This window comes from Sporacetigenium sp. TC11 (genome assembly GCF_058146105.1).
On record NZ_JBYVNY010000006.1, the window covers coordinates 57672 to 115342 of the forward strand.

Annotated in this window: 66 protein-coding genes and 2 riboswitches (1 of these 68 only partly in view); of the genes, 46 read left to right on the forward strand and 20 right to left on the reverse strand. The window is 28.9% G+C overall.

Going from position 1 to position 57671, the window contains the following annotated elements; translation table 11 throughout:
* Nucleotides 1-270, reverse strand: partial view of a TetR/AcrR family transcriptional regulator gene (locus ACUSRV_RS10170; RefSeq protein WP_490141840.1) — the 5' end (the start) only. 279 nt of this gene lie to the left of the window's left edge; the window shows 270 of its 549 coding nt (coding positions 1-270); it begins with the start codon at nucleotides 268-270; its stop codon lies off the left edge, out of view.
* 198 nt (nucleotides 271-468) lie between these two features.
* On the opposite strand from ACUSRV_RS10170, the gene ACUSRV_RS10175 reads away from it, so the two are divergent.
* The 4 genes from ACUSRV_RS10175 to ACUSRV_RS10190 all read left to right on the forward strand — a co-directional run bounded on the left by ACUSRV_RS10175 (nucleotide 469) and on the right by ACUSRV_RS10190 (nucleotide 3106).
* On the forward strand, nucleotides 469-1506 hold the full coding sequence (locus ACUSRV_RS10175; protein WP_490141841.1) for a S66 family peptidase: 1038 nt from the start codon (nucleotides 469-471) through the stop codon (nucleotides 1504-1506).
* A 24-nt stretch (nucleotides 1507-1530) separates the two neighbouring features.
* Nucleotides 1531-1956 (forward strand): CGGC domain-containing protein, encoded by a 426-nt coding sequence (locus ACUSRV_RS10180; protein ID WP_490141842.1) that lies wholly within the window; start codon nucleotides 1531-1533, stop codon nucleotides 1954-1956.
* Between the two features lie 103 nt (nucleotides 1957-2059).
* Nucleotides 2060-2575, forward strand: coding sequence for an N-acetylmuramoyl-L-alanine amidase (locus tag ACUSRV_RS10185; protein WP_490141843.1), 516 nt, complete (start codon nucleotides 2060-2062; stop codon nucleotides 2573-2575).
* Between the two features lie 78 nt (nucleotides 2576-2653).
* The gene (locus ACUSRV_RS10190) at nucleotides 2654-3106 is read left to right on the forward strand and encodes a hypothetical protein (RefSeq protein WP_490141844.1); all 453 of its coding nucleotides are present in this window, start codon (nucleotides 2654-2656) and stop codon (nucleotides 3104-3106) included.
* A gap of 53 nt (nucleotides 3107-3159) precedes the next feature.
* On the opposite strand, the gene ACUSRV_RS10195 is transcribed toward ACUSRV_RS10190, so the two are convergent.
* Nucleotides 3160-4173 (reverse strand): threonine aldolase family protein, encoded by a 1014-nt coding sequence (locus ACUSRV_RS10195; RefSeq protein ID WP_490141845.1) that lies wholly within the window; start codon nucleotides 4171-4173, stop codon nucleotides 3160-3162.
* A gap of 253 nt (nucleotides 4174-4426) precedes the next feature.
* On the opposite strand from ACUSRV_RS10195, the gene hcp reads away from it, so the two are divergent.
* Nucleotides 4427-5764 (forward strand): hydroxylamine reductase, encoded by a 1338-nt coding sequence (gene hcp / locus ACUSRV_RS10200; protein ID WP_490141846.1) that lies wholly within the window; start codon nucleotides 4427-4429, stop codon nucleotides 5762-5764.
* Nucleotides 5765-5838: 74 nt separating this feature from the next.
* Here the strand turns inward: hcp and ACUSRV_RS10205 are convergent, their stop codons facing one another.
* Nucleotides 5839-6285, reverse strand: a complete 447-nt coding sequence (locus tag ACUSRV_RS10205; RefSeq protein WP_490141847.1) for an Lrp/AsnC family transcriptional regulator — start codon at nucleotides 6283-6285, stop codon at nucleotides 5839-5841.
* 136 nt (nucleotides 6286-6421) lie between these two features.
* Here ACUSRV_RS10205 and ACUSRV_RS10210 point away from each other — a divergent pair, with 136 nt between their 5' ends.
* The 5 genes from ACUSRV_RS10210 to rsiV all read left to right on the forward strand — a co-directional run bounded on the left by ACUSRV_RS10210 (nucleotide 6422) and on the right by rsiV (nucleotide 10677).
* Nucleotides 6422-6835 (forward strand): carboxymuconolactone decarboxylase family protein, encoded by a 414-nt coding sequence (locus tag ACUSRV_RS10210; protein ID WP_490141848.1) that lies wholly within the window; start codon nucleotides 6422-6424, stop codon nucleotides 6833-6835.
* Nucleotides 6836-7061: 226 nt separating this feature from the next.
* Nucleotides 7062-8885 (forward strand): acyltransferase family protein, encoded by a 1824-nt coding sequence (locus ACUSRV_RS10215; RefSeq protein WP_490141849.1) that lies wholly within the window; start codon nucleotides 7062-7064, stop codon nucleotides 8883-8885.
* A 47-nt stretch (nucleotides 8886-8932) separates the two neighbouring features.
* Nucleotides 8933-9154, forward strand: a complete 222-nt coding sequence (locus ACUSRV_RS10220; RefSeq protein WP_490141850.1) for a hypothetical protein — start codon at nucleotides 8933-8935, stop codon at nucleotides 9152-9154.
* 149 nt (nucleotides 9155-9303) lie between these two features.
* Nucleotides 9304-9789, forward strand: a complete 486-nt coding sequence (sigV, locus tag ACUSRV_RS10225; protein ID WP_490141851.1) for an RNA polymerase sigma factor SigV — start codon at nucleotides 9304-9306, stop codon at nucleotides 9787-9789.
* Nucleotides 9790-9807: 18 nt separating this feature from the next.
* The gene (gene rsiV, locus ACUSRV_RS10230) at nucleotides 9808-10677 is read left to right on the forward strand and encodes an anti-sigma-V factor RsiV (protein WP_490141852.1); all 870 of its coding nucleotides are present in this window, start codon (nucleotides 9808-9810) and stop codon (nucleotides 10675-10677) included.
* Nucleotides 10678-10920: 243 nt separating this feature from the next.
* Here the strand turns inward: rsiV and ACUSRV_RS10235 are convergent, their stop codons facing one another.
* Nucleotides 10921-11565, reverse strand: coding sequence for a CAP domain-containing protein (locus tag ACUSRV_RS10235; protein WP_490141853.1), 645 nt, complete (start codon nucleotides 11563-11565; stop codon nucleotides 10921-10923).
* A 361-nt stretch (nucleotides 11566-11926) separates the two neighbouring features.
* Between ACUSRV_RS10235 and ACUSRV_RS10240 the strand changes: the two genes are divergently transcribed.
* The gene (locus ACUSRV_RS10240) at nucleotides 11927-12253 is read left to right on the forward strand and encodes a (2Fe-2S)-binding protein (protein ID WP_490141854.1); all 327 of its coding nucleotides are present in this window, start codon (nucleotides 11927-11929) and stop codon (nucleotides 12251-12253) included.
* A gap of 191 nt (nucleotides 12254-12444) precedes the next feature.
* Here the strand turns inward: ACUSRV_RS10240 and ACUSRV_RS10245 are convergent, their stop codons facing one another.
* A complete protein-coding gene (locus tag ACUSRV_RS10245) occupies nucleotides 12445-12840 on the reverse strand; it encodes a rhodanese-like domain-containing protein (protein WP_490141855.1) in 396 nt (131 codons plus the stop codon).
* Nucleotides 12841-12936: 96 nt separating this feature from the next.
* Nucleotides 12937-13614, reverse strand: coding sequence for a Crp/Fnr family transcriptional regulator (locus ACUSRV_RS10250; RefSeq protein WP_490141856.1), 678 nt, complete (start codon nucleotides 13612-13614; stop codon nucleotides 12937-12939).
* A 92-nt stretch (nucleotides 13615-13706) separates the two neighbouring features.
* On the opposite strand from ACUSRV_RS10250, the gene ACUSRV_RS10255 reads away from it, so the two are divergent.
* Genes ACUSRV_RS10255 through ACUSRV_RS10265 form a run of 3 tightly spaced genes read left to right on the forward strand, consistent with a single transcriptional unit; the run spans nucleotide 13707 to nucleotide 15261 of the window.
* A complete protein-coding gene (locus ACUSRV_RS10255; protein ID WP_490141857.1) occupies nucleotides 13707-14033 on the forward strand; it encodes a cupin domain-containing protein in 327 nt (108 codons plus the stop codon).
* A gap of 2 nt (nucleotides 14034-14035) precedes the next feature.
* Entirely contained in the window at nucleotides 14036-14518 is a 483-nt protein-coding gene (locus tag ACUSRV_RS10260) for a permease (RefSeq protein WP_490141858.1), read from the forward strand.
* The gene (locus tag ACUSRV_RS10265; RefSeq protein WP_490141859.1) at nucleotides 14515-15261 is read left to right on the forward strand and encodes a permease; all 747 of its coding nucleotides are present in this window, start codon (nucleotides 14515-14517) and stop codon (nucleotides 15259-15261) included. Before ACUSRV_RS10260 ends, ACUSRV_RS10265 begins: the two co-directional genes overlap by 4 nt.
* A 759-nt stretch (nucleotides 15262-16020) precedes the next feature.
* On the opposite strand, the gene ACUSRV_RS10270 is transcribed toward ACUSRV_RS10265, so the two are convergent.
* Nucleotides 16021-17340, reverse strand: a complete 1320-nt coding sequence (locus ACUSRV_RS10270; protein WP_490141860.1) for an ATP-binding protein — start codon at nucleotides 17338-17340, stop codon at nucleotides 16021-16023.
* A gap of 39 nt (nucleotides 17341-17379) precedes the next feature.
* The gene (locus ACUSRV_RS10275) at nucleotides 17380-18042 is read right to left on the reverse strand and encodes a response regulator transcription factor (RefSeq protein WP_490141861.1); all 663 of its coding nucleotides are present in this window, start codon (nucleotides 18040-18042) and stop codon (nucleotides 17380-17382) included.
* A gap of 217 nt (nucleotides 18043-18259) precedes the next feature.
* On the opposite strand from ACUSRV_RS10275, the gene ACUSRV_RS10280 reads away from it, so the two are divergent.
* Nucleotides 18260-18742 (forward strand): hypothetical protein, encoded by a 483-nt coding sequence (locus tag ACUSRV_RS10280; RefSeq protein WP_490141862.1) that lies wholly within the window; start codon nucleotides 18260-18262, stop codon nucleotides 18740-18742.
* Nucleotides 18743-18855: 113 nt separating this feature from the next.
* On the opposite strand, the gene ACUSRV_RS10285 is transcribed toward ACUSRV_RS10280, so the two are convergent.
* The gene (locus ACUSRV_RS10285) at nucleotides 18856-19863 is read right to left on the reverse strand and encodes a YeiH family protein (RefSeq protein ID WP_490141863.1); all 1008 of its coding nucleotides are present in this window, start codon (nucleotides 19861-19863) and stop codon (nucleotides 18856-18858) included.
* Nucleotides 19864-20035: 172 nt separating this feature from the next.
* On the opposite strand from ACUSRV_RS10285, the gene ACUSRV_RS10290 reads away from it, so the two are divergent.
* The 13 genes from ACUSRV_RS10290 to ACUSRV_RS10350 all read left to right on the forward strand — a co-directional run bounded on the left by ACUSRV_RS10290 (nucleotide 20036) and on the right by ACUSRV_RS10350 (nucleotide 32918).
* On the forward strand, nucleotides 20036-20920 hold the full coding sequence (locus tag ACUSRV_RS10290) for a LysR family transcriptional regulator (protein WP_490141864.1): 885 nt from the start codon (nucleotides 20036-20038) through the stop codon (nucleotides 20918-20920).
* Nucleotides 20921-20937: 17 nt separating this feature from the next.
* Nucleotides 20938-21513: a class I SAM-dependent methyltransferase gene (locus tag ACUSRV_RS10295; protein ID WP_490141865.1), complete on the forward strand. Its 576-nt coding sequence runs from the start codon at nucleotides 20938-20940 to the stop codon at nucleotides 21511-21513.
* A gap of 3 nt (nucleotides 21514-21516) precedes the next feature.
* A complete protein-coding gene (locus ACUSRV_RS10300; RefSeq protein ID WP_490141866.1) occupies nucleotides 21517-22041 on the forward strand; it encodes a hypothetical protein in 525 nt (174 codons plus the stop codon).
* A 184-nt stretch (nucleotides 22042-22225) separates the two neighbouring features.
* Complete coding sequence (locus ACUSRV_RS10305) at nucleotides 22226-23521, forward strand: PAS domain-containing sensor histidine kinase (RefSeq protein ID WP_490141867.1); 1296 nt, start codon at nucleotides 22226-22228, stop codon at nucleotides 23519-23521.
* Between the two features lie 169 nt (nucleotides 23522-23690).
* Entirely contained in the window at nucleotides 23691-24851 is a 1161-nt protein-coding gene (locus ACUSRV_RS10310) for a M20 aminoacylase family protein (RefSeq protein WP_490141868.1), read from the forward strand.
* Nucleotides 24852-25040: 189 nt separating this feature from the next.
* A complete protein-coding gene (locus ACUSRV_RS10315) occupies nucleotides 25041-25430 on the forward strand; it encodes a CGGC domain-containing protein (RefSeq protein ID WP_490141869.1) in 390 nt (129 codons plus the stop codon).
* A gap of 113 nt (nucleotides 25431-25543) precedes the next feature.
* A complete protein-coding gene (locus ACUSRV_RS10320) occupies nucleotides 25544-27238 on the forward strand; it encodes a M3 family oligoendopeptidase (protein WP_490141870.1) in 1695 nt (564 codons plus the stop codon).
* Between the two features lie 80 nt (nucleotides 27239-27318).
* Nucleotides 27319-27954, forward strand: a complete 636-nt coding sequence (locus tag ACUSRV_RS10325) for a phosphoribosyltransferase (protein ID WP_490141871.1) — start codon at nucleotides 27319-27321, stop codon at nucleotides 27952-27954.
* Nucleotides 27955-28045: 91 nt separating this feature from the next.
* Complete coding sequence (locus ACUSRV_RS10330) at nucleotides 28046-28426, forward strand: VOC family protein (RefSeq protein WP_490141872.1); 381 nt, start codon at nucleotides 28046-28048, stop codon at nucleotides 28424-28426.
* A gap of 8 nt (nucleotides 28427-28434) precedes the next feature.
* Entirely contained in the window at nucleotides 28435-29397 is a 963-nt protein-coding gene (locus tag ACUSRV_RS10335; RefSeq protein WP_490141873.1) for an aromatic acid exporter family protein, read from the forward strand.
* Between the two features lie 362 nt (nucleotides 29398-29759).
* The gene (locus ACUSRV_RS10340) at nucleotides 29760-30305 is read left to right on the forward strand and encodes a biotin transporter BioY (protein ID WP_490141874.1); all 546 of its coding nucleotides are present in this window, start codon (nucleotides 29760-29762) and stop codon (nucleotides 30303-30305) included.
* A 58-nt stretch (nucleotides 30306-30363) separates the two neighbouring features.
* Nucleotides 30364-31824: an AMP-binding protein gene (locus ACUSRV_RS10345; protein ID WP_490141875.1), complete on the forward strand. Its 1461-nt coding sequence runs from the start codon at nucleotides 30364-30366 to the stop codon at nucleotides 31822-31824.
* Entirely contained in the window at nucleotides 31821-32918 is a 1098-nt protein-coding gene (locus ACUSRV_RS10350; RefSeq protein ID WP_490141876.1) for an acetyl-CoA C-acyltransferase, read from the forward strand. Before ACUSRV_RS10345 ends, ACUSRV_RS10350 begins: the two co-directional genes overlap by 4 nt.
* Before the next feature lie 19 nt (nucleotides 32919-32937).
* Here ACUSRV_RS10350 and ACUSRV_RS10355 read toward each other — a convergent pair whose 3' ends face one another.
* From ACUSRV_RS10355 to ACUSRV_RS10365, 3 genes are read right to left on the reverse strand one after another with little or no spacing between them, the layout of a single operon-like run.
* Nucleotides 32938-33255: a DMT family transporter gene (locus ACUSRV_RS10355; protein ID WP_490141877.1), complete on the reverse strand. Its 318-nt coding sequence runs from the start codon at nucleotides 33253-33255 to the stop codon at nucleotides 32938-32940.
* A gap of 1 nt (nucleotide 33256) precedes the next feature.
* The gene (locus ACUSRV_RS10360) at nucleotides 33257-33613 is read right to left on the reverse strand and encodes a DMT family transporter (protein ID WP_490141878.1); all 357 of its coding nucleotides are present in this window, start codon (nucleotides 33611-33613) and stop codon (nucleotides 33257-33259) included.
* A 15-nt stretch (nucleotides 33614-33628) separates the two neighbouring features.
* Nucleotides 33629-34204, reverse strand: a complete 576-nt coding sequence (locus tag ACUSRV_RS10365) for a TetR/AcrR family transcriptional regulator (protein ID WP_490141879.1) — start codon at nucleotides 34202-34204, stop codon at nucleotides 33629-33631.
* A 159-nt stretch (nucleotides 34205-34363) separates the two neighbouring features.
* On the opposite strand from ACUSRV_RS10365, the gene ACUSRV_RS10370 reads away from it, so the two are divergent.
* Nucleotides 34364-34507, forward strand: coding sequence for a hypothetical protein (locus ACUSRV_RS10370; protein WP_490141880.1), 144 nt, complete (start codon nucleotides 34364-34366; stop codon nucleotides 34505-34507).
* Between the two features lie 71 nt (nucleotides 34508-34578).
* Complete coding sequence (locus tag ACUSRV_RS10375) at nucleotides 34579-35925, forward strand: MATE family efflux transporter (protein WP_490141881.1); 1347 nt, start codon at nucleotides 34579-34581, stop codon at nucleotides 35923-35925.
* 38 nt (nucleotides 35926-35963) lie between these two features.
* Here ACUSRV_RS10375 and ACUSRV_RS10380 read toward each other — a convergent pair whose 3' ends face one another.
* From ACUSRV_RS10380 to ACUSRV_RS10395, 4 genes are all read right to left on the reverse strand, one after another.
* Nucleotides 35964-36203 carry a hypothetical protein gene (locus ACUSRV_RS10380; RefSeq protein WP_490141882.1) on the reverse strand — a complete coding sequence of 80 codons (240 nt, stop codon included), beginning with the start codon at nucleotides 36201-36203 and terminating at the stop codon, nucleotides 35964-35966.
* A 2-nt stretch (nucleotides 36204-36205) separates the two neighbouring features.
* On the reverse strand, nucleotides 36206-37756 hold the full coding sequence (locus ACUSRV_RS10385) for an HAL/PAL/TAL family ammonia-lyase (RefSeq protein ID WP_490141883.1): 1551 nt from the start codon (nucleotides 37754-37756) through the stop codon (nucleotides 36206-36208).
* A 13-nt stretch (nucleotides 37757-37769) separates the two neighbouring features.
* Nucleotides 37770-39335, reverse strand: a complete 1566-nt coding sequence (locus ACUSRV_RS10390) for a BCCT family transporter (RefSeq protein WP_490141884.1) — start codon at nucleotides 39333-39335, stop codon at nucleotides 37770-37772.
* A 265-nt stretch (nucleotides 39336-39600) separates the two neighbouring features.
* Entirely contained in the window at nucleotides 39601-41247 is a 1647-nt protein-coding gene (locus tag ACUSRV_RS10395; RefSeq protein ID WP_490141885.1) for a sigma-54 interaction domain-containing protein, read from the reverse strand.
* A 117-nt stretch (nucleotides 41248-41364) separates the two neighbouring features.
* Between ACUSRV_RS10395 and ACUSRV_RS10400 the strand changes: the two genes are divergently transcribed.
* The 4 genes from ACUSRV_RS10400 (at nucleotide 41365) to tnpB (ending at nucleotide 44821) form a co-directional block, all read left to right on the forward strand.
* On the forward strand, nucleotides 41365-41859 hold the full coding sequence (locus tag ACUSRV_RS10400; RefSeq protein ID WP_490141886.1) for a ferritin family protein: 495 nt from the start codon (nucleotides 41365-41367) through the stop codon (nucleotides 41857-41859).
* A 40-nt stretch (nucleotides 41860-41899) separates the two neighbouring features.
* Nucleotides 41900-42001, forward strand: a riboswitch (purine riboswitch).
* 119 nt (nucleotides 42002-42120) lie between these two features.
* A complete protein-coding gene (locus tag ACUSRV_RS10405) occupies nucleotides 42121-42693 on the forward strand; it encodes a xanthine phosphoribosyltransferase (RefSeq protein ID WP_490141887.1) in 573 nt (190 codons plus the stop codon).
* An 86-nt stretch (nucleotides 42694-42779) separates the two neighbouring features.
* Nucleotides 42780-43391: a cysteine hydrolase family protein gene (locus tag ACUSRV_RS10410; protein ID WP_490141888.1), complete on the forward strand. Its 612-nt coding sequence runs from the start codon at nucleotides 42780-42782 to the stop codon at nucleotides 43389-43391.
* 136 nt (nucleotides 43392-43527) lie between these two features.
* A riboswitch (purine riboswitch) is annotated at nucleotides 43528-43629 on the forward strand.
* An 88-nt stretch (nucleotides 43630-43717) separates the two neighbouring features.
* The gene (gene tnpB / locus ACUSRV_RS10415; RefSeq protein WP_490141889.1) at nucleotides 43718-44821 is read left to right on the forward strand and encodes an IS200/IS605 family element RNA-guided endonuclease TnpB; all 1104 of its coding nucleotides are present in this window, start codon (nucleotides 43718-43720) and stop codon (nucleotides 44819-44821) included.
* 181 nt (nucleotides 44822-45002) lie between these two features.
* On the opposite strand, the gene ACUSRV_RS10420 is transcribed toward tnpB, so the two are convergent.
* Entirely contained in the window at nucleotides 45003-45635 is a 633-nt protein-coding gene (locus ACUSRV_RS10420) for a DUF6143 family protein (protein WP_490141890.1), read from the reverse strand.
* 90 nt (nucleotides 45636-45725) lie between these two features.
* Nucleotides 45726-46337, reverse strand: a complete 612-nt coding sequence (locus tag ACUSRV_RS10425) for a DedA family protein (RefSeq protein WP_490141891.1) — start codon at nucleotides 46335-46337, stop codon at nucleotides 45726-45728.
* Nucleotides 46338-46499: 162 nt separating this feature from the next.
* On the opposite strand from ACUSRV_RS10425, the gene ACUSRV_RS10430 reads away from it, so the two are divergent.
* The 11 genes from ACUSRV_RS10430 (at nucleotide 46500) to ACUSRV_RS10480 (ending at nucleotide 54417) form a co-directional block, all read left to right on the forward strand.
* Complete coding sequence (locus ACUSRV_RS10430) at nucleotides 46500-47123, forward strand: TetR/AcrR family transcriptional regulator (RefSeq protein ID WP_490141892.1); 624 nt, start codon at nucleotides 46500-46502, stop codon at nucleotides 47121-47123.
* Nucleotides 47124-47143: 20 nt separating this feature from the next.
* Nucleotides 47144-47626 carry a flavodoxin domain-containing protein gene (locus ACUSRV_RS10435; RefSeq protein WP_490141893.1) on the forward strand — a complete coding sequence of 161 codons (483 nt, stop codon included), beginning with the start codon at nucleotides 47144-47146 and terminating at the stop codon, nucleotides 47624-47626.
* 1 nt (nucleotide 47627) lies between these two features.
* Complete coding sequence (locus ACUSRV_RS10440; RefSeq protein ID WP_490141894.1) at nucleotides 47628-48020, forward strand: FMN-binding protein; 393 nt, start codon at nucleotides 47628-47630, stop codon at nucleotides 48018-48020.
* 75 nt (nucleotides 48021-48095) lie between these two features.
* Nucleotides 48096-48623 (forward strand): flavodoxin domain-containing protein, encoded by a 528-nt coding sequence (locus ACUSRV_RS10445; RefSeq protein WP_490141895.1) that lies wholly within the window; start codon nucleotides 48096-48098, stop codon nucleotides 48621-48623.
* A 134-nt stretch (nucleotides 48624-48757) separates the two neighbouring features.
* Nucleotides 48758-49399, forward strand: coding sequence for a M15 family metallopeptidase (locus ACUSRV_RS10450; protein ID WP_490141896.1), 642 nt, complete (start codon nucleotides 48758-48760; stop codon nucleotides 49397-49399).
* Nucleotides 49400-49437: 38 nt separating this feature from the next.
* On the forward strand, nucleotides 49438-50130 hold the full coding sequence (locus ACUSRV_RS10455) for a response regulator transcription factor (RefSeq protein WP_490141897.1): 693 nt from the start codon (nucleotides 49438-49440) through the stop codon (nucleotides 50128-50130).
* Nucleotides 50120-51229, forward strand: coding sequence for a sensor histidine kinase (locus ACUSRV_RS10460; protein ID WP_490141898.1), 1110 nt, complete (start codon nucleotides 50120-50122; stop codon nucleotides 51227-51229). The genes ACUSRV_RS10455 and ACUSRV_RS10460 overlap by 11 nt, the downstream gene beginning before the upstream one ends.
* Nucleotides 51230-51260: 31 nt before the next feature.
* Nucleotides 51261-51686 (forward strand): acyl-CoA thioesterase, encoded by a 426-nt coding sequence (locus ACUSRV_RS10465; RefSeq protein ID WP_490141899.1) that lies wholly within the window; start codon nucleotides 51261-51263, stop codon nucleotides 51684-51686.
* Nucleotides 51687-51854: 168 nt separating this feature from the next.
* On the forward strand, nucleotides 51855-52451 hold the full coding sequence (locus ACUSRV_RS10470; RefSeq protein WP_490141900.1) for a VanZ family protein: 597 nt from the start codon (nucleotides 51855-51857) through the stop codon (nucleotides 52449-52451).
* 156 nt (nucleotides 52452-52607) lie between these two features.
* Entirely contained in the window at nucleotides 52608-53129 is a 522-nt protein-coding gene (locus ACUSRV_RS10475) for a sigma-70 family RNA polymerase sigma factor (protein WP_490141901.1), read from the forward strand.
* Nucleotides 53122-54417, forward strand: a complete 1296-nt coding sequence (locus tag ACUSRV_RS10480) for a DUF4179 domain-containing protein (protein WP_490141902.1) — start codon at nucleotides 53122-53124, stop codon at nucleotides 54415-54417. Before ACUSRV_RS10475 ends, ACUSRV_RS10480 begins: the two co-directional genes overlap by 8 nt.
* 52 nt (nucleotides 54418-54469) lie before the next feature.
* On the opposite strand, the gene ACUSRV_RS10485 is transcribed toward ACUSRV_RS10480, so the two are convergent.
* Nucleotides 54470-55534 (reverse strand): 4Fe-4S dicluster domain-containing protein, encoded by a 1065-nt coding sequence (locus ACUSRV_RS10485; protein WP_490141903.1) that lies wholly within the window; start codon nucleotides 55532-55534, stop codon nucleotides 54470-54472.
* A gap of 278 nt (nucleotides 55535-55812) precedes the next feature.
* Between ACUSRV_RS10485 and ACUSRV_RS10490 the strand changes: the two genes are divergently transcribed.
* Nucleotides 55813-57081, forward strand: a complete 1269-nt coding sequence (locus ACUSRV_RS10490) for a peptidoglycan-binding protein (protein ID WP_490141904.1) — start codon at nucleotides 55813-55815, stop codon at nucleotides 57079-57081.
* Between the two features lie 52 nt (nucleotides 57082-57133).
* Here ACUSRV_RS10490 and ACUSRV_RS10495 read toward each other — a convergent pair whose 3' ends face one another.
* Nucleotides 57134-57613 (reverse strand): hypothetical protein, encoded by a 480-nt coding sequence (locus ACUSRV_RS10495; RefSeq protein ID WP_490141905.1) that lies wholly within the window; start codon nucleotides 57611-57613, stop codon nucleotides 57134-57136.
* Nucleotides 57614-57671: the final 58 nt, after the last annotated feature.

Below are 57671 nucleotides of genomic sequence, written 5' to 3' on the forward strand. Positions count from 1 at the left end.
ATCATCGAATATTATTTTAAGCTTATCGTAGAATGTATTATCTGAGTTAACTATATCCTGAGTTTTATTAATGTACCCATGCCAATATTCAGTCATCATCTCAATAACTAAATCTTTTTTCGTAGGATAATAGTTATATATTGTGCCAAGAGCGATATTACAAGCCTTTGAAACATTTCTCATTGTTAACTTCATATATCCTTCGTTATATAAGATTTCTTTAGCTTTGCTTAATATAAGCTGTTGTGGGTTCTCAATTATCCTTGCCAACTATAACGCCTCCTAGAATTTTTCCAAATGAACTATGTTCATATTATAATATATAATAGTTTTTGTCAATATAATTTAGAAATAATAGGAGGAAAGAAATATTGACAGTTTAAAAATAATATAATAAATTTAAAGCAATAATAGTGTACAGTTGACTTAGATGTATATCACAATAAAATATAAAAAGGGGGATTTATTGTGAACTTAATAAAACCACAAAAATTAAAAAAAGGGGATAAAGTTGCAACTGTGAGTTTATCATGGGGTGGTGCAGGAGATAGCGATATATTATGGCGTTATCATCAAGGAAAAAAACGACTTGAAGAAGAATTTGGATTAGAAGTAGTTGAGATGCAAAATACGTTAAAGGGATCTGAATATATATACAATAATCCACAAAAAAGAGCTGAAGACTTAATGATAGCTTTTAAAGATGAATCAATTAAGGGGATCTTTTCATGTATAGGAGGATATGAAAGTGCTAGAATACTACCGTACATTGATTTGGATGCAATTAAAAATAACCCAAAGGTTTTTATAGGATATTCAGATACTACTGTTACTCATATGATATGTCTAAAGGCTGGAATTTCTAGTTTTTATGGCCCTTCTATACTAGCAGAATTTGCTGAAAACATTGAGATGTTTGATTACACAAAGTATTGGACCCACAAAGTATTGTTTAATGATTCAATAATTGGAGATATTGATTCATCAGATATATGGACAAGTGAGTTTTTACCTTGGGATGAAAAAAATAAATATATAAGAAGAAAAACAAATACAAATATAGGATATGAACTATTACAAGGAAAGGGAATAGCAAGAGGTAAACTAATTGGTGGATGCATGGAAGTACTTGAAATGTTAAAGGGGACAGAAGTTTGGCCAGATGAAGAAATGTGGAATGAATCAATAATATTCTTTGAAACTTCAGAAGATAAGCCAGATCCTAAGTACTTTGAGTACTGGCTTAGAAATTATGGTTCTCAAGGTATTTTAAATAAAGCTAATGGAATTGTTTTTGGAAAGCCTTATGATAATATGTACTATGAAGAATATAAAAGTGCTATATTAAAAGTAGTAAGGGATGAACTAAAACTAAATGATTTACCTATTCTTTATAATATGAATTTTGGTCATACAGCTCCTATGATAACTATACCTTATGGAGCAATTGCTGAAATTGATTGTAATAAGATTAGTTTTGGAATTATAGAATCTGGAGTAATTTAAAATTAACTATATGGGGGTAATGTGATGGAAACTAAATATGTTGTAATGATTCAATGTGATATTGCTAAGAGAAGATGTAGTGGAGCTGCATGTACAAACTCATTTTACAATAGAGAAGGTGAGTTTGAAGGATACGAAGATAATATAAGATATATAGCATTTACATGTGGAGGATGTTGTGGCAAAGGGGTTACATCACACTTATCGCATCTTAATAAAATGTTGTTAGCAAAGAACAATATTAAAAAAGGGGAAGTTGTAATACATTTATCCTCATGTATGACAACTGATAATTATCACTACGATAGATGTCCACATATAGATTATATAAAAGACATAATAAGAAAAAGAGGATTTGAAAATGTAGTTGAAGGTACATATATAAGTGCTAGAGCAGAAGCAAAAAGGGAAGAAGGTAAATATATACAACATAAACAATCTAATTTGTAAAATATATAAATGAAGGTGCTAATTGTTAACGGTTAGCACCTTTATTACGTAAAGATGCATACAATTAACTATAAATATAGAAATTATTTTTAGGAGAGATGTTATGAAAATATGTATAAATGCAGGCCATACTTTAGCTGGTCCAGGTAGTGGAGCAATAGGCATTAAAAATGAAAGTATAGAAAATAGAAAGGTAGCAAGTGAGGTTATTAGGCTTTTAAAAGATAGGTGTTATGAAGTAGTTGATGCAACTGTAAATTGTGCAAATACAAAGGAGGAATACCTCCAAAAAAGCGTTGAAATAGGGAATGAATGCAATTGTGACTTATATGTAAGTATTCACTTTAATGCACTAGATAAAAAGACTTGTGGAACTGAAGTACTTGTTTACAGCTTTGATTCTGAAGCTGTAAATATAGCCAATAACATATGTGAAAATATAAGTAAATTAGGATTTAGAAATAGGGGAATTAAGGAAAGACCTGGGTTATATATTTTAAGAAATACAAAGATGCCATCATTAATCGTTGAGTGTTGTTTTATAGATAATTGTTATGATATGAGCATTTACAATGTATATACTATGGCAGATGCTATAGTTAAAGGAATAACTATTTAAAAAAATATTAACAACATAAACAATCTAACTTATAAATAAACTATAATATATTATTATGGATAGGGAGAAAAATATATTATGAGAAATTTAAATAAGTATATTGTATTATTTGTTTTATCGTCATTAATAATTACTATGTTTATAGGTTGTACTAAAAAGGACTCACAAGGCACTTTCGATATAGAACACTTTACAAATGAAATGAAAGCAAAGGGTTATAACTTTGAAATTCAAGATGTAGAAAACCCAGAAGATTTTCTTTCTACTACAAGAAAGAGAATGGTAATTGGGAAAGAAGCACTGGATATTTATTTATACAATAGTAACAAAGAAATGGAAGATGATGCAAAAAACATAAATATGGATGGGTTTGGGTATAGTGATGGGAATAAATCAATAATTATTGATTGGATTTCATATCCCCATTTCTATAAAAAAGGAAATATTATTGTTTTATATGTTGGAGAAAACGAAAAAATTATATCTGATTTAAACGATATAATGGGAGAGCAGTTTGTAGGAGACAAATAAATATAGCCTAACTATATTTGATAATATAGTTAGGCTATATTTTTTATTTAAGTTTATAACTCGCTTATAAATTCAAGTACAGCTTCTTTCTTAGTAGCCCATGAAGTAACTAATCTAACAGCAGAGTGGTTATCATCAACTTTTTCCCAAAAATAAAATTTAAACTTTTCTTGTAACTTTTCAATTTGTTTATTTTCTAAAATAGGAAATATTTGGTTAGTTGGAGAATCAACTAAAAACTTACAATTAGCTTTTTTTAAACCTTCTCTTAAAATATCTGCCATTTCATTAGCATGATTTGCTAACTCAAAGAACAGATTGTCCGTAAATAATTCTTCAAATTGTATTCCTAAAAGTCTTCCTTTAGCAAGTATAGATCCCTTTTGTTTCATATTGTATCTAAAGCAATCTTTAAGATTTTCATTTATTATTACTAGTGCCTCTCCAATAAGGGCTCCATTTTTAGTTCCGCCAATATAAAATGCATCTGTATAGTTACACATATCTTCTAATGTTACATTTGAATCTTTAGCACAAAGGGCAGAACCTAATCTTGCACCATCTGCAAATAATATAAGATTATTAATCTTACAGAATTCACTTAAGTTTTTAAGCTCATTCTTTGTATATACTGTACCTAATTCTGTTGAGTTAGAAATATATACAAGTTTTGGCTTTACAGTATTTTCATCAACATAAGTATTTAATACTTCTTGAACTTTTTCAATTGTTATCTTTCCATCATTTGAATCTACTGTAAGAACTTTATGACCAGTATTTTCAATTGCACCAGCTTCGTTAACTTCAATATGTCCTGTATTTGCAGATATACAAGCTTCATAAGGTCTTAAGAAACCACTGATAGCTATTAAGTTTGTTTGAGTTCCTCCAGATATAAAGTGAATATCAACATTTTCATTTCCTATTGCTTTTTTTATTTTAGATATTGCATTTTGAGTGTGAGTGTCACTTCCATAACCTTCTTCTTGAATCATATTAGATTCTATTAAAGCATTTAAAATCCTTGGATGTGCACCTTCACTATAATCATTTTTAAAACTATACATTATGTAATCCCCCTTCAAAATTTAATCTATATAGAATTATTTAATAAGAATTTATAGAATATATAAGTAAAAAACTATTACATTTAATAATTATATAATAAATTTGGATATAAGTGGAAAGTAAATAAAAATTATAGGCAATTTCTTAAAAATATTTATTTGTAACTTATGTTACGGAAAAATATGGTAAATTGGTATATACTAAGCATACGATATGTAAAATTAAAAAAGGGAAATAGGGAGGAAATTATTAATGTCAGAATTAAAAGTAGTAAATCCAATGTTCTGTTATCAATGTGAACAAACGCCAGCTCAAGGATGTACAAAAGTTGGGGTATGTGGAAAGAACCCAGATATAGCAAGTTTACAAGATATAATGATATTTGGTCTTAAAGGGGTTGCAGCTTACGCTACTCACGCTAAAGAGTTAGGATACGTTGACGAAGAAGTAAACGCAATAACTCAAGAAGCTTTATATACAACACTTACAAACTCAAACTTCAATTTAGAAGAACATATAAATATGACTTTAAAAGTTGGTACTGCAGCAGTTAAAATAATGGATACATTAGATAGAGCACATACATCATATTTAGGAACACCATCACCTGTTACAATATCTCAAGATAAAGTAGAAGGTCACTGTATATTAGTTACAGGACACAACTTATATGCCCTAAAAGCATTATTAGAGCAGACAGAAGGTAAGGGAATAAACGTATATACTCACTCAGAAATGATACCAGCACATGGTTATCCAGAGTTAAATAAATTTAAGCACTTAAAAGGTAACGTTGGTAAAGCTTGGTTTGATCAAAGAAAATTATTTGAAGAATTCCCAGGTGCAATCCTTGGAACAACAAACTGTTTAATGCCAATAACAAAAGGAAGCTATTCAGATAGAATGTGGACTTATGGAACAGCAGGGCTACAAGGAGTTCAAAAGATCGTAAACAATGATTTCAGTGCTTTAATAGAAAAGACGTTATCATTACCAGTAGCAAACATGCAATCAGAAAAAACACTTACTACTGGATTCCATCACTCTACAGTGCTTGATGCAGCTCCAGAAATAATAGAAGCTGTAAAAGCTGGTAAAATAAAGAGATTCTTCGTTATAGCTGGATGTGATGCTCCAACTAAAGGAAGAGATTACTATAGAGAATTAGCAGATTCATTACCAAAAGAAGCTGTAATACTAACAACTTCATGTGGTAAGTTCAGATTTAATGATATAGATTTTGGAAATGTTCCAGGAACAGATATACCAAGATATATAGATTTAGGCCAATGTAACAACTCAGGATCAGCAGCTAAAATAGCTATAGCTTTAGCAGAAGCTTTTGAATGTGGCGTAAATGATTTACCATTAACAATAGTATTATCATGGTTTGAACAAAAAGCTGTTGCAGTATTATTAGGATTATTCAGCTTAGGTGTTAAAAACATATACATCGGACCTTCAGCTCCAAAGTTCGTATCACCAGGGGTATTAGGAGTATTACAAGATGTATTTAACTTACAATTAATAAGTGGAGATGCTAAAGCAGATCTTCCAAAAATGTTAGGTGAAGTTGAAGCTAACGCATAATTGATAAAATTATTTTCATAAAAAAACACAACCAAAATCATATAGATGTTGGTTGTGTTTTTTATTATGTAAATTTATAATAATAATTTGCTAATATCATCATTAATTTCTACAGAAGAGAATGCTACAATAGTTGAAGTTAGAGCATATGAAGATATTTCGTTTATAAATTCTTCTACTTCATTTAGGTCTGAAATTGATAACTTTACTAAAAAACATCCATCTCCAGCGATTCTGTAACACCATTCACTTTTTGGAAAGTCCTTTATAAATGTCTTAAATCTTTCGTATTCTCCATTTTTCATTGTAACTTTTATTATGCAATCAATAGGAAATCCTAATTTTTTCTTGTTTATTTTTATTGTATATCTTTCAATAATTCCGATGTCTTCAAGTCTTCTTACTCTTTCTGTAACAGAAGGAGGGGAAAGGTTAATGCGCTTTGATAATTCCCTTATAGATAATCGGCTATCGTTTTGCAATTGTGATAAAATCATCACATCAATTTCGTCAAGTTTCATATGCAACCCACTCCTTACTTATTTTATATCATTTGCTATATTTATTATATTATTATATATCAAATGAAATGCAATTTAAACAAAATATATAATACAATATTAATAAATAAAATTAATATAAATATAGGAGGATAATATGCCTAGAATAGAATTTTCAAAAGAGGGAAACACGCCATTTGAGCAATTGTTAGGTTATAACACTAATGTACTTGAGAATTGGAGCAACTTAGAGGAGGTGTTATTTAAATCTAATACTTTTAGTGATGAGCTAAAAGAACAAGTAAGACGCACTCTTGCATTAAATAATGGATGTCAGTATTGCATGGCAAAAGGTAAACCATCAGAAGATATAGCTGATGTAAAAATATTAGCAGTTGTTAAATTTGCAGATATGTTTTCGAAGAATAATATAGATGATAGAGAATTTGATAAACTAAAATCAGTATTTAAAGATAACGAAATATCTGAGCTTTGTGCATTTATATGTTTTATAAGTGCATCCCAAAAATTTGGAGCATTACTTGACTTACAACCAAGTTGTTCATTATAGAGTACTTATTTAAGCTAGGATTTCCTAGCTTTTTTAAATTACAAAAAAACTGACACCTATAAGGTCTTTGACTCATAGCTATGTTAACTTTAAATGTAGTTAATAAAAGGAGCTTTTTATGTCGAAAAATATATTAAAATGTTTAAAACTTTTTACCTTTCTCTAACGTCTATAAATAGAGTTAATATAAAAATTAGTCTAAAATAAAGAGTTAGGTGGTCTTTCTATGTTGAATAATACTCAAAATAATACGCAGAATCATAGTTATATATATGGATTAGATGGGCTTCGAGCCTTAGCAATATTTTTTGTAGTTGCTTATCATTTTAGCTTTAATTGGGCTAGAGGAGGCTTCTTAGGTGTTGACATATTTTTTGTTTTATCTGGTTATTTAGTAACATCTAAGATTTTACCGCTTGAAAAAAATAAGCTTGACTTAAATTTAAAAAGATTTTGGTGTGGGCGCATTCGCAGATTACTACCAAGTGTTTTTGCAATGATTATAACAACAGTTGTATGGGTAATATTATTTAAAAGAGAAATATTAACTACGGTTTTGGGAGATGCGGTATTTTCTATTTTTTACACAACTAACTGGTGGTTTATTTTTCATAAGCTTTCTTATTTTGATAGTTTTGGTACTCCTTCACCTTTGAGGCATCTTTGGTTCCTGGCAGTACAAGAACAATTTCATTTTATATGGCCTATTGTTCTAATAACAGGGCTAAAGTTTTTTAAAAAACGTAATAAATTTTCCGTTATAGTTTTTGTGGGAGCATTATGCTCAGCAATATTAATGGGTATAATGTATAGCCCCGATATTGATCCAAGTCGTGTATATTATGGGACTGATACTCGTGCATTTGAACTGCTAATAGGGAGTTGTCTTGCTCTTGTTTTGCCTATGAACAAACTTTCATCCAAACAAATTTCTATTAAAAAGAAAGTGTTAAATATTGCAAGTATAATAACTTTAGCTGTTTTTATTCTTAGTGCAGTTTTTATGGATGAATACTCAGCTTTCCTATATAGAGGTGGGATGTTACTATTTAGTTTTAATACAGCTATACTTATAGTATGTGTTTGCTCTCCAAGAGGTTTTTTAAGTAATTTATTTTCATGGAAGCCTCTACGTTGGATTGGCACAAGATCCTATGCAATTTACCTTTGGCATTATCCTATTATGGTTTTGAGTACCCCTATTCAGGAAATAGGAAATCCGGTTTATTGGAAAGTTATATTACGATTAATTGTTATATGTATCATTGCAGAACTTTCATACCGTTTTATAGAAACACCTATACGAAAACTTGGAGTACGAAGATTTTATAGAAAATATTTATGGGTTAATATTTTTAATTGGGGTCAATTAACTGTGGCGAAGAAATTTTTAGCTATAATATCAACTTCAGTGGTCTTAGTGTTTACTATTGGGATGACTAGTTCGGTAAAAAATGAACAAAATGTAGAAAAAACAAAATCTTATGCAACTGAGGTAAAAACAAGCAGTACAGATGAAGCTGTTACAGATAAAGATTCTGAGAAGGCTTCTCTTGAAAATAATTCGGTAAGTTCTGATAAATCATATAAACAAGTATTGGCTATTGGAGATTCTATAATGATAGATATTACACCAAGTCTTAAGAAAGCATATACGAATATCACAATTGACGGAAAAATTGGCAGACAAATGAAGGAAGCGATAAAATTAGTACCTACATATTCATCATTTAATAGTACTGATAATGCAGTCATTATTGAATTAGGATCAAATGGATATTTTACTGAAAAACAAATTGAGGATTTACTTAACTATTTTTCAAAAGCAGATGTATATTTAGTAAATACCCGTGTACCACGATCATGGGAAAGTAAAGTTAATAAAGCCTTAAAGAGAGAGTCTGATGAAAGAGAAAATGTAGTATTGATTGACTGGTATTCTACAGCAGTTAAGCATCCTGAATATTTCGAAAGCGATGGAGTACACTTAAAATCTTCAGGGTCTGAAGCCTTAACAAACCTTATTAGTAAAACATTGAATTCAAAATAATGTATATAATATTAATTTATTTATACTTTTATGTGAAGTATATTGTTTTGCGCGGTGAAGAAATAAAAAACTTAAAAACTATAGAAAATATAAAAGAATATATTTATTGTCACATAAATGGATTAGAACAAGGAATAATAAAAACATATGATGAAGACAACAACAAATCTTTTGAAGAGTTTGGATTATATATAGAAAGCATGAAATTACCATTACAAAGCATACTTCAATGTATAAACATAGAAAATAATATACATAAATTTAAATAAAGGTATTGTCATAATTATGACAATACCTTTATTTAAATTTAATGTTTTTTATAAAATAAAAATACATTAAAACTTTTTCAAGTTCGCATACGTTTATATAATAGATGACATAAATAAGGTAAGTATCTGAAAGGAGTTTAGTATAAATCATGTTAAAAGGTAAGGGCTATAAATTACTAGAAAAGTACTTAATTGAAAACAAGGAAGCTCACTATAGATTAGCATATAGCTATGTAAAAAATAAGGAAGATGCATTAGATATGGTGCAAGAAAGTATATATAAAGCTTTTCGATATATAGATAGTCTTGAGGATTTAAATTATATTAAGAATTGGTTTTACAAAATATTAATAAATACTTCCTTAGATTTTTTGAGAAAAAATAATCGAGTAAGCTTTGTTGAAGACAATATCTTAGAGGCTAACTCTGAAGCAAATGAAGACAGATATGAAGATTTGGATTTAAAAGATGCTTTAGATGGTCTTCCAGATAATGTTAAAACTATTATTATATTAAGATATTTCGAAGATTTAAAACTAGAAGATATAGCTTATATTCTTGGAATAAGTTTAGGTACAGTAAAAACTCGACTGTACACTGGATTAAAAAAACTTCGTATAGAAATGGAAAACTAATAATAAAGGAGATTGGTCATGATAAAATTAGAAGAATTAAAACATGATTATCATAATATAGAAATACCAGAAGAACTAGGTTTTGTAGTGAGAAAAGCAATTAAGAATAGTAAGAAGGAAAAGAATAAAATTAAAACTATTAGAGGGGCATCATGGGTTTCAGTAGCATTATTAGCTGTAGTTATAAGTGTTAACACTAGTCCTACAGTTGCAAATGCTATGTCAGAAGTTCCTATAGTAGGAAATTTAATAAAAATAGTCACATTTAGAGAATATAAATTTAATGAAAAAACTTATAATGCTAATATAAAATCTCCATCAATAGAAGGAATGAAAAATAAAGATACACAAAATAGTTTAAATGAAAAATATATAGAAGAAAACAAGAAGTTATATGAAGAATTCAATAAAGAAGTAAAAGATTTAGAAACAGCAGGTGGAGGCCATTTAGGCGTAGATAGTGGATATGTGGTAAAAACTGATAATGAGAGAATCCTTTCAATAGGACGTTATGTAGTTAATACTGTTGGATCCTCGTCTACCACATTTGAGTACGACACAATAGACAAAAATAATGAAATATTAATTACACTTCCTAGCTTGTTTAAGGATGATAGCTATATAGATATAATAAGTGAAAATATTAAAGAGCAGATGATAAAACAAATGAAAGATGACCCAAATAAATATTATTGGGTTAAAGAAAAAGATATAGATCCTTTTGAGAAAATAGATAAGAATCAAAATTTTTATATAAATGACAATAATAAAATAGTTATATCATTTAATAAATATATGGTTGCACCTGGATATATGGGTGTCGTTGAATTTGAAATTACTACAGATGTTATTTCTAATATTTTGGTTAGCGATGAATATATAAAATAGTATATGGTTTTAAATAAAGGTATTGTCATAATATATGACAATACCTTTTGTATTATATATCCAATTCTATTTTAGCTGTTAAAATTGCATATATGTTTTATAGCGGCATCGCAAAAATTTGGAGCGTCACTTGTTTTACAACCAAGTTGTTCATTATAGAGTACTTATTTAAGCTAGGATTTCCTAGCTTTTTTAAATTACAAAAAAACTGACACCAATAAGATGTCAGTCAAAATATTTATATTATCTTCCTATAAACATTTGTGTCCAGTATAATCTTCCGTTCTTATCTTTAGCTATACCTATACCTATTTCTGTAAAGCTAGAATTTAATATATTTTTTCTATGACCATCTGAATTCATCCAAGCAGTCATAACTTCTTGAGGAGTTCTTTGACCCATAGCTATGTTTTCTCCAGCACTTTTATAAGTTATACCAAATTTCTTCATCATGTCAAATGGTGAACCGTAAGTTGGTGAATTATGAGCAAAGTAACCTTTATCTATCATATCTTGTGATTTTATAGTAGCAACTTTAGATAATTCAGTATTAAACTTAAGAGCACTTAGTCCTCTTGAAGTTCTTTCTTTATTTACTATATTTAAAACTTCTTGTTGATATGCACTAAATTCACCAGTCGTAGGAGCTGCAGTTGTACTGTTTGTAGTAGGTGCTGGAGCTGGTTGTGAAGTAGTAGTTGTTGTAGTTGGTTGTTTTACTGTAGTTGTAGTTGGCGCTGTATAATATTTGCTGAAATACTGTTGTAAATAAGTGTTATATGAATTAGTTGTTGTATTAGTTAAAGCATCTGCGCTATTTGACATAGGAAGTGCTAATAATACACCCAACACTGAATATGCGAATATTTTTTTAGTTGTTTTTATCATAGTAGTATCCTCCTTATGATTTAAACTTAGTTGATTAACTTAATATCTATAATTTAATTTAAGAATTTTTTGTTTAATTAAGTTTTGTAACTGTTTTGTAACTTTTACTGTAGACATAGTATAGCATATGGTTTTATATTTTCAAACCCACAAATTCTTCCAGTGGATAGTTTCTATATAACTATATACAAAATACCTAAGGGGTAAAAATTAAGATAAACTCAAAAGTATGAAAATTAGAATTAAGATATCTAGGATTTCCCTAGTTTTTTACTGTTAAGATGCTAGATAATAATATAAAATTATATAATTTAGTAGGAAAAGCATATTAGCAATACTAAAATGAAAGGATGTATTTAAAATGGTAGGAAATAGAGTGATTTGTACTGAAAATAACGTTGATTATACTACTATAAGAAAAGCAATGACTGAAGGCGAAAGAACAGTAGAGGAATTAGTAGATATGACAGGTGTTTGTACTGAATGTGAAGGATGTAAAAGCGAACTTGAAAAAATCCTTTCATCTGTATGTGGTTGTATGAATGTTTCACTTAAAGAAGTAGTTGATGCTGTAAAAAGTGGAGCTGATACAGTAGAAAAGGTTGGAGAAATCATAAAGGCAGGAACAGGAGAAGGTTGTGGAAGATGTAAAGGCCTTATTCAAAATGTAATTAACTTAGGCAGATAGAATAAAATTTAATATCAAATAAAAAGCTTACAGGGTAAATCGCCACTGTAAGCTTTTTTGCGTTGAAAAGATTAAGGTAATCTTAAGGTTAGTACAAATTAGATTTAAGATAGATGAAATATAATCTACGTAAATAAGTTAAGGGATATATTATACATATACCCCTTAACTGCAATTAAAATTTGTTAGTTTTATTTCTTTAGCTGATGTTTCCATGACATAAGACCGCTATTAAGATGATAAATTTGAGTGAAATTATTATTTACTAGAACTTTTACAGCCGAAGGGCTTCTTCCCCCTGAAGCACAGTGCACAAGAATAGGAGTATCCTTATACTTACCTAATTCACTAACTCTAGAAGATATAGACTCTACAGGTATGTTCTTAGCTTTAGGTATATGCCCTGAATCAAATTCACCTTTTGTTCTTACGTCAAGGATAACCATGTTTTTATTTTCATTTATTAACTTATAAGCCTCATCAGCTTTTATATTTTTTAAATTTTTATTATTAAACATAAAGAATTTCTTTCTAAGCATTGTGAAAACAATAAAAGCAACTAATAACCACCATATTATATTTTGCAAAGATATCACCTCTTAATATAAATCATTATATTTTAATATTAAGATATAATGATAACATATAATATATTAATAGTAAACCCCTAATGTATATGGTGATTAAGAGTTTTCTATTAGTTTAATATCCTTTATAGTTATTGAGTGTGCATCATACTCTATCAATTCATCAGTTCTCATTTTATTTAATTCTCTTAAAAGAGAAGGTCGTTGTACTCCAATTCTCTCTGCTAATTCTTTCTTTGAAATTCCTAAAACAATACGTAAGCTATTCTGAATATAGTACTCATAGGTTAAAAAATCAATTATGCATTGTCTTATAGTTTTCATAGTTAAAGATTTAATCTTATCTGTAAGTAATAAGGTTTTGTCAGATATAGATTGAATAAACATAATTAGAAAATCTTTGTTTCTTTGACAAAGTTCAAGGATTAATTCTTTTTTTACATGAAGAATTATACTTGAAGACTTTGCAGCTATAGTCATAGGATAAATATTGTTATTAGCAAAAATCAAATTGCCTCCTATAGTATCCATTGCTCCAAATGAAGATATAGTTAGTATTTTTCCATTTGAATCAATTTTTTGCACAGTTATATTTCCTTTTAAAATAACATCTAAAGTAGAGCATCTTTGATTTTGTAAATAAATAATATTACTTTTCTTATATTCTTTTATTTCATAGTATCGCTTATCAAACAATTGAAGTAATTCATTTGAAGAGAAACTATGAAATAAATCTATATGTCTTATTATGTCGATAAAATTTTTTATATCCATAAATATTCTCCCACAAAAAGTAACCTTGGTTACTTTTAATATATTTATAAAAATTATAATATAAAGATAAAAATTATGGAAGGAGAATTTTTATGTTAGAAAAAATTTATGAATTTAAAAGAGTAAATGAAAAGGTGATTGAAAAGCTTATTGATGATGACAATTTAGCATTAAACCACATGGTTTTTACTAAGGGAACAGGTCTTCCACAGCATTATTCAAATTCAAATGTTTATATGGTTGTAGTTAGAGGGGTATTAACGCTTAAATTAAATGATCAAGAACCTCAAAAGTATTCACAAGGTAATATTATTGATATTCCTTATAATGTGCAAATGAATGTAAACAATTTTGATGATGAAGTATTAGAGTTATTTGTTATCAAGGCTCCTAATCCTAAGAATTATGGAGAGAAATAATTATGGATATATTTACATTAGCCCTTTGGATTATTACAGGTATTGCTTTTATGCTGTCGATAATTAAAGACAAAGACAAAACCGTAAGTTCTATGAAAATGGCAAGAGGTATGATGAAAAATATGATAGGGGAAATAATAGGAATATTATTTTTAATAGGACTAATATTAACCTTCATACCTCCAGAAACAATAAAAGGCTTTATGGGAAAAACTAATGTTTTAGTGGCTACTATTGGATCTGCTTTAGTGGGAAGTTTAACTTTAATTCCTGCTTTTGTAGCATTTCCTTTGGTGGGTTCTCTTATAGATGCAGGGTTTGGTATAGTTCCATCAATTGCATTTTTAGCTACTTTAACTATGGTAGGAGTTGTAACCTTACCCCTTGAAAAAGAAGAGTTTGGTCTTAAATTTACAGTTATGAGAAACTCTTTAAGTTTTGGATTTGCTGTAATTATAGCTCTCGTTATGGGGGTATTGATATGAAGCTTATAAAATTTGTTAAGAAAAATAAACTGTTGTTTCTAGTTGCTGTAGTTTATCTGTTTCTTTTAAGTACTATGCCTGATAAAGCAGCTCAATCAGGTAGAAATAGTATGTATTATGTTATAGAAATGCTTCAAATTATGCCTGTAATTTTTATATTAACCTCTTTAATAGAGGCTTGGGTACCAAGGCAAACTATTGTAAATAGCTTTGGAGAAAATTCAGGTATTAAAGGTACACTTTTCTCCTTTATTCTAGGAAGCTTTTCTGCAGGTCCGATTTATGCAGCATTTCCCGTTTGTAAGATGCTTCTTAAAAAGGGCGCAAGTGTTTCAAATATTGTAGTTATATTAAGTGCCTGGGCTGTAATTAAGGTACCAATGCTTGCAAATGAGGCAAAGTTTTTAGGTCCTAAATTTATGGTTATAAGATGGGTACTGACTACAGCCTCAATATTTGCTATGGCCTATATTATATCTAAAGTAGTTAAGAAAGAGAGTGTGATAGTTTTAGAAGATGATAAAGAAGAAGAAAATCTAGGTTTAACTATCAAGGAACAATATTGTATAGGATGCGGAGTATGTGCAAAATTATCTCCAGATACCTTTATAATATCTGATAAAAAAGCAAAGATAATAGAGGAAAATATAGATATTGAATGTATAGATAATATTAATAGTATAAATAAAGTTATTGAAAAATGTCCAGCCAATGCAATTTATTTAAAAGAGAAAATTAAATAAGTATTTCACATAAGGCATCTACTTAAAGTTAGGTGCTTTTTCATAATATCATTATTTTTAATTATATAATTATTATAAAATTACAATCTTTACATTATAATATTACGATGTTATGATATAAGGAGAATTAAGATGAAGAGACAGAAAATGGAGGGGATAATAAAATGATAAAGATAACAGAATTAGCAGTAGAAAAATTAAAGGAAGCTATTTCAAAGCAGAATAATCCTGAAAATACCATGCTTAGAATCTCATTTGGCGGATTTGGATGAGGTGGACCAAGACTTCAATTAACTCTGGATGAGTTAAAGAATCAAGAGGATGTCTTAGAAGAATCAAATGGGATTAGAGTCGTATATAATTCAAGTATTGAAGAATATGTACGCAATTCCGTTATTGATTATTCAAGTAGTTGGTTTAGACGCGGATTTTTTATTAGAGGAGGAGGAGTATCCTCTTGCTAAAGTCATTACACTTATTTTATATAAAAATTTCACGTTTATATCTGACTTTTCTAAAATTGTTAATTAAACCTTAGGTGAAACTGAGATAAAAATGTTTAATAAGATACTATATGTTTTAACTATAATTTATCCTTTGTTAAAGATAAAGATAAGACTAAAATGGCTTTAAAGAAAGCAGGGAAGTCTTTTGAAAATATATTTACTCAACTTTTAGCTATTATAAAAAAGTCACTAGGTTAGTCTAGTGACTTTTTTTATTTGAGAATATGCTGCAATAACTTTACGATTACGATTTTTATAATTTTATAGTACGTATATTATTTGGGGGTATAACAAAATAAAATTCAGTTCCCTTAACATCAGAGATTTTTGCACCGTATTCAAATCCGTGAAGCTTTAAAATTTCTCTGCAAATTGGAAGGCCTAAGCCAATGCCACCACTTTGGGCATTTTTATAATATTTGTCCCAAATATCTTCTAACAAATGTTGTTCTATGCCTATGCCGAAGTCTTGGACAGACAATCTAATTGAGTTATTTATGTTAGTTGTATAAATTTCTATTTTACTATTTTCGAAGCTAAATTTTATTGCATTATCAATAAAATTGTATAATACTCTTTGAAGATATTTTTTATCTGCATAGATTTCTATAGTATCGATAGAAATATCTATTGATATATTTTTTTTACTAAGTATAGGATTAAACTGATTAACGCATTCATGTACAAGATTAGATAAATTAATAAATTCTTTTGATAAAGAGTATGCCCCATCTTGAAGCTTTGATAGTTGCAACAAATCCATAACTAGAGAATTTAATCTATCAACTTCTTTAATAATGTCGTTAGCATATTTTTTAGTGTCTTTTTCATCAACTATCCCGTCTGATATTGCTTCACTATAGCTCCTAATTACACTTAAAGGAGTTTTGAAATCATGTGATACATTTGCTATAAAATCTCTTTGAAGTTGATATTTCTTTTTTAAACTCACAGCCATTTGATTAAGGCTATTAGATAATGTTTCTATTTCATCATTAGTATTAACAATGCAATTCACATCGAAGTCACCTTTAGATATTGAAGAAGATAGCTTTTGTAATTTCAGTATAGGTCTTGTAAATTTTTTGCCTACATAAGATATTAGAGGAATTGACAGCAAAATCGATGATATAAATATAATAAACAAAACAATATACACTATTCTTAAATAATCTGAAGAATACTTGTTGTTTTTGAAGACTACAATATCTCCTATATCAGTTTGGAGTTTGTAATATAAAAACTCACCACCCATGTTATTTTGAAAAACACCTTTAGTTTTAAAATTATTTTCTCTTGCAGAATGTAAAAACGGCATCATACCCATTTTACCATGGGTTAAAGGAGTAATATTACTGTTATCTATAAGTATTGCAGTTACATCCGTATTAGTAATTTGCTGATTAGAGCTTAATGAATTATATATTTCCTTAGCAGAGAGCTCTAAACTATCATACTGTTGCTTTAGATAAAACTTAGATAGAAAAATACTACTAGTAATAAGGGTTATAGCAACAATTAAAGTAATTATAAGCATGAAATATTTTGTAAGTTTTATTGTTATTTTATCCATAAATACTCCTTTCAAGAAAAATAGATTGATGCTCTTTTGCTAAGGTACTAATTTGTATCCGACTCCCCATACAGTTTGAAGGTGATCTTCACAAAACCTTATTTTTTCTCTTAATTTTTTTATATGTGTATCAACTGTTCTTGAGTCACCTACATAATCATAACTCCATACAGTATTTAATAACCTCTCTCTATTAAAAACCTGCCCTGTATTTTTACTTAAAAATAGTAAAAGATCAAACTCCTTAGGTGTTAGATATATGGATTCGTTATTTTCTAATACTTCTCTATTTTCCTCTAAGATAGTTAAATTGCCAAAATTTATGGAATTTCCTTGATTAGACTTGGTATTAATTCTTAAATTTACACGAAGAACTAGTTCTCTCATGCTCAGTGGCTTAACCATGTAGTCATCTGCACCTAATTCTAAACCGAAGATTCTATCATCTTCTTCTCCTCTAGCAGTTGTCAATATTACTGGAGTATTACTAGTTGATTTAATTTTTCTAAGTAGGGCCCAACCATCTTTACCAGGAAGCATAACATCAAGAATTATTAAATCAAAAATATAGTCAGTTATTATATTTTCAGCTATTTTTCCATCAGAAGCACAAACTACATCATAATTTTCTTTTTTAAAATATAAAGTCATTACTTCAGAAAGTTTAGTTTCATCTTCAACTATAAGTATTTTTTTATTCATAATAAAACCTACCTTATTATTTAATAGTCTACTAATATTATAATTGTATTTTATATATTTGACTAAAGATTGTTTTAAATGTGATGAATTTGTGAAATTATTTTATATAACTTTTGCAAATTCATCACAATTACACCATTATTTAAACAAAATATTTGGCTATTATAGATATGTACCAAGGAAATGGTAACTAAAATAAAATTTGGAGGAAACGAAAATGAAAATGAAAAACATTATTTCTGCCTTAGCACTTACTATGGCAATAGGCACAGGAGCTACTGTATATGCATCTGCAGATAGCACTGAGGTAGAGGCATCAGAGCAAAGATTAGGCCTAGGAAGAATAACATCTATGAGAGGATATGATTATATAAGTAATATCCTTAAAAGTAAGTTAGGTCTATCTGATACAGAAATTAGAGATGCTATAGATTCAGGAAAAACACCTTATGACGTAGCTGAAGAAAAAGGGATGACTCAGGATGAGTTAAAAGATTCTTTACTTGCAGAAAAATCAAAATCTATTGATGATGCTGTAGCTAAAGGGGTAATCACAAAAGAAGAAGGAGAGGATTTAAAAGCAAAATTAAATTCAAATATGCAAAACTGTACTGGGGACTTCGGTAAAAGACAAGGTCAAGGTAGAGGGATGATGGGGAATGGTCAAGGTGGCGGTTGCTTCGTTCCAATAAGTGAATAATTAAATAGGATTATCATTTTAAATATAAAAGAAGCAGAGTTTTTTATCTGCTTCTTTTATATTTGTACTTTTGCTAAAGTTACTTTTTTACAGCTTACTAAGGACAAATAAGGTTATATTTGCCCTGTTATGTTTTGAACTATAATGCTTACAACTGCAACTACAAACCATACAATTAAACCTAGGATTATAGGTTTAACTCCAGTTTTAAGCATCTTTTTAAAATCTGAATTTAATCCAATAGCAGTAAGAGCCATTACTATCATAAATTTACCTATAGTATTAATATAGAAAATGCTACTTTCTGGGAATACTCCTATTGTATTTAATAATGATGCAACTAAAAACCAAATTATAAACCAAGGAAATATTTTTTTAAAACTGTAGTTTACTTGAGGGTCTTCTATTGTAGCCTTTTTCTTTTTATAAGCTACTATAAAGGCAAATATTAATGATATTGGAATAATCATTGTAGTCCTTGTAAGTTTAACTATAGTAGCATAGGCACCAGCAGCATTACTGTATGCGTAACCAGCTGCAACTACAGAAGATGTATCATTAATGGCTGTACCAGCCCATAACCCAAATGCGCTGTCAGAAAAACCAAGTAGATGACCTAATGGTGGAAATATTAATACTGCAATAACGTTAAATAAAAATATAGTAGAAATAGAATAGGCTATTTCCATATCATCAGCTTCAATAATTGGAGAAATTGCAGCAATTGCAGATCCGCCACATATAGCAGTACCCACGCCTATTAGTGATTTTAAATTACTTGGGATACCCATTAGTTTACCAACACCATATGCAGTAATAAATGCCGATAATAAAGTAAATATCATAACAGAAAATGAGCTCAATCCTGTTTTCCAAACTTGAGTAAGACTCAAACCAGCACCTAATACAATAATAGCCCATTGAAGTATCTTTTTTGAAGTAAAGGTAACACCTTTTTCAACAATCTCAGGCTTGCCTATAAAGTTATTAATAATAATCCCAATTACTATTCCAAATACCGCTCCCCCTATAATAGGGAATATTGAACCTAGCCAATTAGCAAAAAGCGCTATTATAAAAGCAAATAAAATACCTGGTAAATTTCTTTTAATAAAGTCCACTAAAATCATCTCCCTACTTAAATTATGAATTAATCATACTATATAAATTATTAAACAACAAATTAGATATTCTTATTAAATCATAAGCAATTGTTATAACTTTTTGTTAATATAGTATTATAGAATTTAAAAGATATTAATTAAGAAAGTATATAATTTTAGGGGGGATATTTTGCAGGATATAAAGTTGCTAACATTTATAACAGTTGCAAAGATTAAGAGTTTTACTAAGGCAGCAGAAATTTTAAATATAACCCAACCTGCTGTATCTCAACATATTAAGCATCTTGAAGAATATTACGAGGTAAATCTAATCAAAAAGCAAGGAAAAAAGATTAGTCTAACGGAAGAGGGGTTAATTTTATATAAATATGCTAAGGAGATAGAGCTTATATACAGAAACTTAGAGACTGAAATAAAGAATAAAAGCGGAATTCGTAAAGTATATAATGTAGGTGCATCAATGACTATAGGTGGATATTTGCTTTCATATATTTTAGCAGAGCATAAAAGGATTCATCCAAATATAGATATAATTCTTCAAGTGGGTAATACTGAAGATATAGTAGATAAATTACTAAATAGAAAACTCGATTTAGCATTTATCGAAGGAAATTTTAATAGAAATAAATTTAATTATAAAAAGTATAAAGATGATGAGTTAGTTCTTGCTGTATCATCTAAAAATATCTTTTGTATAAGGGATAAAGTTTCTATTGAAGAAGTTTTGCAAGGTAAATTAATATTAAGAGAAGTTGGCTCTGGAACCAGGGAAATATTTGAAAATAAGTTGAACGATTTAGGATATAGTATGGATAATTTTAGCCCATATATGGAGCTTGGAAGTATAAATGCAATAAAATCATTAGTTGAAGAAAATTTAGGATATACTATTATTTCAAAAGAAACAATAAAAAGAGAGTTAGAACTAGGCTCTATAAAAATAATTCCTATTGAAGGATTAGAAATCTATAGAGAATTTAATTTTATATACCTAAAAGATAGCAACATAGATTTTATTGAAAATTTTATTAAATTTTGTTATATGAATAATTAAAAAAGGGAAGGGATAAAATGCATAAATTTGATATTAAAAATATAGAAAAATTGGATAATCCAGAAAGAAGAAGAACCATGCCCCCGGAAGTAATCCTAGAAAAATTTAATATTAAGGATGATGGTGTATTATTAGATGTAGGATGTGGAATAGGATATTTTACAATACCAGCAGCAAGGTTTCTTAAAAACAACAAGGCAGTCGGAATAGATATTATGCCTGAGATTTTAGATATTGCAAGAGAAAAAGCTGAAGAGATTAGCAACATAGAATTTAAATTAAGTAAGGAATATTCATTTCCATTAGAGAATGAGTCGGTAAAATATGTATTTATAAGTAATGTTATTCATGAAGTTGAAGATAGGGAACTATATTTAAAAGAAGTAAGAAGAGTTTTAAAAGAAGAAGGATATCTTTTAATAATTGATTGGGATAAAAAGGAAACAAAAATGGGCCCTGCTATTCATGAAAGAATATCTAAAGACGAAATGAAAGAACTTTGTATAAAATCGGGCTTTAGTGTAGTAGACGATATAGATGTATCTTTAAGTCATTATGGTATAAAACTTGAAAAAGAAAAAGGAGAGAGTTAAGCAATGCAATTTTTAACTAAAGATAAACTATTTTTACAGGCTACAAAATTAGCACAAATATTAATAGAAAGCGATGGATATCAAGACTTACATGAAATAATACAATGTAGTAATTTAGAATATAGTGACCAAAAAACATATGAAATAGCATCCGGCGGTTTTATAGATTTCAATCAACATTTATACGAGAATTTAAATGAAATGAACACTATAAGCAGTGGAATATATTTAGAAAAGTCTTTAGTAACGTTTCAAATATCAATTTGGAATGCAAAGGGCCAGGGTTTTGAAATATTCAAACATGTTTTACGTGGAGAAGAAATAAAAAATATAAGAAGTCTAGGAGATATAAAAGAGTATATTTATCTTCATTTAAATGAATTAGAGCAAGGAATAGTAAAAACATACGATGACGATATCGCTAAATCTTTTGAAGAATTTGGATTAGCTATAGAAAGCGGAAAACTACCATTACAAAGTATACTTCAATTTTTAAGTATAGAAAACAATATAAATGATTTAAGATAAAGGTATTGCCATAAATTTATGGCAATATTTTTTTGATTAATATACTTTAATTATAAAATTGTTTGGAAATATAACCATTAATTTGTTAAAATTTTATGAAATATGTTATAATTTAAGATATAAAGCATATATATAAATTATACTAAACACTAAGGTGATTAAATAAATTAGGGGGATAATATTTATGAATATGCAAGAAGACAATGAAAATTTATCTTATTATAAGATATATAAGTCTATAATCGAAACAAATCTTGCAGAGCGTAAACTGCTAGAAGATAAACTAATAAAAAGTAATAATGCATACAACAAAATAATTGAACTTTTACCTGATGGAGTATGTATATTACGCGATGGAAAGTACATTTATGTTAATAATGCTATGATGAATATTTTAAATGTAGCCAGTAAAGATGAAGTAATTGGACATAAAGGGAATGATTTTATAAATGTAACTCCTGAGTACGAAGAAATGGTTAGGAATAGGAGAAAAGAAGTTTTAGATGAAAATAAAACCGCACGGTTTTCAGAACAACAAATAATAAGACATGATGGAGAGATATTAGATATAGAGATATGTTCTACGCCTTTTAACATTAAAGGAGATGGATATATTCTATCTATTATTAGAGATATAACAGAGAATAAAAAGGCTATAAAAATAAATGAAAAATATAAAGAAATGTTATATTATGATAGAGTAAAGACTGAATTTTTCTCAAATATGTCACATGAACTAAAAACCCCATTAAATGTTATATATGGGTCAAGTCAGCTTTTAGAAGCTCAAAATATGAATAGAAATTTAACAGAAGAAGATATAAATAAACATATACATATTGTAAACCAAAACTGCTTTAGATTGATTAGATTAATTAATAATATAATTGATATAACTAAAATTGAAGGTGGTTTTTATAAAATAAATAAAGAAAATCATAATATTGTAAGTATCGTAGAAGATATTACTCTATCCATTGCGGATTATTCAAAGCAAAAGGGGATAGATGTTATATTCGATACAGATATAGAAGATAAAGTCGTTGCTATAGACCCTGATAAAATTGAAAGAGTTGTTTTAAACTTACTTTCCAATGCTATAAAATTTACAAATCCTCAAGGAGAAATATTTGTAAATATGTATGATAAAACAGATAGAATAGTTATATCTATTAAAGATACAGGTATAGGTATTCCAGAAGATAAATTAAATTCTATATTTGAAAGATTCGACCAAGTAGAAAATACTATAAAAAGAAACAAAGAAGGAAGTGGAATAGGACTATCTCTTGTAAAGTCTTTAGTTGAGCTACATGATGGAAATATTGAAGTTAAAAGTGAAATTGGAAAGGGCAGTGAATTTATTATTACATTGCCCATTACCCAAATAAACCAAACTTTAGAGAGCAATGAAAAGTCAATTGTAAGAAGCAGAAATATAGAGGCTATACAAATTGAGTTTTCGGATATATATGCATAAAAGACATCTATCATATGATAGATGTCTTTTAATTATCCTTTTTATCAAATGAATATCCTAGATACTTCTGAATCATTGGACAACATAGGTGATACATAGGTTGTATATATAACTATATTTGGTTACTAAATAACCATGAATGAAGATATATTAAAATGGGGGGATATTAATGAAGAATACTTATTTTGAAAAACAACTTAAAGAATGGAGACATTATTTGCATATGTATCCTGAAGTAGCATTTGAAGAAAAGAATACTTCAGAATATTTAGCTAAAGTACTTACGGACATGGGGCTGGAGGTTCATAAAAATATAGGAATTACCGGTCTTGTAGCAAATCTTAAAGTTGGAGATGGAAAAGGCGTTATTGGTCTTAGGTCAGATATGGATGCTATTAAACTTACAGAAGGGGGACAACATATTTATAGTTCACAGAATCCTGGAATAATGCATGCATGCGGACATGACGGTCATATGGCCACATTATTAGGTGTAGCTAAATTGCTATCAGAGAGAAGAAACTTTAATGGTACAGTAAGATTTATTTTTCAACCAGCTGAAGAACCAGGTAAAGGCTCACAAGCTATGCTAGATGACAAGTTATTTGAGCGTTTTCCTGTGGACGAAATTTATGGAATGCATAATATGCCGGCATTACCAGCAGGAACAATATCAACTAGAGTAGGTGGTATTATGGCAAGTGAAGATAATTTTGTTATTCGCATTAAGGGAAAAGGTATGCATGCTTCTAGTCCACATATGGGAGTCGATCCGCTTGTAATTGCAGCTGAAATTATTCTTGCATTACAAACTATAGTTTCACGTAATATAAATCCAATAGATACTGCCGTTATTTCCTGTACGGAAATTCATACGGATGGAATCCGAAATGCTATACCTACTAATGTAGAAATTAAAGGAGATACTAGAAGCTTCACTCCTGAAGTTCAGAAACTAATCGAAAAAAGAATGAAAAAAATCTGTGAAAATATATGTGATTCTCATGAAGCTGAATGTAAGTTTGAATATACCCATGAATTTTTACCTACTGTTAATTGGGAACAATGCACTGAAATTGCTATACAGGCGGCAAGAAATATAGTTGGAGAAGAAAATGTAAATGCAGACTGTGACCCAATTATGGGTTCGGAAGATTTTGGTACATTTATACAGAAAGTACCTGGTTGCTTTGTATTCATAGGTAGTGCAAACAGTGAAAATGAGATTATTCCTTTACACAATTACCATTATGATTATAATGACACAATACTAGAGACCGGTGCAGAATTATTTGCAGAAATAGTTAGAATTCGTCTTTCTGATATGTAAATTATGTAAACATATATATTGATAATTATCAAATACAATACATATAGTAGTACGGTGTACATGTTTAGTTAAAAAAAGACAACTAAACAATTTAATATTTGTTATTTAGTTTGGTGATAATTATCACATAAATGAGTTTTAAACTATGGTATAATATACCTTATTTTGTAAAATAGAGAGGTATATAAGATGAAAAATATTGCTATATATGTGTGTGGAGTGGTTTCAAAAACATGTACGGCCAATGGATGCTTAAGAGCATTTAATCAAAAGCAAGATTCTTTTAAGCAATATGAAGATGATGGATGTCAGTTAGTTTCTTTTAACCACTGCAATGGTTGTAATGAAAATCCGATAGAAAGTCTTAAGGCTAAGATAGAAAAATTTCAAAAAGCAAATGTAGACGTAGTACATTTATCTACATGTATAAGAGGTAGATGTCAGCATCATGAAGAGTTTATAAAAGAACTTGATAAACATTTTGATGTTGTTGGATATACGCATGGTTCAGAGGAAGGAAGAAAGAAGAATACTATGAGCATGGCAATAGATTTGAATAAACGTAGTATAAATATATAATACATTAAGTTTATGAAAGCCATATTTTGTTAAATGTGGCTTTTTTTGTGTATAATATAATAATATAGTAATAATACTAATTGAGTTCAAAAATGTGTAAAGGAGTGTATAAATTGAAATTTAGTGAATTTAAATATGAAAGGCCAAATTATGAAGATATCAAAATAGAATTTAATGAAATAATATTTAAAATAGACAATAGTAATACATATGAAGAACAATTAAGATACATAAAAGAGTTAAACAAATTAAGAAACAACATAGATACTATGAGTACTATATCTTCTATAAAATACAGTATAAATACAGCAGATGAAAATAATATTAACGAAAAAAATTACTGGGATGAAAACTCACCATTATATGAAGAATTAAACTCTACTTTTTATAAAAGTATGGTTAATTCAAAATTCAAAGATGAACTAGTAAAAGAAATAGGAGAGCAATTCTTCAAAATAGCAGAGTTTAATCTAAAGTCTTTTTCAAGTGAAATAATAGAAGAGCTTAAAGAAGAAAATAAATTAACATCTGAATACACTAAGTTACTTGCAAGTTGTAAGATAAACTTCCAAGATGACGAAAGAAACTTATCTCAAATGAGTCCTTTTATGCAATCAAAGGATAGAAGTACAAGAAAAGAAGCTTCAGATTTATATTATAAGTTCTTTGAAACAAATGAAGAAAAGTTTGATGAATTATACGACAAACTTGTAAAAGTAAGAGATAAGATGGCAAGAAAATTAGGGTTTGATAGCTTTGGAGAACTAGGTTATATAAGAATGTATAGAACTGATTATAATGCAGGTGATGTTTCTAATTTTAGAAAACAAGTACTAGAATATATAGTTCCAGTTGCAAATAAATTATATAAAAGACAGGCAAAAAGACTTAATTTAGAAAATCTTAAATATATAGACGAGCCTTTTGAGTTTGAAAGTGGAAATGCAACTCCAAAGGGAAGCCCAGAGTTTATTTTACAAAATGGAATTAAAATGTATAGTGAGCTATCAGATGAAACTAGGGAATTCTTTAAATTTATGATGGAAAATGAACTTTTAGATGTATTGTCTAAGAAAAACAAAGGCCCTGGTGGATACTGTACTTATATACCTAATTATAAGTCTCCATTTATATTCTCAAACTTTAACTCAACTTCTGATGATATAGATGTGCTTACTCATGAAGCAGGTCATGCTTTTCAAGTTTATATGTCAAGACATATAGAAATGCCAGAGTTAAACTTCCCAACATATGAAAGCTGTGAGATACATTCTATGAGTATGGAGTTTATAACTTGGCCATGGATGAACTTATTCTTTGAAGAAGATACAGAAAAATATAAGTTTGCTCACTTAGGTAGTGCTATTAAGTTTATACCTTATGGTATAGTTGTAGATGAGTTCCAACATTTAATATATGAAAATCCTAATGCAACATATGATGAAAGAAAGCAAATGTGGAGATCTCTTGAGAAAAAATACCTTCCTCACAAAGACTATGAAGGATGTGATTTTTTAGAAAAGGGAACTTGGTGGTTTAAACAAGGCCATATATTCAAAAATCCTTTTTATTATATAGATTATACATTAGCTCAAATATGCGCACTTCAATTTTGGAAGAAAATGAGTGAAGATAGAACAAAAGGTTGGGAAGATTATATGAAACTATGTAGTGTAGGTGGAATTAAGTCGTTTTTAGAGTTAGTTAAACTAGGAAATCTTAAGTCACCTTTTGAAGATGGGTGTGTAAGTTCTGTTATAGGAAATATCGATGAATGGTTAGAAAGTGTAGATGATAGTAAGCTTTAAATAAGTAAAATTTAGATAATAAATACATAACGTTTAGTAAAAAATTATATTAGAGTAACTAGAAAGAGTGGTGTATTTAAATGATTTTTCTAAATAGAAGAGATGCAGGAGAAAAAATTGCAGACCATCTTGAAAAATTTAAAAATGAGAATGTAATAGTGCTTGCAGTCCCAAGAGGTGGTATTGAAGTAGCTTATGATACAATCAAAAGATATAATTTTGAATGGGATTTAATAATTCCAAGAAAAATTGGCGCACCTGATAATAAAGAAGTAGCTGTAGGTGCAGTATCAGTTGATAGAAGTTATATTATAAATGAATATTTTGTTAAAGCACTTAAGATATCAAATAAATATTTAGCACAAGAAATAAATGATCAAATAAATGAAATTAAAAGAAGATTAAAGGAGTACAGAGGAACTGAGGCACTTCCAGATGTTAAAGATAAGACTGTAATACTAATTGATGATGGAATTGCCACTGGATTCACTTTAACTGCAGCAATAAAGTCAATTAAGAATCTTGGAGCAGTTAAAATTGTTTTAGCTGTTCCTGTAGGACCAAGACATACAGTTAAGCAATTTAAAGAAATCGTAGATGAGGTAATATGTATTTATTCACCAGATGATTTTACTTCAGTAGGTCCATATTATAAGGATTTTTCACAAGTTGAGGATGAAGAAGTATTTAATTTGTTAAAGGAATTAAGAAGTTAGCTTGTTGATTATAAACTATAATTAATTATGTTAATTATAGTTTATAATCTATAGTATTTTAGAAGAAAAATTAATAAGAGGAGATATACAAATGATAAACAAAATAGGAAAAATAACATTATACGTAAACAATCAAGATGATGCTAAGAAGTTCTGGACTGAAAAATTAAACTTTGTAGTTAAGTTAGAACAACCAATGGGACCAAACATGAAATGGTTAGAAGTTGGGCCAAGTGAAAGCGCATTTACAACATTTATTTTATATGATAAGAATTTAATGAAATCTCAAAATCCATCAACTAATATTGAACACCCATCTATATTATTAAGTACTACTGATATAGAAGATTCTTATAACAAAATGAAAGAAAATAGTGTTGAAGTAGGAGAACTTATGATTATGCCTTATGGAAAAATGTTCTCATTTAAAGACCAAGATGGAAACGAATATATGCTTCGTGAAGATAAATAGTAATTAATATGAAATTTATTGGATACAGAACATTAAAAACAGGTATAGGAGCTTCAATTTCAATTATTATTGCAAAGGAATTAGGTTTATCATATGCAGCAGCTGCAGGGATAATTACCATATTAAGCATTCAAAGTACAAGGAAAAAATCTGTAATTATAGCTAGTCAACGTATATTTGCATGTATTTTAGCTTTAATTATTTCGAGTATTCTCTTTAAATTACTTGGATACAATCCTATAGTTTTTGGTATATTTATATTAATTTTTATATCTTTAGCTGTAAGATTAAATATAGAAGAAGGAATAGTTGTAAGTTCTGTAATTGTAACACATTTATTAGATAAGAATTCATTTAGTATAGATTTGATTCAAAATGAATTAGAGCTTATGTTTATAGGTGTAGGAATAGCATTGATATTAAATGTTTATATGCCTAGTATAGAAAAGGAAATTAAAGAAGATCAAGTATACATTGAAGAAAAGATGAAGGAAATATTAATAAAAATGGCAATTTGTTTAAAGGAAGACTATAGTTTAATAACAGAAGACAATTTATTTAATGATCTAGAAGAGAAGCTTTATTATGCAAGAAAGCGAGCTTATAAAAATCTAAATAATTATGTTTTATCAGATTCAAGTTATTATGTGCAATATATAGAAATGAGAATTAAACAGTTTGAAAGCATTGAAAGAATGAAGGAGCATTTCCAAAAATTCTTTGTTACATATGATCAAACTATTATGATATCTAAATTTACAGAAAAAGTAGCATATTCAATATATGAAGATAATACAGCAGAGGATTTACTTCGTGATTTAAATATATTAAGAGATATTTTCAAGAAAATGCCTCTTCCAACAACTAGAGAAGAATTTGAAAATAGAGCAATGCTTTTTCAATTTTTAAATGATATGGAACAATTTTTAAAAGATAAAAATGAATTTAAAAAGATGACTTCTGTTGATTAAATAGACTTAATATCAACACTATATTAAAACACATCCAAATATAAAAAAGAGTTGTCATATGACAACTCCTTATCTATTGGCTCTAAAAGAGGGATTGGGACCCTCAACCTATCGGTTAACAGACGAGTGCTTCACCGTTGAGCTATCTTGGAATATTTTATTTTACATAAACTATTATTATTATTTTTTGTTTATTATACACTTATTTATGAATTTTTAAAAAGTATATAAGCATTTTATAAGGTTAACCAAAATAATTAGTAATTAATTATTTTGGTTAACCTATTTTAAATATAGGGTTGACGCAAGTTTATATTTATTTTATAATTTATCTATAAAATAAATTAGACGGGGGAGTTTATATGAAAATTAAGAACATGGTATATGTGGCGTTATTTGCTGCATTAATGATAGTTATGGGAGTTATACCTGCTATACCGCTATCCTTTATACCTGTACCAATTACAATTCAAACACTGGGGGTAATGTTAGCAGGAGCGATATTAGGGTCACGCTTAGGAGCTGCAAGTCAAATAGTATTTTTAATATTAATAGCAGTAGGAATTCCAGGGCTATCTGGTGGGCGCGGAGGATTTAGTGCATTTGTAGGACCTTCTGCAGGATTCTTACTTTCTTGGCCATTAGCCGCATTTACAATTGGATTTATACTTGAACGTGTAGAAAAGATAAATTATAAAAATACATTTTTAGCAACTTTAATAGGTGGAGTAATAGTTATATACGCTATTGGAATTCCTGTTATGGCATTTATGACAAATACTCCTATACTGGCGGCAACTAAAGGATGTCTTGCATTTATACCAGGAGATTTAATAAAAGTAATAATTTCAACTATATTAGTAACACGCATTGCTAATATAAGTGTATTAAAATCTTATAATAAGTAAATTAATATAAAAGGTTTGCCTTATAGGCATACCTTTTAATTTTTTAAGGAGAGATTTTATGATTATTACAAGTACATATAAAAAACACTCAAAAGACAATAAAGTAGCTATTGTTTTTGGTAATAAAGAAGTTAACTACTATGAGTGGAATAACCTTATAAATAAAAGTGCTAATTATTTTAATAATTTAAAATCAAAGGGAAAAGTTGTAATTTTATTGAAAAACAGTATAACTTTTTTGCAAGTATTCACAGGGGCAGTTCATGCAGGATGGGTTGCTATACCATTTGATACAAAGTGGAAATATGAAGAAATAAAAGAAAAGATAATGTATATAAATCCTGATCTAATTATTTCTGACGAGAGGTTTATCAAAGAAATAAAAGAATTTTCAATAAAAGTAATTACAAAAGTGGAATTTGAAGAAGGGATTTCCTCAGAATGTAAGGTTTTTGATATAACTACTTGTGAAAAAGATTTATTTTATATGGGATTTACATCTGGGACAACGGGCAAACCAAAGGCATTTGTTAGAAATCATCTTTCTTGGGTAGAAAGCTTTAATTGTAGTACAAATGATTTTAATATAACTAAGGAACATAATGTACTTATAATAGGGAACTTAGTGCATTCATTATTTTTATATGCAGCTATAAGTACATTATTTATAGGTGGAACTATTATATTATTAGAGAAATTCTCACCTATTAGAACATATGAACTTATGAGAAAAAATACAAATACTGTTTTATTTGCAGTGCCGACAATGTTGGAAGCTTTAGTACGTGAAAATACTGCACAGGTTTTTAATCGGCCATTAAAAATAATATGTTCAGGAGCTAAGTGGGAATATGGATTAAAAGAAAGAATAAGAGATGTTTTTTATAAATCTGAGTTTTATGAATTTTATGGAGCATCAGAGCTGAGTTTTGTAACTTACCTTGATCCTATTGGAAATATAATAAGGCCAGAGTCTATAGGTAAACCATTTTTCAATGTAGAAGTTTCTATTAGAAATAATGGAACAGAAGTTAAAAAAGGGGAAATAGGAAAATTATATGTTAAAAGTAATCTTATATTCTCAGGATATTATAAAAATGAAGAGGGTACAAAAGAAGTATTAAAAAATGGATGGGCTACAGTTGGAGACTTGGCAAGACAAACTGAAGATGGATATATATATTTAGTTGGAAGAGATAAAAATAAGCTTATTGTTGGAGGCGTAAATGTATATCCTGAGGAAATAGAAAGTGTATTACTACAAAATGAAGATGTTATAGAAGCTTGTGTTATAGGAATAAAAGATGAATATTGGGGAGAGAAGTTAGTTTCTTTTATAAAAGTTAAAGATAATAATATGTTTTCTTTAATAGACTTAAAAAAATATGTAAGAAAAAGATTATCTAGTTATAAAATTCCTACAAAATGGAATGTTTTAAATGAATTTCCTTATACTTATAGTGGAAAAATTGCACGTGAAGTATTAAGGGAAAATTACATAAAGGAGAATTTAAAATGAGAAATGCAGTAATAGTTTTAGCTAAACGTACTGTTATTGGAAAAAAGGGAGGGTATTTTAAAGATATGCCTCCTGAGGATTTAGCATCTATAGTTATTAAAGATATTATAGAGACATCGCAAATATCTCCTAAATTAATAGAGGATGTTATATTAGGAAATGTTGTTGGACCTGGCGGAAATATAGCAAGGCTTTCTGCACTTAAAGCAAATTTACCTATATCTATTCCTGGTATTACAATTGATAGACAATGTGGCTCAGGACTTGAAGCTATAAGATTAGCTTGTTATTTAGTTAAATCTGGAGCTAGTAATTGCATTTTGGCTGGTGGAGTTGAAAGTTGTAGTTTATCCCCTTATCACAAACGTGCTAGGTTTTCACCTGAGGAAATAGGAGATCCTGATATGGGAATTGGAGCAGAAAATGTAGCGAAAATTTATAATATAACTAGGGAAATGCAAGATGAATTTGCAATATCTAGTTATAAGAAAACATTAAATTCTTTAGAAAACAATGCTTTTATAGATGAGATAGTTCCAATAGATGATAAGTATTTAAGAGATGAAGGAATAAAAGAAGGATTAGACTATGAACGTTTGATTAAAAGAGTTAGACCTATTTTCAAAAAAAATGGTACTGTAACCCTAGGAAACTCGTGTGGAGTAAACGATGGAGCATCTATTGTCCTTGTAATGGAAGAAAATATCGCAAAAGAAATGGGCTTTAAAAAAATGATAAGATTTGTTGATGCAGAAGTTTGTGGAGTAAATCCAAATTTGCCAGGTATAGGGCCAGTTCCAGCTGTAAATAAACTACTTGAAAAAGTTAAATTAACAAAAAAAGATATTGACTTAGTAGAATTTAACGAGGCATTTGCAGCGCAGGTTGTTGCATCAATAAATGCTTTGAATATTCCATTTGAAAAAGTAAATGTTGGAGGAGGGGCGATATCTATAGGCCACCCTTATGGAGCATCAGGAGCTATATTAGTGACAAGGTTATTTACAGAACTTAATAGAAGAAATAAAAAATATGGATTGGCTACACTTGGTATTGGTGGAGGAATGGGAATAGCGTGTTTATTTGAAAGATGATTTCTATATAAAATAGAAATCATCCTTCTATTAGCTTAAGTCCAATTGCACCTACTAAAATACATCCCATAAAAAATAGTCTTTTAAAATCCTTTGATTCTTTATAAACAATAATCCCCATAACTGCTCCGCCAACTGTACCAATTCCAGTCCAAACTGAATATGCAGTTCCCATAGGTATTTTATTTAGAGCCAATGATAAAAATAAAAAACTTCCAACAAAGGTTAAAACTTGGTACAGTAGCATAGATTTTTTTTCGGTTAAAATATATTCTTTCATAAAATAAAGTCCAAGGATTTCGAAAGATCCTGCGATTAATAAAAATATCCACTCCATTTTAATTACCACCTTCATCCAGTATTTCTTTGTCTTGCGTTTCTTCAACTTTTTCATTTATTAGCTTAAGGCCTACAACTCCAATTACTATTAGTAATACAAATATTAGTTTCTTAAAAGATAATGATTCGCCAAATAAAAAAACATCTACTAAAATAACTCCAGCTGTGCCAAGGCCAGTAAAAACAGCGTAAACTGTACCAACTGGAAGTGATTTTGTTGCTTGTATAATTAAATAAAAGCTTAAAATAATAAGACCAGCTACAAAACCCCAATCTATAGGTGAGTCAGCGGTTTTTAAACCAGGAACCCAAATTAATTCAATAATTCCAGCTATAACAACATAAATCCAATCCATAATTTCCTCCTTATATTAATTTGCGATTCCTCGCCAAAATACTTTCCAAATACTATCTAAACGAAGATTAAACCCTGAATCTCCTGTATAAAAAAGTTCAAGCATGCAACCATCAAAAATACATAAATAAGCTTCGGCTAATTCTTCTGCATTGTATTTATGTAGTTTATCTTCCAATATTTCTTCTTTAAATATATCTTCAAATAATTTTTTTATCTTAAATATATATTCATTTGTTCTTTCTATACTTTTTTCCGCTAGTTCCCTTGGGGGGAAGTATAGTGATCGAATCCAAAACATTACTTCATCATTTTCTTCTGCTCTTTTTTTATAACAAATAAGAAAGTGTTTTAATTTAATTTCTAATGATTGTTCTTTTGTTTCGTGTAGGTATTTGTCTACAAAAAAATAATCCATTAATATTACTTCTTCTAAGCAATTAATGTATAAATCTTCCTTGTTTCTAAAATGACTATAAATTGATGGTTTTTTTATACCGACCTCTTGAGCAATCTTTTCAAGTGAAGCACCTTTAAATCCATATCGTGCAAAGTTCGAGATAGCTATTTTCTTAATTTTATCTTTTGTCATAAACTCACCTTCCTACCGTTCGTTAGGTAAATTATACATTTTTAAAATAAATATGTCAATAACAAAACTATCACGATGAAAGGAGGTATATACTCTTTAATAAACAAATTTTATATAGGATAGTATTTCAATAATTACTTATATCTATAGGAGGTTAAAATGATAAGCAATTTTGATAAGTTAAATCATAAATACTTTATGCAAGAAGTATTAATAGATGCAATAGAGGCTGGAGAACTTGTTAATAAGCCTAAAGAGAAGTATTGTGTTTACAAATGTTTCTGCGTCAATTATGTATATTGACTTTATACAATATATAAAATAACATATATAGTTGTGTTTGCAATAAAGTAACTAAATTCTAGGAGGACAAAATGAATATACGAAGTGAGAACCTTGGCACAGAGAAAATCAGCAAGCTTTTACTTAGCTTATCTTTGCCAGCTACAATAGGGATGATGGTAAATAGCTTATATAATGTTATAGATACAATGTTTGTCGGGCAAGGGGTAGGGGCAGATGCCATTGGAGGACTTGCAATAGCATTTCCGGTTCAAATGCTTACCATGGGTCTTGCCCAAATGATTGGAATTGGAGCTGCATCTGCAGTTTCAAGAAATCTAGGTTCTGGAAATATAGAAAGAGTAGATCAAATTGCAGGTAATGCATATGTATTAATTACTGCAATTAGTGCTTTATACGCTATAATTGGTTTATTATTTACAAATCCACTTTTAACATTGTTTGGTGCAACTCCAAACCTTTTACCTTATGCTAGTGAATATATGAAAGTTATATTCTTAGGAAGTGTATTCTTTTCACTTACAATGACTATTAACAGCTTAATACAGGCAGAGGGAAATGCAAAGATACCTATGATTTCAACTTTATTAGGGGGAATATTAAATATAATATTAGACCCTATATTTATATTTGGATTTGATATGGGTATTGCAGGTGCGGCTTGGGCTACAGTAATTTCTCAGGTAGTTTCATTTATATATGTTATTAAATATCTCTATAGCGGAAAAAGTACATTAAAGGTAAAACTTCATCACTTAGCACTAAAGCTAGATATAGCTCGTGAAATATTTGCAGTTGGCTCTTCGGCCTTTACTAGAAGTGCTACTAATACAATATTTTCAATTGTTGTAAATAACTCTTTAAGAATTTACGGTGGAGATTTAGCTATTACAATATTTGGAATAACAAACAGAGTTATTGCATTTTTATTTTTACCTGTAATAGGTGTAGTACAAGGAATGCAACCTATAGTTGGATATAATTATGGAGCAAAGAAAATAGATAGAGTAAAGGAAGTTGTAAAAGTAACAATAATAATATCTACTGGTATATCTGTATTTGGCTGGATAATAGGGCAGACTATACCACATTTAATAATAAGGGCATTTACTTCAGATCAAAATATAATAAAAACTGGTTCAGATATATTGAGAATAATGATAGCATTAATTCCAACTCTTGGAATACAAATTGTAGGATCTGTATTATTTCAATCTCTTGGTAAAGCTGTACCATCTATAGTTTTATCATTATTAAGACAGTTTATATTACTTACTCCATTAATATTAATACTTCCTAGGATTGCTGATTTAGGTCTTAAAGGTGTTTGGTTGTCATTCCCAATAGCTGATATCTTAGCCATTATAATAACTGTTATACTTATTAAAAAAGAGATGAAAAAAATAGAAAAAGAGTAAATATAAAAAGAGAATGCATTGGCATTCTCTTTTGTTTGTTATTTACAAAAATCTTTTTTTCTAAAAATTGATCTTAGAAGTAATATCCATCCCCATGAAATAGTAAGTGATGGAATTGCTGCTATAATTACAGCCTCTAATGGAGACATACTAGAAAATTTAAGAGGTGAAAAAAATATTATGAATGTAACAACTAACATAACAAGTAAAGTAATTTTTTCATACATAGTTGATGGAGGAGTAAAAAATATTTTAAAAAGATTCATCTTAGCTTTCACACTTACACCAACTTTCCAATTTTTTCTTCAACTAATTCAACAAGTTTTCCAGAATGTATTAAATCTTTTATAGTATTAATATGAGGATAAAGATAAATATCTTCTTCCATAATAGGTACAGTTAAGGCTATCTCATCTAAAACAGCTTTTGTAGCACTTCCTGGTGAAAATTCTTCTTCAACAAACTGATGTGCTTGATATACTGATAAAAGCTCTATTGCTAAAATATATTCAAGTTTTTCTGAAACTTGTTTTGCTTTTTTTGAAGCATTATATCCCATTGCAACGTAATCTTCTTGGTTTCCGCAAGTAGGTATTCCATCAACTGTAGCAGGGTGTGATAAAATTTTCATATCATTTAATAACCCAGCTTGTGTATACTGAGGTATCATTAGTCCAGAATTAAGACCAGGCTTTTTAATTAAAAACCATGGATACTCTGATAAGCTACCATCTACAAGTCTGTTATTTCTACGCTCAGACATTTTTGCAATCATTGTTGCAGCAATACAAGATGAATCCATTTCTATTCCAACATATGATGAATCAGCATTACACCCTGATATAGCTTCACCATCATCGCCTTCAGGCCATATTATAGGGTTATCACAACATGAGTTCATTTCTATTTCAATAGTTTTTAGCGCATCGTTTAATGTCTTTTTAGCAGCACCGTGTAGTTGAGGGATACATCTAATAGATAGAGCATCTTGTAATCTAAAATTTTTATAATTATTTGCTATTTCTGAGTCATCCAAAACTTTTCTTACATTAGATGCTGTATTTTTTTGATCTTCGTGTGGACGTACACCCATTAAACGATCATCAAAGGCCTTTGTAGTTCCTTTTAATACCTCAAGTGTCATTGCTCCAATAATATCTGCAGACTTAGATGAGTTCAACATATCATATAATGCAAGTGCTCCAATAGCTGTAACACTTGTAGTTCCTGAAACTAATACAAGACCTTCTTTTGAAGATAATACGGTTGGTTTTAGGTTAGCTCTTTTTAGTGCTTCTTTTGTTGGTAAAAGCTCACCATCAAAATACGCCATACCTTCGCCTATTAGTACTAATGCCATATGTGCTTCTGGAGAAAGATATCCAACTGAACCTTCCTTTGGAGCAAATGGAGTAACACCAAGGTTTAAAAATTCTTTATACAATTCCATTGTTTCTATACGTGCTCCACAATATCCTTGACCTACATTTTGAAGTACCATAAGTATTGTTGCACGTACTTCTTCAATAGATAAAGGGTCACCAACTGAAGTAGAGTGGGAAAGTACAATGTTTCTTTGAAGTTTAGCTGTCTCATCCTGTGATATAACTTGAGTACATAGTGCCCCAAATCCTGTAGTTATTCCATACATTACGCGGCCTTCATCAATCCACTTTTCAACTAGATTTCTTGATTTATTAACTTTATCATAGTATTTTATAGAAAATTCTACAGTTGCTCCAAAACGAGCAACTGCAATTAATTCTTCTATTGTTATTTTATCTCCTAGTATAACTTTTTTTATATCCTGAGGATTTATTCTCTCTAGCAAGGTTACTTCCTCCTTATTCTTCAACTTTATCTATGAAAAACATCTTAATTGCTGAAATTACTTGAAGTACAAATATGAATAAAACCATAAAACCACCTGCTGCAGCAAGGTATTTTACACCATCGACACCTTGTACTCCGCCTGCATAGGCTACCATGAAAAATGCTATAGAACCTATTGATACACCCCACAAAATCTTTTGCCAATTTGCAGGTTCTTCATCATGTGTTGAATCTTTAGTGCATAATGATGCAATAGTAGTTGTCATTGCATCAGCTGCAGTAGCAAATGAAATAATTAATGTAAGCATAACAATTGGTATAAGAATTGCTCCAAGTGGAAGTTCTGCTAGGAATGACCATAATCCAGCAACAGCTCCATTATCGGTAATAGTAGATATTAAATCTAATCTACCCGTTTGTTGCCAGTAAAGTGCAGTAGAACCCCATATTCCAAACCAAACTAATCCAAAAGTTGAAGGAAGTATCCAGTTTATTATCATAAATTCACGTATAGTTCTTCCGTAAGAAATCATAGCAAGGAAGATACCCATTAAAGGTGCATATGCAATCCATATAGCCCAGTCATATAATGTCCACCACATAACAAGAGCCTCTCCACCCATATCTATAGGGTCAAGTCCCCATTGCCAGAAATTTTGAAGCCAATAGCCTATACCTGCTGTAGAAGTTCTAAGTATATATAGAGTAGGGCCAACTAAAAATAAAAAGCCTAGTAAAACATAAAATATCTTTGAGTTAAAATCTGCAAGCCATCTTATACCTTTATCAACACCTAAATATGAAGCAACTGTAAATGTAGCTGTTACTATAACTGCAAGAACTGACCAAACAATCGGTCCTTGCTTAATTCCATAAGAAAGTTCTATTCCTGATCCAACTAATGCAAGGCCAGCGCCAAGAGATGAAGCTAATCCTAGGGCAATAGCAAGAAGTGATAAAGTATCTATTATATTAGGCCATATTCCCTTTGTTATTTTCTCTCCAAATAGAGGAATTAGAGTAGCGGTTACAGATAAAGACTTCTTTTTATTAAAGTACATATATGCAACAATTAATCCGCATAATGAATACATTGCATAAGGTATAAAAGTCCAGTTATAGAAACAACGTGCAATAGCATAAATTGCTGTCATAGGAGCTAAGGGTTCAACTCCTGATTGAGTAAGTTCACCATAAATATTACCAAAATATATTATTGGTTCATTTACACCATAAGTAATAACACCTGTAGCTATACCACCTGTAAGTGCCATAGCAAACCAAGTCATAAATGGATACTTAGGTTTTGCATCTGGACCTCCAAATCTAATTTTACCAAATTTAGAAAATGTAATAATTCCTACTAAAATTAATGCAACAACTGAAACTATCTGATAAAGCCATCCAAAACTTCTAAGAGACCATAAAAAAGTGTCAGTAGCAACTTTTGTTAACATCTCATTGTTTACAATTCCTAATAATGCTGCACCCCCTATAACAATAAATGAAGGCCAAAATACACCTTTACGTATTGGTTTTGCATTATTAGTTTTATTTGTGCTTTTTTCTGTTGCCATTAAAAATCTCCCCCCTTTTATATTTTACTTATTTATAATAGCAACTTCTGTGCCAAAAAAATTTAATCTTAAAAATAATTTTGAAAGCATTATAAATAGCCGTTACATAATTTTGAATTTTGAAAATTGTTATAAAATTTTAGGCTATATTATACGAACACATGCAAAAAAATTTTGCATAGATTGATTTAATTTATAAAATGGCTAAATATCATAATAAAAAATATGCAAAATATCTTTGCATGAGCAAAAATATTTTGCACTATTAATCCTTTAATTTTTTCATTCTATATTGAAGGCTTTGTCTGCTCATACCTAATATTTTTGCACTTTGTGTTATATTTCCATTGTTTAATTCAATTGTTTGATTAATTATTTCTTTTTCAAAAATTTTTAAACGCTCTTCAAGGGGTCCATAGTTCAATGTTTTTGAAGTTATGTATTCGTTAACTTGAGTCAATTTATTAGTTCTAGGTTTTAAAGATTTGAGATAATCAGGAAGAGAATTCAAGGCTATTTCTAATACATCATCACTAGTGCAGTTAAAAGAATGCTCAATTGTATTTTGAAGTTCTCTTATATTGCCTGGCCAATCATAATTTAAAAATATATTTAATACATCTTGAGAGATTTTAAGATTAGATTTATTATAGCGGCTACATAATTCCTTTAAAAAATGATCTACTAAAATAGGTATATCTTCTTTTCTTTCCTTTAATGGTGGAATATTAATTTTAATTGTAGATATTCTATAATAAAAATCACTTCTCATTTTTTCTTGTTCAATTAGCTTGAAAGGGTCTTCATTAATTGCTGCAATTACTCGTAAATCACATTTAATATATTCACTTCCTCCAATTCGTTGAAATCTTTTTTCTTGAAGCACTCTTAGAAGTTTTGCTTGTATTTGAGGACTAATTGAATTAACTTCATCTAAAAAAATAGTTCCACCTTGTGCCATTTCAAAAAATCCTTTTTTTGTAATACTCCCAGTAAAAGCACCTTTTTCGGTTCCAAAAAACATGCTTTCAAAAAGATTATAAGGTATAGCACTGCAGTTTATATCTATGAAGTTTTTGTGTCTTCTTCTGCTAAAAGAGTGGATACTTTGTGCTATAAGTTCTTTTCCACTTCCTGTAGCTCCAACAATTAAGATACTTGAATCTGTTAATGAGATTTTTTTAGAAAAATGAATAATATCATTCATAGATTTAGATGAATGAATAATATCGTCAAATTTGTATAATTCATCTTCTTTATCAGATTGTTCCTTATCTACATACTTTTCAAGGTTTAATGCTTTATTTTCAACTTGCTTAAGTACTGATAAATCACTTTCAAAAACAACAGCTCCATACAATTTTTTATCTATTTTTATTGGATATCCCGAGTTAATTGTAGTCAGTGATTTACCGTTTTTTATTTCAAATCTATCACATCTGTTTGATACAGGTTTTTGTGTTCTTAAAACTGTTAAGATTGTACTGTATTCCTCTTTTACATCATATAAATCGAGTAGATGTTTTCCTTTAAAATCATCTTTATTATAGTTTTCAAGATATTCACTAGCAGGATTACAATTTAGAAAGTGTCCATTCTTATCGTATATCTGAACTCCTTCTGATACATAGTTAATGGCTTGTTCGTAAATATGTGCTAAAAATCCATCATGGCTTAGATACAATGTGCTTTCATCTAATTCCTTTAATAATTGGTATTTGAAAAATTTATTTTGAATTTCTACTATTCCTCCATTTAAGCTAATGGGAGTACCTAGTACGTGGTCTATCTTTTGTCCTATTAAATCATCTATATTGTTGTATTCAAACCACTTTTTCAAATCACCTACACACAATATTTTTTTTAAGTAAAATTCAGAATCAATTTTCATTATTAAATCTACTACAGCCAAGGAGATCACCCCTTAATTCTATATATTTTTAAAATAATTATATCATTTTCATAAAGACTCATATAGATACATAATATTTAATAAGATATACAATTATGCAAGGAAGGAGATATTACAGTGCATTATAATAGACAATATCCATTTCAACAAGAAGTCACAGAAACAATGGGGTTAATAAGTAATTCAGTGAATTTAGAAACTGTATCTTCAAACTATTATGACTGGTTAGTAGATAATATTCCAGTAGAAGGCCTAACAAGAGCACAAAGACAGGAAATAGCAGATATTTTGATGACTATAAGAGATGATGAAATAAAACATAATGAAATGTTTATGCAAATATATAAGGATTTTACAGGTAATGATATACAAATTGATAAAAAAGATTTTGTTCCTCCTCAAAGTTTTTTAGATGGGTTAAAAACAGGTTTATTTGAAGAATTTAACTCAGTAAGACGATACAGAGAAATAATGCGCAAAATACCAGGGGATGAATACAAATCTATATTGTTTGATATAATTACAGATGAATTAATACATGGACATTTATTTGAGTACATATATTCAACTGTGCTGAACTCTGTACAGCAAAGTAGATCAAGGAAAAAGTAGCAATAAATCATTGATTTTGATGAAAAATGTGTTATAATTGCATATATCATACAAATAAGCTCGTATAAAATCGGTAATATGGTCCGAAAGTTTCTACCTGCTATCCGTAAATTAGCAGACTACGAGGTATTGTGTTTATAGTGTATAGGTATATCTATACCTATTCTCGGGCTCAACACCTCAATTTATATTGAGGTGTTTTTTTATTTGAGGATGCTTGTGTATGATAAATATTATAAAAAAATCTATGAGGTGATATAAATGGAGAGCTTACATAAGCGTATTTTAGAAGATGGAAATGCATTATCAGAAAATGTATTAAAAGTAGATTCTTTTTTGAATCATCAAGTAGATCCACATTTAATGTATGAAATGGGAACTTATTTTAAGAACTACTTTAAAGAACATAAAATTACAAAAATATTTACAATTGAAAGTTCTGGAATTGCTCCTGCTGTAATGGCTGCAATGCAAATGAACTTACCTATGGTAACGTTAAAAAAACAAAAATCAAAGACCTTAAACAATGATGTTTATCAAACCAGTGTATATTCATATACAAAGGGACTACACTATGAATTAACTTTATCTAAAAGTTATATAAATGAAGAAGATAACATATTAATTATAGATGATTTTTTGGCAAATGGAGAAGCTGTACTAGGTACTATACGTTTAATTGAAGAATCTAAGGCTAAAGTTGGTGGTATAGGAATAGTTATTGAAAAATCATTTCAACCTGGACGTGAAAGGCTCGAAAATAAGGGATATGACGTATATTCATTAGCTCGCATTGCTAAATTGGACAAAGGGTTAATCGAGTTTGTAAAATAAGTACAACCTATCAGAATTTTTATTTGAAAAACTCTAATATATAGTTATAATTAAAATGTAAATATATATTAAGGGGAGTGTTACAAATGAGTGATTTATCATATAAAAAAGACAATAGTGCATTATTAATTATCGATATGCAAAATGCATTTATTAACAAAGAAGGATCATTATCAAAAATGGGACTTGATACATCAAGAACATCAACTGTTATTGATCCAATAAAAGAGTTAAAAAAAGAATTTAAAGCACAAAATAGACCAGTTATTTATATACAACATACACATCGTGTAGATAAAACAGATGGAGGAATGATTGCCAAGGTGTTTCCTCCAATTATGGACTTAGGACATTGTATGGAAGGCACTTGGGATGGTGAAATAATTGATGAATTAAAGCCAGAAAAAGACGATTATATAGTTAGAAAACACCGTTTTAGTGCATTTTACAATACTCAACTAGAAGAAGTATTACGTGGATTAGGAATTGAAACATTAGTTGTAAGTGGAATTGCTACAAATGTATGCGTTGAATCAACAGTTAGAGATGCGTTTTATCGTGACTATAACGTATTTGTTCCAAGAGAAACTACAGCTTCATATACAGTAGAACAAGAGCAAGGAGCATTTGGAAACTTTGAGTTTGCTTTTGCACGTGTTGTATCACTAGATGATATGTTAAATGAATTAAAAAAATAATTTATTAAATTTGCTGTCTCAAAATAGAAAATAATTTCTATTTCGAGACGGCTTTTTTTATTAAAAAATTTAATTTATAGCATGTTCATAAATAGTTATGTAGAGACATATTATTTAATATAGATAAATTATACAAGCAAGAAGATATTAAAAAACTCGTATAAAATCGGTAATATGGTCCGAAAGTTTCTACCTGCTAGCCGTAAATTAGCAGACTACGAGGTATTGTGTTTATTGTGGTAGATATATTTATATCTATCTATGGCTCAACACCTCAATTTATATTGAGGTGTTTTTTTTATTAGTGATAAAGGGAGGTGAAAAATATGTTAAAAAATAAAGCATATAAGTTTAGAATATATCCAAATAAGGAGCAAATTATATTAATAAATAAAACGATAGGTAGCTCTAGATTTGTATACAATTACTTCTTAGATAAATGGAATACTTCATATATGGAAACTAACAGGGGTCTAAATTACAACAAATGTGCTACTCAATTACCTACTCTTAAAAAGAAATTTGAATGGTTAAAGGAAGTGGATAGTACATCGCTGCAATCATCTATTAGAAATTTAGCATATACCTATGATAGATTTTTTAAAGGTAGAAATGATAAGCCGATATTCAAATCAAAGAAAAATTCTGTTCAATCATATACTACAAAATTTACCAACAATAACATAGTGGTTATAGGAAATAAGTTAAAACTACCTAAACTAGGATTAGTTAAATTTGCTAAATCTAAAGAACTTGAAGGTAGGATATTAAATGCTACTATAAGAAAAACATTCAGTGGCAAATATTTTGTATCTATACTTTGTGAAGTAAACATTCAACCTTTGTCTAAAACAAATAAAGCTGTAGGTATAGATGTAGGACTAAAAACCTTTGCTGTGTTTTCAGATGATACATCAGATATAACTACTCCAAAATATATAAGAAAATATGAGAAACGATTAGTTAGATTGGAAAAAAATCTTAGTAGAAAAAATAAAAATAGTAACAATTACTATAAAAATAAACTTAATTTAGATAAAATTCATGAAAAGATAGGCAATTGTACATATGACTTTCTTCAAAAACACTCTACAAATATAATCAAAAGCCACGATATAGTTTGTATGGAGAATTTGAAAGTCAATGATATATCAAAAAATCATAAACAAGATAAAGCAATATCAGAAGTGAGTTGGTATATGTTTAAAACTATGCTTGAGTACAAAGCTGAGTGGTATGGAAAAACTGTATTAACATTATCAAAAACATTTGCTAGTTCTCAATTATGTTCTAAGTGCGGATATAAAAATAAGGAAGTTAAAAATCTAAATCTTAGAGAATGGACTTGTCCAGAGTGTCAAACTCACCATGATAGAGATAAGAATGCTAGTATAAATATCTTGAATGAAGGGCTTAGACAATTGGCATAAGCCATAAAACCGAAGGGACTTCGGGGTTAGCTTGGGTAAACTTATGGCCATTTCCATATTGACCAAGAAATTTACCAATATATTGGTAGGTAGTTCAAAGTTAAGTTATATTATCACAAGTTTATAAAATGAGCAGAATTAAATCTGCTCATTTTTATTTTAAATTTTTTATAAAATATTCTTAACAATATTTGATTGGTTCTTCCCACCAACCAAAAGCAATTTTACCGGAAGCAGCTACCTGTGGTGCCTCTGGATTAGATATAACTATAAGGAAAGATCCACCAGGTGGAAAGATAAATTTTCCTTGCTCATCATCCACTAATGTAGCTTCGGGTTGACCTAATCGAATAAAAGCTTTAATACCACCGGTAGGTTTTCCACTTACATTGGTTGCATACTGTAGTTCTACTTTAGGCGATGGCAATGGACAAAAGGCAGTATTGGCAGGAGTAATAAAATTGGAATCTCTAGGTGTTCCTGGAGGAGTAGCGTTAAAAAAGAATTCCGCTCTAAAAGGAGACTCCGACACATCGCTGACAGTCCATACAGCCACATGTAAATTTACTCCAGAGTTAGGTGGATTGTACAATCTAGCCCAGGCATTGGTCCCATTTCCAAATGTAAGATTATCAGCGTAGCCCACAAAATATTTTCCTTCTAAGGATTTTGCCAAGTTAATGGGTACAGCAACATTATAATCCAGAGTTTGTTTAGATATGGATGGATTAGGTAAGTCGCATACATTGTAATGTATGAAGTTATGGGGATTTTTATATTTTACATAAATATTCTCATCATGCCAGTTATTCATAAATTAAAACTCCTTTATTATACAAATTTTGTATATAATATGTTTTGTAGCGTAAAATTGTGATTTAGATGAAGTAAATAAAAAAGGATGTCATCTGACATCCCTTTTGCGTTTAAGTAATTTTATAAAAATAAAACCTAAAAGAATAAATCCTAATCCTAAAAATAAATACTTCAAGTATCTTTCGACTAATAGAAATACATTTTGCCACTGTTCTCCGAAAACAAAACCTATTGAAAAAAAACCTACTACCCACAATCCTATACCTGTATAAGCATAGAATGCTAAAGTGCTATAAGGAACACGAATTATTCCAATGAAATATCCTATAAACTGTCTTACTCCAGGAATAAAAAAACCGATGAGAAGAAGTCTGTTTCCAAACTTGTCGTAATAATTACGAGTCTTATCCAAAGATGAGGAGTTTAAAGAGAGAAATTTTCCATAACGTTCTACTAGAGGCATTCCTAGCTTATATCCTAGAGAATAGGTAATTGTAACACCTAATATTGACCCTAAAAAGGCCATGATTAGAGCAGGAATCCAATCTAGTACACCTTTATAAGATAAATAGCCTGTATAAGTTAATGTGCTATTGCCCGGAGGAATAGGAAATGCAATAAAATCTAAAGGCAATCCAAGCAATAACACAAGATATCCAAATTTTTCAAATAATTGTTCAACTACTTCAAATAGATTCATAAACACGTCTCCTCGTTTATCCATGATTGCCCTATGCTATTATATTACCAGTATTTACATTATGTACAACATAAAAATAATTATTCTTATTTTTCAATCACATTAGCTATCTAATAGTATATAATATTATTAAACAGTGTTCAACGAAAAGAGGGGATTAAATTGAGTACAAAAGAACTGAGGGAAAAAGAAAGAGAAGAAAAACGAAAAATTATTTTAGATGCAGCAAGTGAAATTATTGCAAGAGAGGGAGTAGAGAATCTTTCTATTAGAAAAATAGCAAACAAAATAGAATACTCACCAGCAATTATATATCACTACTTTGATGATAAGGAAGACATATTAAACAACTGGATGAAAATAGGATACAAAAGGATAATGCAATCTGTACAAGACGAACAATATTCAAGTTTTAAACCAAAAGAAAGACTAAAAAAACGAATAAAGAACTATATAGAACTATCTTTAGGAATGCCTGATGAATACAAATCTATATTACTAAATAACTCTAGGGAAATACTTAAGCATACATCAGTACTTGATGAAGGTGCATCTGACAAAAGGCAAGCAATGGCCATATTATGTCAAAATTTAAAGGACATTTATAAGGATAAATATGATAATAAATCAATAGAACTTATAGCACAAGTAATATGGACATCGACCTTTGGACTTATTACAAGGCTGATAATAGAAAATGATGTTTCTGATCAACAAAGAAATAATTTAATAGATTATCATATAAAATTTATAATTAATGGAATAGTAGAAGAAAAATCTATATAAATATTAAAAGGAGTGAATTTATGAAAACATTAATAGTATTTGGTTCTAAACATGGAACTGCTGAAAAATGTGCAAATCTTATAATGAAAGAATTAAAGGGAACGGTAGATATAATAAATTTAAAAAATCAAAGATGCGAAGATATAAATAGTTATGACAATGTAATTATAGGAGGATCTATATATGCAGGCAAGCTTCAAGATGAGGTGAAAAAATTCGCTATAGAAAATGAAAAAATTCTAAAGGATAAAAATATAGGCATATTTGTTTGCTGTAAAGACGAAGGGGAAAGAGCCATACAATATATGAAGTATAATCTTTGGGATTCTATTGTTGAAAATGCGATTGTAAAAGAACATTTGGGACATGAGATTAATTTAGAAAAAATGAATTTTTTAGAAAGGTTTATTTTTAAGAAGATATCTAAGTTAAAAGAGGGCTACTCAAAAATTGAGTACGATGCAATAAAGAGAATTGCGAATAAAATGAATTTGGAGGGATAAAGTGAGTAAGATAAAGGGGATTAGAAGAGTTTTAATGGTAGTTGCAATTTTATTAGTGGGGATAGGGGTTACTGCTTATACAAATATACAAGGGATGACTAATGAGGTAAAAAGCATTCAGGTTCAAAATATTGATTTGTCTAAAATAAGAGATGGTGTATATACTGGAGAATATTATTTTAGGGACTTAGTAGCAGCTAAGGTAAAGGTTACTGTTAAAGATAATAAGATATTAAATATTGATTTAGTTGAACATAAAAATGGTCTTGGAAGAAAGGCGGAATCTATTACTAATAGTGTTATTAGTGCACAAAGTCTAGATGTAGATGTTGTTTCAGGGGCTACAGATAGTAGTACAATAATACTTAAAGCAATAGAAAATGCATTTAAGTAAAATTAAATATATAGTCTAAGGGGTTATTATTGCATATTTGTATAATAGTCGTGCTATGTTTACATGGAGGGAATAATGAAAACAGTTGTAATATACAAGTCTAAAACAGGTATTACAAAGAAATATGCAGAATGGATTGCAGAGGATTTAAAGGCTGATATCTATGAAGCGTCAAAGGTAAATATAAATATGCTTAATTATTATGATACTATAATTTTTGGTGGTGGATTATATGCTATAGGTATAAATGGAGTAAAATTGATAACACAAAATATAGGCAAAATTAAAGATAAAAAAGTAGTTGTTTTTGCAACAGGAGCATCACCATCAAGAGAAGAAGTAATTAATGAAGTTAGAGACCAAAACTTTACTAAAGAGCAGCAGAAATATATTAAATTCTTTTATGCAAGAGGAGGATTTAACTATAAGAAACTAAATCTTTTTGATAAACTACTTATGAATTTATTAAAAATTAAAATAAAAAGAAAAAAACCAGAAGAATTAACAAATGATGAAAAAGGAATGCTTGCTATATATGATAAACCAGTAGATTACACAAAGAAAAGCAATGTTGACCTAATAATTGAATATATACTTTCATAATATTTGTACACTATGAAGCAAAAGTTTAGCAAATACACTATTTTTCTTAAGAATTCTTAAGGTTTACTTATTATTTTCTTAATCTCTTAGTTTTAGAATTATATTACACAAAAAAAGAGATTAAGGAGAAGCCTATGAGAAATTTTATTAAAAATATTATAGTAGTAATACTTATAGTTTTAAGTATTACTACTATAATAAAACCTACTGATGAAGGAAATATTGAAGCACGAGAAGTTATGCTAGTAAATAAAAGTTCTAGTTTATCCCAAAATTATGTTCCGAAAAATTTAATAGAACCGGAAATTGTTTTTTTGAATAGTGTTGAAGGTGAAGAAAAGCTATTAGAAGAAGAAGCTGCAATTTCAATAGAAAAACTTTTTTACCAAGCTAAAATGGAAAATATAAAATTGTATGCAACATCAGGATATAGATCATATGAGTTACAGAAAAACTTATATAAAGATAGAGTTAAATCTCAAGGAAAGATAACGGCTGAAAAATACGTTGCAAGACCAGGAGAAAGTGAGCATCAAACAGGTCTTGCCATAGACATAACAAATGAAGAGAGATTTTTTACAGGAGATACAAAAGAAGCTAAATGGTTAGAGAATAATTCATATAAGTTTGGGTTTATAGTTAGATATCCAAAGAATAAAGAGTATATAACAGGATTTAGCTATGAGCCATGGCACCTTAGGTATGTAGGAGTAGAAATTGCCAAACAAATACATGAAAGAGAAATAGTCCTGGAAGAATATTTAAATATAAATTAAACTATATGCAGAAGCTATAATACAAAGAGGTGAAATTTGTGACTAGCAATATTCTTGTTGTAGATGATGATAAAGATATTTCAAAGTTACTAGAGATATACTTAATCAATGAAGGTTATAAAGTATATAAGGCAAGTGATGGAGTAGAAGCTTTAGAAGTTATTAATATAGAAGATATACATTTAGTTATACTAGATATAATGATGCCAAGGCTAAATGGAATAGAGGTATGTAAAAAAATAAGAGAAAATTTAAACATACCAATACTTATGTTAAGTGCAAAGAGTGAAGATTTAGATAAGATACAGGGTATAATGACAGGTGCAGATGACTATATGACAAAGCCATTTAATACTTTAGAATTAATAGTAAGAGTAAAGGCATTATTAAGAAGGTCATATTATTTTAATCATAATTCAAATAATAACAAAGATATGATAAAAATAAATTCTCTAATTATAAATAAATCAACACATAAAGTTAGTGTAAATGATAATGATATTAGCTTAACTTCAACTGAATTTGATATCCTACATTTATTAGCAAGTAACTTAGGAAGGATATTTAGTGCAGAAGAAATTTTTGAAAGAGTTTGGAAAGAAAAATATCATCAATCAAATAATACTGTAATGGTACATGTAAGCAGATTAAGAGACAAGCTAGAATCTGCTATGGACGGAGAAAAAATAATACATACAGTCTGGGGTGTAGGATACAAAATTGAAAGATAAATTAATATATAAAATTATGACTCAATTAATATTAACTATTATATTTAGCATATTAACTTCTTACATAACTTTAAGTATTTTAAAAAGTGTGGGAAACGACTTATTCATGGATGGAAATAGCTTTGCAATATTTGCAGTAGTATTAGTTAATTATATACAAAGTTTTATAGGACGAGATATATTTTATGCAATAGTAAGTTTTACTGTTTTTATAATATACTTCATATTGTTTAGTTATAAAAAGGTTAAAACATTTATAGATATATTTGAAACAGTTGAAGATATGGCAAGTGGAAATTTAAATAGAACAATAAATATAAAATCAAAGGATTTAATGGGACAACTTGCTAATAATATGAATCAAATAGTGTTTAAATTAAATAAATCTATTGAAGAAGAAAGAAGAGCTGAACAAACTAAAAATGATTTAATAACAAATGTATCTCATGATTTAAGAACACCGCTTACCTCTATTATTGGATATTTAGGACTTATAGATGATGATAAATACAAAGATGAAGTCCAAATGAGGCATTATGTAAATATAGCCTATGAAAAGGCAAAAGGGCTAAATGTATTAATAAACGATTTATTTGAACTTACAAAAATGAGGAACAAAGGAGTAAAATTAGATAAAAGCATAGTAAACTTAGGAGAGTTATTAGGTCAGCTAGTTGCACAGTTTGAATTACAATTTAAAAATTCTAAAATGGAAAGCAGATTATATTTATCAAATGATAAGTTAATGGTGGATGTAGATCCAATTAAGTTAGTAAGAGCATTTGAAAATTTAATAACCAATGCCATTCATTATGGAAAAGAAGGCAAGTATGTAGATATAGTTACTATAAAAGAAGAAGATACAGTAGTTATACAATTTATAAACTATGGTGAACCAATACCTGTAGTTGATTTACATCATATATTTGAAAGGTTTTATAGAGTAGAAAAATCTAGATCTTTGCAAAGTGGGGGTTCTGGTCTAGGACTTTCTATTACTAAACATATAATAGAACTACATAACGGAACTATTAGCGTAGATAGTAATTATGAAAGAACTGTATTTGAAGTAAGAATATCTTTATGGCATAATATATAGTAATAATATGCAATATTTAGGAGGAAATTTAATGTATATAAATGATGGATATGTTCGTGTAAGATATGAAGAGACAGATCAAATGGCAGTTGCATACCATGGGAATTATTATACATGGTTTGAGGTGGGAAGAAATTCTTTTTTCCGTTCTTTAGGTTATACATATGCAAAACTAGAAGAAGAAGGCGTTATTATGCCAGTTATAGAGAGTAGTTGCACATATAAAGTTGCAGCAAAATATGATGATGAGCTATTAATTAGAACAAAGATTAGTCAAATTAAAGGTGTAAGATTAGAATTTGAATATGAAATTATCAGAAAAATAGATGAAAAACTATTGGCAAAGGGAAAAACACTACATGCTTTTGTAGACAAAAGTTTAAAGCCATTAAATTTTAAAAAACAAAATCCTGAAATATGGAATTTATTAAATAACTGTATTGAAGAAGTAAAATAAAGTGTTTGTGAATTGATAAAACCCACAATATAAAAAAAATTAGTAGGGTTTTATTTTTTTGTTTAAAACAAAGGATATTACTGCATAGTTGTAATCAAATGCTAACTAGCAGTTATTTATATAATCTAATCTATAAACATGAATTTGCAAAAAAATTGGAGGAACAATATGAAATATAATAATAAAACAAACAAGTTAACTAATGTATTATTTATAATTTATTTGATTGCATTATTTTGGATTATAGTATTTAAATTTAATGTACCATTTGCTTATATGGGAAATATGAGAAGTATAAACTTAATTCCGTTTAGTGAATCTGTAATCATAAATGGTAAACTTCATTTTAGTGAAATCATTATGAATGTAGTGATTTTTGTACCGCTTGGGATATATGCAGGAATTTTATTTAAAAGATGGATTATTGGAAAAAAACTTTTATTATTTCTCTTAATTAGTTTAATATGTGAAGTATTCCAATTTATTTTGAGAGTTGGAGCTTCTGATATTACGGATATAATTAATAATACCTTAGGCGGAATAATTGGATTAATGATATACAAAGGAATTGAAAAAGTATTCAAAAATAGTGTTAATGCACAAAAATTTATAAATATAATTGCAACAGAACATATAAAAAATGAATACAATTATGAAATAGAGGCACAAAAACTCATAAATATAATTGCAACAATAGGAACTATCTTAATGATTTTATTGTTATTATTACTAAAAATAAACAATATGAGGTTTATATATAATTAGTACGTATTTTTTATATACTGCGAAGTAAAAAGAGGAGAATTAGTTCCCCTCTTTTTCAATATATACCTAAATTCAACACTATATTAAAACATAGCCAAAATAAAATGAACTTTTTAAGTAACATGATTCTCTTATATATGAAAGAGAGGTGTAGAGATGGATATAGATATACTAGTCAAAGAAGCAAAAAAGGGAGATAAAGATGCACTAGTTAAGTTGATTATGGATCAAAAACAAGATTATTATAAATTAGCATATGTTTATCTGAAAAATAAAGAAGATGCATTAGATGCTATGGAAGATATGATTGTAATTTTATATGAAAATATTTATAAATTAAAAAATAATGATAGTTTCTATAGCTGGAGCAAGACTATATTGGTTAATTGCTGTAAAAAAATACTGAGAGAAAATAAGAAAGTAGTATATATAGATTCTATTGATGATTTATCCCATGAAGGTGGTTTTAGTGAAAACAACGATAAAATGTTATTAGAAAAGTATTTATCACAGCTAGGAGAAAAGCACCAAGAGGCAATTAAGCTAAGATATTTCTTGGATTTAGAATATAAAGATATAGCAGATATATTAAAAGTACCATTAGGTACAGTAAAGTCACGGATTTCCAATGGTATTAGTATGCTACAGGAAAAATTCGGAGGTGATAAAGATGAATAATATTGAAAAAAATCTTAAGGATATAAAAAATGATATAGATAATATTGAAATTCCAAGTGAGTTAGAAGGAAGACTTAAAAAAGCATTAGATAATAAAAAAATAAAAAGAAGAAAAAACGTATTAGGAAAAGTTGTAGCTGCTTGCCTAACTCTTTTATTAATAGGATATAACTTTGACACTCTAGCTTTTTATGGCAAAGAAATAATAGGTTATAACAATGTAATGAATAAAGATTTAAAAGAACTTAATGACCTAGGTAAAGGTCAGATTATTAATAAGAGTCATACCTTTAAAGATGGTGTTTCAATAACACTAGATGGAATAATGGTTGATGAAAGCCAATTGTTAGCATTTTATACAACAAAAGATCCAAATGGGAAGGTTGATGAAGTAACACCGAGGATTAGTTTGAATGGAATATTTGGTGAACATAATCTTTCTAGTGGATATGGTGATATAAATGATGAAAAAACAATAATGAAAAATATGTATAGTTTTGAGCCACCTTACTTTTTCGAAAAAACATTACATCTAAGTTTTGGATTTTATGAAGATGGTAGGTCTGAGGAAGGAGAAATTACTTTTAAGCTAGATAGGAAAAAGGCTATGGAAAATAAATTAAAGAAAAATATAAATAAAAGTATTGAATTAGATGAAACAAAAATTCATTTTGATTCTATTTTAGCTTCACCTACTCGTACTGTTATAAATGGATCAATCCAGAATATATTAGAGTTAGCTATAGATAAAATAAATGATGAAAGATTAATACCTAATGAATTAGAAATAAGACTAATTGCAAACAATAAAGAAGTTCAGGTTCAAAGCAGTGGAATGAGAACAAATATTAAGGGTATTACATTCCATAGAGAATATGATGCATTGCCGCAAAACTTAAAATCTCTAAAATTAGAACTAGTAAGTTTTTCAGCTAACCATGATGTAGACAAAGTTATAGACTTGAAAAAAGATTCAATAGATCAAAAATTTAATGTTAATAATCAAGATATAATAATAAATAAAATATCTGAGTCAAATGGAAATACTTTTGTTAGCATCACATCTGAAGAAAATACATTTCTTACAAAGGTTTACTTATTAGCAGATAATAAAAGATTAGAACTAAATAAAACAGCTGAAGATGAATACAAAAAACTAGATAATGGCAAAGTTCTTCGTACTAGAACATTAGAATTTAAAGGAGTAGGCAAAGAATATAAACTGGATATAAAAAGAATGACATATTCTAAAGATTATAATAAGACTATAAAAATACCTATAGATTAATAATATAAATAAGGCTCCTAAGATAGATACTATCTAGGAGCTTTTTATATATTTAACGTAGCCAATCTGGATTTCCTGGTACAAAAGGCCTTTTACCGTATTTTTTCCTAAATTCGCCAAGAACAGTACCTATTAAAACATCATTACCTTCAAAAGTATCTATATTTCTTATAGATTCCATACTTTGACTAAAAGGGCAACTAGCTATACACATACCACAGTCAGTACCTAAGTATCTCCATTTTATGTAGCATGATTCTTGATCTATGACCCAATTTAAATTCCCACTATTTTCTCTTTCAGTTTCATTAGATAAAGATTGAGAAGGACACGTATGTGAACAGTTTTTGCAAAGCTTACAAAAATCTTTAAGTCCAAATGATATAGGTTCATCAACATCAAGTTCTAAATTCGTAGTTACAACTCCAAGTCTAACTCTAGAACCATAATCCTTAGTAGTAAGTATAGTGTTTCTGCCTATTTCCCCAAGTCCAGCATCTCTTGCTACCAAAACGGGCATAAGTAAATAATTTGCATCCATATGATTTCTAGCTTCATAACCTAAGCTTCTTATATAATAACTAAGTATCATACCTATAATAGATACTTCTACATAAGCTTTAGAAGTTTCTACAACCTCAGCAAGCATAGGCCCTCTATTTATCATATCCTTATCCATTTCAACAGCAAATACTATTCCGTATTTATGATCAAGGTTTATTTCTTGTCCATACACTTCTTCATGTCTACCCCTATTAGTATAAAAGTGATAATCTTGAAGTTTTGTTATACCTACTAATTTTGCTCCATAGTGTTTGGTAAGACCCTTTATTCTTTTAGTTAATATCTTTTTATTACTTTCAACCTTAACTGGATTTACACTGCCTTCAGATAGGTGCTTTATATCGTTTAAAAATTCAAATGCACAACTAGCCATAGGAGAGTTTAATTCACTAAAGGTCATTGTACCTTCTTCACAAAGATTAGGCCTAGTTCTTAGACTGTCATCTATAGCTTTTTTGTCAGGATTTCTTTTATAATAATCTTCATAAGCTTCGGTTCCCTTTTTATAGTTTGCTCTAGCAAACATTGTATCTCTTTCGTCAACCCTTTTCATCTATATACCCCCTAAAACCATTAATTTCCTATACTTAGTATACTACGAAAATATTGGTAATACCATATCGCAAAGAAAGTTTGACATAAATTTATCAGAAAACGTCTGTGAAAATTACGCTTTCATAATAATGAATACAATAAAAAGGCCTTATATACTTTAGATTGTATATAAGGCCTTTTTACTGTATGAAATAAAAGCACACTATGATTTTTAAAGCATATTATAAAATATGTAACAAATTTATATTAAAAATATAAGAAAGGATGGTGTAAATTATGCAAGATGGTTTTTTAACTGTATCTGTTGTTGAGAGAGTGACAAATAGACCAATTGTAGATGCACTAGTTAGTATATATAGTATACCCGATGAAGCTACAGGCATAACTACCCAAACTGTAGTATATGAAAACTTACCAACGGACGTATCAGGTCAAGTTACTGGATTAGCTTTACCTGCGCCAGATTTAATATACTCACAGCAACCTTCTGATGTAAGACCTTATAGTAGATATATTGTAGAGGTAAAAAAAGATGGTTATGAAACAGTTATGATAAATGGATGTCAAATTTTACCTGTTGTTGAAGGAAGGCAACCTGTTGCATTAGAACGAAGACAAAGAAGTCCTCTTCTTTATAAACGACAAAATGAAGAGATTCTTCTTATAGATGATCATACACTATATGCAACTTATCCACCTAAAATACCTGAATCTGATCTGAAACCTCTTCCACCACCAACAGGATTTGTAGTTTTAGATAACCCTGTAGTTCCTGAGTTTATAATTGTTCATGATGGACTTCCTACAAATACATCTGCAAAAAATTATTGGATGTTCTATAAGGATTATATAAAAAATGTAGCATCATCTGAGATATATTCAACTTGGCCAACTCAAACGATATATGCAAATGTAATAGCAATAATATCATTTACTCTAAATAGGGTATTTACAGAGTGGTATAGAAATCAAGGATATGATTTTACTATAACATCGACTACAAATTATGATCATAAATTCATATATGGAAGAAATACATTTAATCCTATAAATGTAGTTGTTGATGAGATATTTAATACTTTTATAAAAAGACCTCCAACTTCTAGACAGCCTCTTTTAGCTCAATATTGTGATGGTGATAAGGTCCAATGTCCAGGTCAAATGACCCAATGGGGTAGTAAAGCACTAGGAGATCAAGGAAGAACTTATGAACAAATAATAAGATCTTTTTATGGAACCAATGTAATCTTTGAAAAAGCACCAGTAGTTACTGGTGTTCCAATTTCTTATCCAGGTTATGAACTTAAATTATGGTCTAGTGGTACACCTGTAAGAACTATTCAAGGTCAGTTAAACGCTATCGCAAATGTTTATTCTGCAATTCCAAGATTAAAAGTAGATGGTATCTATGGTCCTGCAACACAAGCATCAGTTAGGGAATTCCAAAAGATATTTGGGTTGCCACAAACAGGAGTAGTTGATTTCAAAACTTGGTATGAGATATCTCATATCTATACAGCTGTAACTAAAATAGCAGCTCTATAAAATTAAAGCCTCTCCTAATTCATACTTAGGAGAGGCTTTAATAATTTAGTAGTTAATTCTTTTTTGATTGGGTGTTGTTTCCTCTAAGAGCATCTTCGATTGCTTTAAATACTTGGTCATATCCAAATAGATTTCCTACACTTTGACCAACTAATTGTGAATTTGCAGATACTATTCCTTCGTATAAACTTTCATAGTTTTGTTTATAAAGATTGATTGTTTCTAAAAGTTTTTTGTTAATGTCAGCATACTTTTCAGGTACTTCGCCAGTATAATTATATGAATTTAGCTGAGCAAGTCTTAAGTCAATTGGTTTTCTGTTTTTCTCTGGAACACTCTTATCAAAGGCAAATTCTATAGGAAAATCATCTTCAATTTGCTGAAATTTATCAATAAATATTAAAACATATTGTTTATATTGATCTTCCGTTGGATCATGTTGTAGAGAATATGAATTTCTAAAGCCAAAACCAAGTAACGTTATAGTAGCTACTAAAGTTAATGCTGTTAATATAGATTTTTTATTAAACATAATAATGTCTCCTTTTTTGTATATTTATATAATATTTTTTGCAAAGTATGACTTTATA

Bases quoted from the DNA above. Each gene is read 5' to 3' on its own strand.
- ACUSRV_RS10360 (WP_490141878.1), bottom strand. From the start codon at position 33,613: ATGGATTGGATTTATGTTGTTATAGCTGGAATTATTGAATTAATTTGG.
- ACUSRV_RS10215 (WP_490141849.1), top strand. From the start codon at position 7,062: ATGTTGAATAATACTCAAAATAATACGCAGAATCATAGTTATATATAT.
- ACUSRV_RS10300 (WP_490141866.1), top strand. From the start codon at position 21,517: ATGCAATTTTTAACTAAAGATAAACTATTTTTACAGGCTACAAAATTA.
- ACUSRV_RS10260 (WP_490141858.1), top strand. From the start codon at position 14,036: ATGGATATATTTACATTAGCCCTTTGGATTATTACAGGTATTGCTTTT.
- ACUSRV_RS10495 (WP_490141905.1), bottom strand. From the start codon at position 57,613: ATGTTTAATAAAAAATCTATATTAACAGCATTAACTTTAGTAGCTACT.
- ACUSRV_RS10235 (WP_490141853.1), bottom strand. From the start codon at position 11,565: ATGATAAAAACAACTAAAAAAATATTCGCATATTCAGTGTTGGGTGTA.
- ACUSRV_RS10335 (WP_490141873.1), top strand. From the start codon at position 28,435: ATGAAATTTATTGGATACAGAACATTAAAAACAGGTATAGGAGCTTCA.
- ACUSRV_RS10490 (WP_490141904.1), top strand. From the start codon at position 55,813: ATGCAAGATGGTTTTTTAACTGTATCTGTTGTTGAGAGAGTGACAAAT.
- rsiV (WP_490141852.1), top strand. From the start codon at position 9,808: ATGATAAAATTAGAAGAATTAAAACATGATTATCATAATATAGAAATA.
- ACUSRV_RS10410 (WP_490141888.1), top strand. From the start codon at position 42,780: ATGAGTGATTTATCATATAAAAAAGACAATAGTGCATTATTAATTATC.
- ACUSRV_RS10480 (WP_490141902.1), top strand. From the start codon at position 53,122: ATGAATAATATTGAAAAAAATCTTAAGGATATAAAAAATGATATAGAT.
- ACUSRV_RS10475 (WP_490141901.1), top strand. From the start codon at position 52,608: ATGGATATAGATATACTAGTCAAAGAAGCAAAAAAGGGAGATAAAGAT.
- ACUSRV_RS10330 (WP_490141872.1), top strand. From the start codon at position 28,046: ATGATAAACAAAATAGGAAAAATAACATTATACGTAAACAATCAAGAT.
- ACUSRV_RS10270 (WP_490141860.1), bottom strand. From the start codon at position 17,340: ATGGATAAAATAACAATAAAACTTACAAAATATTTCATGCTTATAATT.
- ACUSRV_RS10340 (WP_490141874.1), top strand. From the start codon at position 29,760: ATGAAAATTAAGAACATGGTATATGTGGCGTTATTTGCTGCATTAATG.
- ACUSRV_RS10185 (WP_490141843.1), top strand. From the start codon at position 2,060: ATGAAAATATGTATAAATGCAGGCCATACTTTAGCTGGTCCAGGTAGT.
- sigV (WP_490141851.1), top strand. From the start codon at position 9,304: ATGTTAAAAGGTAAGGGCTATAAATTACTAGAAAAGTACTTAATTGAA.
- ACUSRV_RS10310 (WP_490141868.1), top strand. From the start codon at position 23,691: ATGAAGAATACTTATTTTGAAAAACAACTTAAAGAATGGAGACATTAT.
- ACUSRV_RS10465 (WP_490141899.1), top strand. From the start codon at position 51,261: ATGTATATAAATGATGGATATGTTCGTGTAAGATATGAAGAGACAGAT.
- ACUSRV_RS10365 (WP_490141879.1), bottom strand. From the start codon at position 34,204: ATGACAAAAGATAAAATTAAGAAAATAGCTATCTCGAACTTTGCACGA.
- ACUSRV_RS10375 (WP_490141881.1), top strand. From the start codon at position 34,579: ATGAATATACGAAGTGAGAACCTTGGCACAGAGAAAATCAGCAAGCTT.
- ACUSRV_RS10450 (WP_490141896.1), top strand. From the start codon at position 48,758: ATGAGAAATTTTATTAAAAATATTATAGTAGTAATACTTATAGTTTTA.
- ACUSRV_RS10205 (WP_490141847.1), bottom strand. From the start codon at position 6,285: ATGAAACTTGACGAAATTGATGTGATGATTTTATCACAATTGCAAAAC.
- ACUSRV_RS10470 (WP_490141900.1), top strand. From the start codon at position 51,855: ATGAAATATAATAATAAAACAAACAAGTTAACTAATGTATTATTTATA.
- ACUSRV_RS10350 (WP_490141876.1), top strand. From the start codon at position 31,821: ATGAGAAATGCAGTAATAGTTTTAGCTAAACGTACTGTTATTGGAAAA.
- ACUSRV_RS10425 (WP_490141891.1), bottom strand. From the start codon at position 46,337: ATGAATCTATTTGAAGTAGTTGAACAATTATTTGAAAAATTTGGATAT.
- ACUSRV_RS10250 (WP_490141856.1), bottom strand. From the start codon at position 13,614: ATGGATATAAAAAATTTTATCGACATAATAAGACATATAGATTTATTT.
- ACUSRV_RS10445 (WP_490141895.1), top strand. From the start codon at position 48,096: ATGAAAACAGTTGTAATATACAAGTCTAAAACAGGTATTACAAAGAAA.
- ACUSRV_RS10190 (WP_490141844.1), top strand. From the start codon at position 2,654: ATGAGAAATTTAAATAAGTATATTGTATTATTTGTTTTATCGTCATTA.
- ACUSRV_RS10295 (WP_490141865.1), top strand. From the start codon at position 20,938: ATGCATAAATTTGATATTAAAAATATAGAAAAATTGGATAATCCAGAA.
- ACUSRV_RS10275 (WP_490141861.1), bottom strand. From the start codon at position 18,042: ATGAATAAAAAAATACTTATAGTTGAAGATGAAACTAAACTTTCTGAA.
- ACUSRV_RS10435 (WP_490141893.1), top strand. From the start codon at position 47,144: ATGAAAACATTAATAGTATTTGGTTCTAAACATGGAACTGCTGAAAAA.
- ACUSRV_RS10280 (WP_490141862.1), top strand. From the start codon at position 18,260: ATGAAAATGAAAAACATTATTTCTGCCTTAGCACTTACTATGGCAATA.
- ACUSRV_RS10305 (WP_490141867.1), top strand. From the start codon at position 22,226: ATGAATATGCAAGAAGACAATGAAAATTTATCTTATTATAAGATATAT.
- ACUSRV_RS10390 (WP_490141884.1), bottom strand. From the start codon at position 39,335: ATGGCAACAGAAAAAAGCACAAATAAAACTAATAATGCAAAACCAATA.
- ACUSRV_RS10195 (WP_490141845.1), bottom strand. From the start codon at position 4,173: ATGTATAGTTTTAAAAATGATTATAGTGAAGGTGCACATCCAAGGATT.
- ACUSRV_RS10325 (WP_490141871.1), top strand. From the start codon at position 27,319: ATGATTTTTCTAAATAGAAGAGATGCAGGAGAAAAAATTGCAGACCAT.
- ACUSRV_RS10420 (WP_490141890.1), bottom strand. From the start codon at position 45,635: ATGAATAACTGGCATGATGAGAATATTTATGTAAAATATAAAAATCCC.
- ACUSRV_RS10255 (WP_490141857.1), top strand. From the start codon at position 13,707: ATGTTAGAAAAAATTTATGAATTTAAAAGAGTAAATGAAAAGGTGATT.
- ACUSRV_RS10180 (WP_490141842.1), top strand. From the start codon at position 1,531: ATGGAAACTAAATATGTTGTAATGATTCAATGTGATATTGCTAAGAGA.
- ACUSRV_RS10240 (WP_490141854.1), top strand. From the start codon at position 11,927: ATGGTAGGAAATAGAGTGATTTGTACTGAAAATAACGTTGATTATACT.
- ACUSRV_RS10345 (WP_490141875.1), top strand. From the start codon at position 30,364: ATGATTATTACAAGTACATATAAAAAACACTCAAAAGACAATAAAGTA.
- ACUSRV_RS10355 (WP_490141877.1), bottom strand. From the start codon at position 33,255: ATGGAGTGGATATTTTTATTAATCGCAGGATCTTTCGAAATCCTTGGA.
- ACUSRV_RS10315 (WP_490141869.1), top strand. From the start codon at position 25,041: ATGAAAAATATTGCTATATATGTGTGTGGAGTGGTTTCAAAAACATGT.
- ACUSRV_RS10485 (WP_490141903.1), bottom strand. From the start codon at position 55,534: ATGAAAAGGGTTGACGAAAGAGATACAATGTTTGCTAGAGCAAACTAT.
- ACUSRV_RS10265 (WP_490141859.1), top strand. From the start codon at position 14,515: ATGAAGCTTATAAAATTTGTTAAGAAAAATAAACTGTTGTTTCTAGTT.
- ACUSRV_RS10210 (WP_490141848.1), top strand. From the start codon at position 6,422: ATGCCTAGAATAGAATTTTCAAAAGAGGGAAACACGCCATTTGAGCAA.
- tnpB (WP_490141889.1), top strand. From the start codon at position 43,718: ATGTTAAAAAATAAAGCATATAAGTTTAGAATATATCCAAATAAGGAG.
- ACUSRV_RS10405 (WP_490141887.1), top strand. From the start codon at position 42,121: ATGGAGAGCTTACATAAGCGTATTTTAGAAGATGGAAATGCATTATCA.
- ACUSRV_RS10370 (WP_490141880.1), top strand. From the start codon at position 34,364: ATGATAAGCAATTTTGATAAGTTAAATCATAAATACTTTATGCAAGAA.
- hcp (WP_490141846.1), top strand. From the start codon at position 4,427: ATGTCAGAATTAAAAGTAGTAAATCCAATGTTCTGTTATCAATGTGAA.